Raw genomic sequence first — 56096 nt, 5'->3', positions numbered from 1 at the left:
CCGGCCCAGGACGGCCATCACGTACCCGCCGACGGTGTCATAGGAGCCGTCCTCCGGGACCTTCAGGGACGGGATCTGGGCGCCGACCTCGTCCGGGCGCATCAGGGCCGGGAAGTACCACTTCCCGGAGGCGGTCTGCAGCACGCCCGGTGTCACCCGGTCGTGCTCGTCGGAGACCTCCCCCACGATCTCCTCCACCAGGTCCTCGAGGGTGACCATCCCGGCCGTTCCGCCGTACTCGTCCACCACCATCGCCACCTGCAGGCTGGCCGAGCGCAGCTCGCCGAGCAACTGGTCCAGGTGGACGGTCTCCGGGACGCGGCCGACGTCGGTCATGATCGTGGCCGCGACGAGCTCGGGACGCTTGGCGCGCGGGACGGCCACGGCCTTCTTCACGTGCAGCACCCCGCGGACGTCGTCCGGGGAGTCGCCGATGACCGGGAACCGGGAGTACCCCGTGCGCCGGGCGATGTCGATGACCGCGTCCAGCGGCTCGTCCGCCTCGATGGACTCCATGCGGATGCGCGGGGTCATGACGTCCGCCGCGGTGCGGTCCGAGAAGCGCAGCGTGCGGTCCACGAAACTGGCCGTCTTCTCGTCCAGCGTGCCCATCTCCGCCGAGCGGCGCACCAGCGAGGAGAGCTCATCGGGGGTGCGGGCCCCGGAGATCTCCTCCTTGGCCTCCATCCCGAACAGGTGCAGCACGCGGTTCGAGAAGCCGTTGAGCACGAAGATCACCGGCCGGAACACGGCGGTGAAGACCAGCTGGGGACGGGCCAGCGCGCGGCCGACCTGCATCGAGCGGGCGATGGACAGGTTCTTCGGGATCAGCTCACCGACGAGCATCGACAGCAGCGTGGCCACCACCATGGCCACCACGAGGGACACCGTGGAGGCGGTGGCCTCCGGCACGCCCCAGGCGGTCATCGGCCCGGCCAGCAGTGCCCCGAGGGAGGGCTCCATGAGGTAGCCGGTGAGCAGGGTGGTCAGCGTGATGCCGAGCTGGCAGGCCGAGAGCTGCGTCGAGAGCGACTTGAGGCACTTCAGCAGGGGCTCGGCACCCCGGTCGCCGTCGTCCACCAGTCGCTGCACGGTGGGCACGTCCAGGGCGATCATCGAGAACTCGACGGCCACGAAGAACCCGGTGCCCAGGATGAGCAGCAGGCCCAGGGCCAGCAGGAGCCATTCCATGGTCAGCGCTCACCCCCGTCACGGGGAGCGCCGGAACGGACCCCGCGGGGCCGGCCGTCAGTCAGGGGTGAGCACGTACTAGAGGGCTCCGTTCCGGCCACGGCGGCGGATGCGCGGTGGCGGGAGGAGGCACCGGATCGGTGTCTGTCCATGATGAGAACCAGTATATGGGGTGCACGAAACCTCGCCTGTCGGGCACGCCCTCACCAGGACTGGGCGACGGGCCGCCCCTCCTCATAACCGGCGGCCGACTGCACGCCCACCACGGCGCGCTCCCGGAACTGCTCCAGGTTTGCGGCGCCGGCGTAGGTCATGGACGAGCGCACGCCGGCGGTGATCATGTCCAGCAGGTCCTCCACGGAGGGCCGCTCGGGGTCCAGGTACATCCTCGAGGTGGAGATCCCCTCCTCGAACATGGACTTGCGGGCGCGGGCGTAGGCGTCCTCGGCCCGCGTCCGGTTCTGGACGGCCCGTGCCGAGGCCATGCCGAAGCTCTCCTTGTAGCGCCGCCCGTCGGCATCGGTCACCAGGTCCCCCGGTGACTCGACGGTGCCGGCGAACCAGGACCCGATCATCACCTGGGAGGCACCCGCCGCGAGCGCCAGGGCGACGTCCCGCGGATACCGCACGCCGCCGTCGGCCCACACCCGCCTGCCCAGGTCACGGGCGGCGGCCGCGCACTCCAGCACCGCGGAGAACTGCGGGCGGCCCACCGCGGTCATCATGCGCGTGGTGCACATCGCGCCGGGGCCCACGCCGACCTTGACGATGTCCGCGCCGGCCGCGACCAGCTCGCGCACGCCGGCCGCGGACACCACGTTCCCGGCCACCACCGGCACCGTCAGGCCCAGCCCGCGCACCGCGGCCAGGGCGTCGAGCATCTTGCGCTGGTGGCCGTGGGCGGTGTCCACCACCAGGACGTCCACGCCGGCCTCCACCAGGGCGGCGGCCCGGCCCGCCACGTCCCCGTTGATCCCGACGGCGGCACCCAGTCGCAGCCGTCCGTCGCCGTCGAGCGCGGGGGCGAACATGCCCGAGCGCAGCGCTCCGGCGGGCGTCAGGATGCCCACCAGCCGGTCCCCGTCCAGCACCGGTGCATAGGGCGTGGCGCTGGCGTCCATGGCGGTGAAGGCCCTCTCGAGGGCCTGTTCGGGCACCCGCCCGCCGACCGGCGCCGGGAAGTCACCGGCCTGGAGGGCCATCGACGGCTGACGCAGGACGGAGTCGACCGAGGAGAAGCGGTCCACCCCCTCGCAGTCCTCGTGGCGCACGATCCCGGCGAAGGCGCCGTCCTCGTCCACGACGCACACGGCCGGGTGGTTCCGCTTGCCCAGCAGGTGCAGCACGTCCAGGACGGTGTCCGTGGGGTGGACCTCCAGCGGGGTCTCGAAGACGGGGTGGCGGTCCTTGACCCAGCCGGCCACCCGCCGGATCACGGTGATCGGCACGTCCTGGGGCAGGATGCCGAGGCCACCGCGGCGCGCCATCGTCTCCACCATGCGCCGCCCCGTCACCGCGGTCATGTTGGCGGCCACCAGCGGGATGGTGGCACCCGTGCCGTCGTCGGCCGCGATGTCGACGTCCATCCGGCTCGTCACCTCGGACTTCGAGGGGACCAAGAAGACGTCGGAGTAGGTGAGGTCGGTGGTGGGGGCCGTGATGAACTCCATGGCCCCATCGTCCCATCCGTTCGCGCCACGGCGGCAATTCCCCGCGGGGGCGTTGGTGCCTGACCTCGAAATATCACTATGCTGGTACGAGCGTGCCCACGGGCCGGACTGCACGGTCCGGTGCCCGCCGGACCGGAGCGGGGCGCGCGGGCGAAATCCCCGCCGGTGAATCACATCATGACTACGGAAGAGGCGTATCCACCGTGCCAGAACTCACGTCCGACCGGCTTTCCGCGGAATTCCCCGGAAACGAATGGCTCGTCGCGGAGATCTACGACAAGTACAAGGCGGACAAGTCCTCCGTGGACGCGAAGTGGGTGGAGATCTTCGAGCGTCTCGAGGCGGACGGACCGGCCGGTGGCGCGTCCCCGGCCGGCGCCGGGACGTCCAATGACCGGGCCCGCCCTTCCGGCACCTCGACCGCGACCCAGGTGAAGGACCTCCCCCGGGACCCCGGCAAGCAGTCCGGTGCCAGCGCGGCCACCGCCTCGGGCGCGAAGCCCGCCCCGAAGGCCGCTCCCGGGCCGGCCGCCAAGCCTGCCGCGCAGACGGCGGCGTCCCCGTCGTCCTCCCAGTCGCCCTCGGTCAAGAAGTCCAGCGCACCGGCCGGCACCCCCGTGCCCTCGGAACCGGAGAAGTCCAAGAAGAAGGACGCCTCCGAACCGCTCGAGGACAAGGTCACCCCGCTGCGCGGCATGTCCCGGGCCGTGGCGAAGAACATGGACGCCTCGCTGTCCATGCCCACCGCCACCACCGTGCGTGATGTCCCGGCCAAGCTGCTGATCGACAACCGGATCATCATCAACAACCACCTGAAGCGCACCCGCGGTGGCAAGGTGTCCTTCACCCACCTGATCGGCTATGCCCTGGTGCGCGCCCTGGCCCAGTACCCGGCCATGAACGTGCTCTACCGCGAGGTCGACGGCAAGCCCTCCCTCGTCGAACCGGCGCACGTGAACTTCGGACTGGCCGTCGACCTGCCCCAGAAGGACGGTTCGCGCACGCTGGTCGTGCCGAACATCAAGGGCGCCGAGTCCCTGAACTTCATCGAGTTCTGGCGGGCCTACGAGGACCTCGTCAAGCGTGCCCGCGACAACAAGCTGGGCCTCGAGGACTACGCGAACACGACCGTCTCGCTGACCAACCCCGGTGGCATCGGCACGGTGCACTCCGTCCCGCGGCTGTCCGAGGGCCAGGCCGCGATCATCGGCGTGTGCCTTGAACTACCCGGCCGAGTTCCAGGGCGCCTCGGAGAAGACCCTGAACCGGCTGGCGGTCTCCAAGACCATCACGCTGACCTCGACCTACGACCACCGTGTCATCCAGGGCGCTGCCTCGGGCGAGTTCCTCAAGCTCATCCACGGGCTGCTGCTGGGCGAGCAGGACTTCTACGACGAGATCTTCGAGTCCCTGCGCATCCCCTACGAGCCGGCCCGCTGGCGGCCCGACGTCCAGGTCAACCCCGAGGACCAGATCAACAAGGTGGCCCGGATCCAGCAGCTGATCCACGCCTACCGCGTGCGCGGCCACCTGATGGCGGACGTGGACCCGCTCGAGTACACGATGCGCAAGCACCCGGACCTGGACATCCTGCACCACGGGCTGACCCTGTGGGACCTGGACCGCGAGTGGCCGACGGGTGGTTTCGGCGGCAAGCCGATGCTGCCGCTGCGCGACATCCTGGGCGTGCTGCGTGACGCCTACTGCCGCAACACCGGCGTGGAGTACATGCACATCCAGGACCCGGCCGAGCGCCAGTGGTTCCAGGACGAGCTGGAGCACCCCTACTCCAAGCCGACCCGGGAGGAGCAGTTGCGCATCCTCGGCCGGCTCAATGCCGCCGAGGCGTTCGAGACGTTCCTGCAGACCAAGTTCGTGGGCCAGAAGAGGTTCTCCCTCGAGGGCGGCGAGTCCCTGATCCCGCTGCTCGACGGCGTCATCTCCGGTGCCGCGGACGAGGGCCTGGACGGGGTGGGCATCGGCATGGCCCACCGTGGCCGGCTCAACGTGCTCACCAACATCGCCGGGAAGACCTACGCACAGGTCTTCCGCGAGTTCGAGGGCACCGCGATCCCGGGGTCCGTCGAGGGCTCCGGTGACGTCAAGTACCACCTGGGCACCGAGGGCACGTTCGTCTCGGACCGCGGCAACCGCACGAAGGTCTACCTGGCCGCCAACCCGTCCCACCTCGAGGCCGTCAACCCGGTCCTGGAGGGACTGGTCCGCGCGAAGCAGGACCGGCTGGACCACGGTGGGGAGTCCGTGAACTCTTACTCGGTGCTGCCGATCCTGGTCCACGGCGACGCGGCCTTCGCCGGCCAGGGCGTGGTGGTCGAGACCCTGAACCTGTCCCAGCTGCGCGGGTACCGCACGGGCGGCACGATCCACGTGATCGTCAACAACCAGGTCGGCTTCACGACCCCGCCGTCCTCGGCCCGGTCCTCCGTCTACGCCACGGACGTGGCCAAGACCATCCAGGCGCCGATCTTCCACGTCAATGGCGACGACCCGGAGTCCGTGGTCCGCGTGGCCCAGATGGCCTTCCAGTACCGGCAGCGGTTCAACAAGGACGTCGTCATCGACCTGATCTGCTACCGGCGCCGCGGCCACAACGAGGGCGACGATCCCTCGATGACCCAACCGCGGATGTACAACCTCATCGAGCAGAAGCGCTCCGTCCGCAAGCTGTACGTGGAGAACCTCGTCGGCCGTGGTGACATCACCCAGGACGAGGCGGACTCGGCGCTGCGCGACTACCAGCAGCGCCTCGAGCGGGTGTTCTCGGAGACCCACGAGGCCCAGACCTCCCCCATCCCGGTGGTCGGCGCGGGCCTGGAGAGGGCCTCGGACGAGGTCGACCGCGCCCCGCAGGCCCCGGACGGCACCCGGATCCCGGAGGAGGTCCTGCAGCGGATCGGCGAGGCGCACCTCGAGATCCCGGAGGGCTTCACGGTCCACCCGAAGCTGAAGGCACTGCTCGAGCGGCGCGCCAAGATGGCCGTCAACGGCGAGATCGACTGGGGCTTCGCGGAACTGGCCGCGTTCGGCTCCCTCCTCATGGAGGGGGTACCGGTGCGCGTGGCCGGCCAGGACTCCCGCCGCGGCACGTTCGTCCAGCGCCACGCCGTGTTCCACGACCGGGCCAATGACGACGAGTGGACGCCGCTGAAGAACCTCTCGAGCGACCAGGCGAAGTTCTGGATCTACGACTCGCTGCTCAGCGAGTACGCGGCCATGGGCTTCGAGTACGGGTACTCCGTGGAACGCTCGGACGCCCTGGTGCTCTGGGAGGCCCAGTTCGGCGACTTCGTCAACGGCGCCCAGACCATGATCGATGAGTTCCTCTCCTCCTCTGAGCAGAAGTGGGGCCAGAACTCCTCGCTCGTGCTGCTGCTGCCCCACGGGTACGAGGGCCAGGGACCGGACCACTCCTCGGCCCGCATCGAGCGGTTCCTGCAGATGTGCGCGCAGGACAACATGCGGGTGGCCAACCCCTCCAACGGCGCCAACCACTTCCACCTGCTGCGCGAGCAGGCGTACGCCCGCCCGCGGCGCCCGCTGATCGTCTTCACGCCCAAGCAACTGCTGCGCCTGAAGGCGGCGGCGTCCTCGGTGGAAGACTTCACCCGGGGCCGCTTCCAGGCCGTGATCCCGGACCGGGAGGTGGATTCCTCCGTGGAGAAGGTGCTGCTGGTCTCCGGCCGGTTGTACTACGACCTGCTGGCGCGCCGGACCAAGGACCAGGACACCAAGACGGCGATCGTCCGCGTGGAGCAGCTCTACCCGCTGCCGGAGGACGAGATCGCGGCCGAACTGGCCAAGTACCCGGATGCCCAGGTCTGCTGGGTCCAGGACGAGCCGGCCAACCAGGGCCCGTGGCCGTTCATGGCCCTGAACCTGCTGCCGCAGCTGGACCGCGAGGTCACGCTGGTGTCGCGTCCGGCCTCGGCCTCCACCGCGGCCGGCTCCAAGGCCCGTCACGACCAGGAGGCGTCGGTCCTGCTGGACCAGGCCTTCTCCCGCTGATCACCGCGGGGCGCCGCAACAGGCGGTTGCCCCGGGGGTTCCCGACCGGGATCCGGCCCGGCCATCCTCGTGGTGGCCGGGCCGGATCCCGGTCGGGCCCTTGCTACAGTGGCGACCATCGCAATCGAAAGGTAGACCGTGGAGATTCGTCGGATCCGCATCGCGTCCGTCGGCAATGAATTGCTGGCCGGCGTGGGCGACCCCCGTGCCCTGGGCTGGCTGGGCCGCGTCCTGGCCAAGACCTCGGCACCGGGTGTCCAGCTGGAGAGCTACGTGCTCGCCTGCCCGGGAGAGGGCACCGAGGCACTGTCCCAGCGCTGGCAGGCGGAGACCGCACGGCGGTACGGACAGGACACCGAGAACCGGCTGGTCATCGGCCTGTCGGACCTCGACCTGGACCTGGAGTCCTCCACGGCCCGGGCCCGGTTGAACCTCGCCAACGTCCTGGACCGTGCCGCCCAGCTCGACATCGCCACCCTCGTGGTCGGCCCCGTGCCGTCCCTCGACGGGGAACGCAACGCACGGCTCTCCGAGCTGAACGCGGCGTACATGGACGTGGCCGACCGCCGGCACCACTACTACGTGGACACCTTCACCCCGCTGGTCAACCACGAGCAGTGGCGCAACGACCTCGCGGCCGGCCAGGGGCTGCCCGGCCAGGCCGGATACGGGCTCATCGCCTGGCTGGTGCTCCACCGCGGGTGGTACCAGTGGCTCAACGTGCCGGAGCCCACCGCCTGACCCCGGTGCCGGCGTCGCGACCGACGGGGCCCCGCGGGGGTGCACCGCTTTGTCCGGCACCGGCGGGGTATGCGAAACTGGATGGTGCTGTCACGCACCGGGACAGCACAGGAACGCGCCCGTGAGGCGCGGGTCCGTTCCCATCACCGGAAGGAAACGCGATGAGCAAGCGTGGACGCAAGCGGCGCGATCGCCGCAAGGGCGGCGCCAACCACGGCAAGCGGCCCAACACCTGAGGCCCGGCCGGAGGCAATGCCCCGGAATGCACCAGACCCCGCCGGTCAGGACGGTCGAACCGTCCCGGCCGGCGGGGTCTGTTGCGTCGGGGGCCGGTCCTGCCGGCGGGCCGTCCGCACCGGACGGCCCGGGTTCAGTGGCCTGCCTCCACTCGGATCTGGCTGATCCGCGCCATGATGTTCACCTTCAGGGCGTCCGGCGCCTTCTCGGTGCAGCTGCGGCGGACCACGGAGCGGATGATGCACTCCAGGTCATACTCGTGGGCACACTCCGTGCACTCCTCCAGGTGGCTGCGCACCTCCTCGAGGTCCTCGTGCGTCAGCGCACCGTCGAGGTACTCGTAGAGCCGCTGGATCCGGGCATCCTCACAGTCGCCGATCTTCTCGCAGTCCGCGCTCATCTGCCCGCCTCCTGTTCTTCGGTCCCGCCGGTGGCGCCGGCGTCGGATTCCGCGTTCTTGCTGGTCGTGGTCTTCGTGCCGCCCTTCTTCGGGGCGGCCTTCGGGGTCTTCGGGGTCTTCGGCTCGACCTTGATGCCGCGCTCCCGGGCGTAGTCCGTCAGCAGTCCGCGCAGCAGCTTGCGCCCGCGGTGCAGCCGGCTCATCACCGTTCCGATGGGGATGTCGAGGATCTCCGCGATCTCCTTGTAGGCGAATCCCTCGACGTCCGCGAAGTACACCGCGAGCCTGAACTCCTCCGGGATGGCCTGCAGGGCGTCCTTGACGTCGGAGTCCGGCAGGTGGTCCAGGGCCTCCGTCTCGGCAGAGCGCAGCCCGGTGGAGGTGTGCTGGGCGGCCTTGGCCATCTGCCAGTCCTCGACCGTGTCCGTGGCCGCCTGCTGCGGCTGCCGCTGACGCTTGCGGTACAGGTTGATGTACGTGTTCGTCAGGATCCGGTAGAGCCAGGCCTTGAGGTTGGTCCCCGGGCGGTACTGGTGGAAGGACGAGTAGGCCTTCGTGTAGGCCTCCTGGACCAGGTCCTCCGCGTCCTGCGGGTTGCGCGTCATGCGCATGGCCGCCGAGTACAGCTGGTCCACGTACTCCAGGGCGTCGCGCTCGAAGCGCTGACGGCGGGCGGCGTCGGACTCCGCGGTGACGTCCACCTCGGGGTCATCGTGCTCGGAGGGAGCCTGGGCGGTCTTGTGCGTTTCCATCGTCGCCCAGTCTACGTCCGCGGCAGGTCCTGCCAGGGTCGCTGCACCAGGGGCCATGGAACCGTCCCTTCGCTCGTCTCGCTCGTCATCGTGCGGCGCCGGCCGGGCCGGCGCCACCGTCCTCGTGGTGATACCGGGTACAGCAACCCCCCGGGCACGGATATTCCACGGCCGGTATCTTGGGTGGGTGACCACAACAGCCTCGGCCTCTCCCCTCACCGACCCCTGGCCCGCCCCCGAGCCCACCGGCCCGGTCCGCGGCACGGTGCGTGTCCCGGGATCGAAGTCGTTGACCAACCGCTACCTCGTCCTCGCGGCGCTGGCCCAGGGGCCCAGCGTGCTGCGGGGCGTCCTGGACAGCCGGGACTCGCGCCTGATGATCCAGGCCCTGACGGCACTGGGCGCCGTGGTGGAGCACACCGGCCCCGGTACCGTGCGCGTCACCCCCTTCCCGACGGCGGCGCGAGCCCCGGTGCGCCCGCCCCCGGTGACGGGATCCCGGCCGGGCGCACGGTGGACTGCGGCCTGGCCGGAACCGTGATGCGCTTCGTGCCCCCGATCGCCGCCCTGGTGTCCGGGCCCACCCGCTTCACCGGCGACGAGGCCGCCCTGGCCCGCCCGATGCGTCCGGTCCTGGCGGCGCTGGCCGCGCTCGGGATCACCCTGGACGGCCCCGGCACGGAGCGCGGGACCCTGCCGTTCACCGTGCACGGCACCGGCGGCGTCGAGGGCGGCCGGATCGAGGTCGACGCCTCGGGGTCAAGCCAGTTCGTCTCCGCCCTGCTGCTGGCCGCCCCCGGTTCCGCCAGGGACTGCACCTGGTGCACACCGGGGACGCGGTGCCGAGCCCGGAGCACGTGGCCATGACCGTGAGCGTGCTGCGCCGTTGCGGGGTGGAGGTGGACGACTCCGTCCCGGGCCAGTGGCGGGTCTCCCCCGGTCCGGTGCGCGCGCTGGACCTGGCGGTGGAACCGGACCTGTCCAACGCGGGGCCCTTCCTGGCCGCCGCCGTGGTGACGGGCGGCCAGGTCCGCGTGCCGGACTGGCCCGCCGGAACCACGCAGATCGGCGACCGCTGGCGGACCATCCTGCCCGCGTTCGGCGCCACCGTGGACTTCGCCCCGGACCCGGACGGGCACACCGGCACCCTGACGGTGACCGGTGCCCTGACGGAGACCGGCCACCCGCGGATCACCGCCCCCGGGGACCTTCCGGACACCGGCGAGCTGGCGCCCACGGTCGCCGCCCTGTGCCTGCTGGCGGAGGGCCCGGGACGCCTGTCCCGGATCGGGCAGCTGCGCGGCCACGAGACCGACCGCCTGACGGCACTGGCCGCCGAGACACGGCGGGTGGGCGGCCAGGTCGAGGAGGGCCCCGACTACCTCGCCTTCCAGGGGACGGGCGGCTCCCCCGACGCCGACGGCACCGGGGCCACCGAACCGTCCTCCGCCCTGCACGGGGCGACCCTGGAGACCTACCACGACCACCGGATGGCCACCTTCGCCGCCGTCGTGGGACTGGCGGTGCCCGGCGTGCTGGTGCGGGACGTGGGCACCACCGCCAAGACCATGCCCGACTTCCCCGAGCTGTGGACCCGGCTGGTGACCGGGGACGGCGACCGCGCATGAGCCGGCCCGGGCGCGGTTTCGACCCGAAGCGCTGGGACGAGTCCGACGTGCGCTCGCGCCCCAGCAAGAGGGGTTCGCGCCCGCGCACCAAGGAACGGCCCGCCCACGAGGACGCCGTCACCGGCCGCGTGGTCACGGTGGACCGAGGCCGGTACACGGTGTACCTGCCCGGCCGGGAGGGATTCCACACCGTCACCGCCATGCGCGCCCGTGAGCTGCGCCGCAACCCGGTGGTCACCGGTGACCTCGTCGGGCTCGTCGGGGACCTCTCGGGCCTGGAGGGGAGCCTGGCCCGGATCGTGCGGATCGAGGAGCGCAGCACCGTGCTGCGGCGTTCCGCCGACGACTCCGACGCCTACGAGCGCGTGGTGGTGGCCAACGTCGACCTGCTGGTCATCATGGTGGCCGCGGCCAATCCCGAGCCCCGCACCGGGTTCATCGACCGTGCCCTGGTGGCCGCCTACGACGCGGGGATCGAGCCGCTGCTGTGCATCACCAAGACGGACCTGCGCGACCCCGCCGGGCTACTGGCCCACTACCGGCACCTCGACCTGGAGGTGCTCACCTCCGGTGCCGCGGGCAGCGGGACCGGTGACGGCGACGCCCGCCTGGACCCGGCCCTGCTGCGCGCCCTGCGGTCCCGGCTGGAAGGCCACATCTCCGTGCTGGTGGGCCCGTCCGGCGTCGGGAAGTCCACGTTGCTCAACGCCCTGACCGGCACCCGGCGGGCCACCGGCCACGTCAACGCGGTCACCGGTCGCGGACGGCACACCTCCTCCTCCGCCCTGGCGATCCCGTTGCCGGCCGAGGGTTCCGCCGATGACGCGCCGTCCATGGACCCCGGCGGGGAGCACGAGTCCTGGGTGGTGGACACCCCCGGGATCCGCTCGTTCGGCCTGGGACTGGTGGACCGTGATCGCGTGGTGGAGGCCTTCGAGGACCTGGCGCCCGCCCTCGCGGACTGCCCGCGGGGCTGCACGCACGCCGCCGGGGAGCCCGGGTGCGCGCTCGACGCGTGGGTGGCGGGCGGCAACGCCGGGACGTCCGGCGCAGAGCGGCTGGCCTCACTGCGCCGGTTGCTGGACGGGCGCTCCGACGATGAGTGGTGAGCGCCCGGCCGCCGACCGTGCCGATAGCGCTGAGCCCTGCGGCCTCGCGGTAGCGTGGCCTGCATGAGCGATGCGCCCAAGAACTACACGGACGACCTCCGGCTGGCCCACATCATGGCCGACTCGGTGGACTCCCAGACGATGTCCCGCTTCAGGGCGCAGGACCTGAGGATCGACACGAAGCCGGACCTCACCCCCGTCACGGACGCGGACCGCGCGGCCGAGGAGCTGATCCGCGGGAACCTCTCCCGGGCCCGCCCGCGGGACGCGGTCCTCGGGGAGGAGTTCGGCGAGACCGGCCACGGCCCGCGGCGCTGGGTGATCGACCCCATCGACGGGACCAAGAACTTCGTGCGCGGGGTGCCGGTGTGGGCGACGCTGATCGCGTTGATCGACGACGGCGAGCCCGTGGTGGGCGTGGTCTCGGCACCGGCCCTCAACCGGCGCTGGTGGGCCGCGAAGGGCACCGGCGCGTTCATGGGCAAGTCACTCGCCTCGGCCACGCGGATCCACGCCTCGAACGTGTGCCGGATCGAGGACGCCTCCCTGTCCTACTCCTCCCTCGAGGGCTGGCGCGAGCGCGGCAACATCCGGGACTTCCTGGAACTGACCTCCACCGTGTGGCGCACCCGCGCCTACGGTGACTTCTGGTCCTACATGATGGTCGCCGAGGGCGCCGTGGACATCGCCTGCGAGCCCGAGCTCGAGCTGTACGACATGGCCGCCCTGGTGCCCATCGTCACCGAGGCGGGGGGCCGCTTCACCTCGCTCGAGGGCGAGGACGGCCCGTTCGGGGGCAACGCACTGGCCACCAACGGCCTGCTGCACCCCGACGCCCTCGAGGCCCTCAACCCGGACCTGATCGGCCAGACGCAGGCCTGATGAGCGGCCGGGATCCCGGCGCGGGCCGGGACCAGGCCCCGCCGCGCGAGTCGCTCACCGCGGCGATGGTGCTGGCCGTGGCCGCGGGCGGGATGGTCGGGACGCTGGCGCGGTGGCTGCTGGTCGAGGTCATCCCCTCCCCCGCGGACTCCCCGTCCCCGGCTGGATCATGCTCTCGGGCGTCAACCTGCTCGGCGCCTTCCTGCTGGGGCTGCTCACCGCCCGGGCATCCAGGCGGCCGCTGCCGCGGTGGCTGCGGGCCGGGCTCGGGGTGGGGGTCCTGGGCTCGTTCACCTCACTCTCGGCCGTGGTCCTGGCCGCCGCCCTCGTCACGGGCCTCGGCCCGTCTGCCGCACCGGCCGGACCGGAGGCCCCCGCCCTCGCGGCCCTCGGCGTCGTGGCGGCCCTCGCCGTCAGTGCCGCCCTCGGCACCGCCGCCGCCCTGGCGGGGCTGCGGGCCGGGACGACCGGGGGCACCCGGTGAGCGTGCTGCCGGACGCGGCCGGGGCCGACGTCGTGCTCTGGCTCCTGCTGGCCGGTGCGTGCGGCGCCGTGCTGCGCCTGGCCTGCGACCATTGGTTGCCCAGGGGCGGGATCCTGCTGGCGAACGTGGCGGGCTCGCTCGTGGCCGGCCTGGTGATCGGTCTCCAGCCGTCCACGGACGCGACGACCGCGTGGGTGACCGGGTTCTGCGGTGCGCTCACGACCTTCTCCACCGTGTCCACCGCCACCGCCGACGATGTCCTCCGCGGCCGATGGGGTACCGCCGCCCGGACGTGGGCCCTGCACCTGGGCCTCGGCGCCCTGGCCGTGGTGCTGGGGCTGCTGACCGGGGCTGCACTGCCCGCCGGGTGATCGACGCGGGCACGAGACTGCCCCGGGTGCTTAAACACAGCGGACCCGGAACACCGCCGTAGCGATGTCCCGGGTCCGTAACGGGGAGTGGAGATGGCGGGAATTGAACCCGCGTCCGATGCAGTGTTGTCAGGGCTTCTCCGGGCGCAGTTTGCGCTGGGTGTTACTCGGCCCTGGCTGTCCCGCAAACAGGCAGCCAACCCGGGCCCAGCCGGATTAATGTCTCCACCACGACCCCCGGCGAGGGTGGCGGACAGTGGCTATCTAATCGACGCCAGGATCCGGGGCGATAGCATCCCCGGGCTGACGGACTCGTTCACTGATCAGGCAGCGAGAGCGAAGTCAGTGCGCTTAGATTCGGCACTTGTTGGTTTGCAGAGGGCGTTTCCGAGATAACTCTGCATCCTCGGCCCGCTTCCCCTGTCGCGACGTGCATCGTCGAAACCGATCATCCCCATGTTCTGTTGTCAATCAACCGGTGCCCTGTGGGGTTCCACATGATCCCCCACCTGGTCCGGACTGCCCAGTATAACCCATGGGCGCCCGCGGGTATTCCCGACGGCGGCGGCTCAGGCCGCACGCCGGTTGCGGATCCGCATGGCGCGTTGGGCCTCGCGGTTGTCCTGCTTCTCCCGCAACGCCTGGCGCTTGTCGTAGTCCTTCTTGCCCTGGGCCACGCCGATCTCCACCTTGACGCGGCCGTTGCGGAAGTACAGCTGCAACGGCACGATGGTGTGCCCCGACTCCTGGATCTGGCGGGCGATCTTCGTCAGCTCCTGGCGGTGCAGCAGCAGCTTGCGCCGGCGACGGGCCGCGTGGTTGGTCCAGGACCCGTTGAGGTACTCCGGGATGTAGACCTGCTCGAGGTAGAGCTCGTCGCCGTAGAACACGGCGAACCCGTCCACCAGTGAGGCGTGGCCCTCCCGCAACGACTTCACCTCGGTGCCCATCAGCGAGATCCCGGCCTCGTAGGTGTCCAGGATGAGGTAATTGTGGCGTGCCTTGCGGTTGGTCGCGATGACCTGCCGGCCGTCAGGACCGGCCTTCTTCGACCCGTCAGCTGATTTCTTGGCCATGGCTTCTCCTTCCGGCCCAGGTGGTCACACGGACTTTCCAGTGTACTGCCGCAGTCAAGGGAGCGGGCGCGGACACCTACGGCTTCGTGGCCCTGGGCCAGATCATCGGCTGGTTCACCGGCTGGGACCTGCTGCTGGAGTACATCGCGATCGTCGCCGTGGTGGCGATCGGCATCTCCGGTTACGCCGAGGCGTTCCTGCAGGGGTTCGGGCTGGGGCTGCCGCCGTCGGCATCAAGATCCTGCTGATCCTGTTCATCATCGGCCTGGGCGTGTTCTACCTCGGCACCGCGAACTTCGATCCGTTCATGCCCTCTGGGTTCGGCCCCGTGCTGACGGGCGCGGCCACGGTCTTCTTCGCCGTCTTCGGCTATGACGCCATGATCACGGCCGCCGAGGAGGCGAAGGACGGCACCAAGCACATGCCCAGGGCCATCATCCTGTCGCTGATCATCATGATGGTGCTCTACGTGGCCGCCACGCTCGTGCTGACCGGGATGCAGGACTACCGGGACATCGACCCGGAGGCCGGTTTCGCCTCCGCCTCCTACTCGGTGGGCCTGCCCGTGGTGCCCGCCTTCGGCGTGCTGGCCTCGCTCTTCCTCATCCTGCAGCTGCACTGGGAGACCTGGGTGCGCTTCGGCGTCTGGCTCGTCATCGGCCTGGTCATCTACTTCGCCTACGGCCGCCGGAACTCCGTGCTCAACGCCGACAGCCCCCACTACCGTCACGACCTGGCCTCCCGGTCCTGACCGGCCCGTTCGGGCGGTCCGGGCCGAGCGGTCCGGGCCGAGCGGACCGGGCCGAGCGGGTCGACGGTCTGGCCGAGCGGGTCAGAGCAGGCCGAGCGGGTCGACGGCCTGGCCGTCGAGGATGGTCTCGAAGTGCAGGTGACAGCCCGTGGAGTTGCCGGTGGATCCGGTGTACCCGATGACCTGACCGCGCTGGACCCGTTGCCCGGACGAGACGGTCGACCGGGTCATGTGGTGGTACTTGGTGGCCAGCGCGCGGCCGTTGACCACGCCGTGGGAGATGACCACGCGATTGCCGGACGACCACACGGCCCGGTCGGCGTTCCAGACCTCCCCGGCGGCGGCGGCCTTGATCGGGACCCCACAGCCCCCGCCGAAGTCGATGCCGGTGTGCACGTAACCCCCGGCGCCGCCGTAGTCGAACGTGCCGGCCGGCGTCGAGCGCCAGCCGAACCCGGAGGTGAGATAGGTGCTGATCGGCATCTGCAGGCCCCAGCCGGAGGAACCGGCCTGCTGCTCCGCCTTCCGGGCGCGCCTCTCGGCGGCCGTGGCGGCCCGGTCCGCCCGGTCGGCCGCGTCCTGGGCCCGGCGCGCGGCGGCCCGGTCGGCCGCGGCGGCGGCCTGACGAGCCTTGCGGGCCGCCTCCTCGGCCGCCCGACGCTTGCGCTCGGCCTCCGCCACCGCCTCGCTGTGCTGGCGCTGCAGGTCGGACTGGCGACTGGACTGGGCGGTCAGCGCCCGCTGGCGCTGGGCGATCTGCTGGTTGACCTTGTCCTGGGCCGCCCGGTTGGCGTCGATCTGGGCCTGGATCCTCGGTCGCTGGGCCTTGAGCTCGTCAGTCAGCCTCGAGGTGTCCGCCACCATGCCGTCTAGGGCGCGCTTGGCGCGGGAGGCCTCGTCGCGGGCCTGCTTCTCGCGGTCCAGGGCCTTCTCGGCCTCGGCGCGCAGGTCACGGATCTCGGCCTCGACGGCGGCCAGCCGGACCTCCGCGTTCACGTCCGTGGCGCGGGTCTGGGAAACGGAGGAGATCCTGCTGTTCTGGATCCGCATGGCCTGGTCGGCCAGGCCCACGGCGTCCGGCAGGGAGGAGTCACTCAGGCCGAGCATGAACGCCAGGTCCGAGGAGACTCCGCCCTGCTTATAGGCCTGGTTGGCGATCTGGCCGATCTCCTGCCGAGCGGTGTCCAGCTCCCGCTCGCTCGCCCTGACCTCGGCGAGGAGCTCGGCCCGGCTGGTCTCGGCCCGGCGGACCCGCTCCTGCAGGGACTGGACCTCGGCGGTGGCCGCCGAGACGCGGCTCTCCGCCGCGGAGAGGGCCTCCTGGGCCCCGGGCAGCCGGTCCTGGAGCCGGTTGAGTTCGCGGATCTTGTCCGCGATCTCCGAGTCCAGGCCCTCGAGCGAGGCGTCCAGGTCGCCCTTCCGGCCCTGGAGCGACGACTGCTGCCCGCCGAGGTCGCCCAGTTCCTCGTTGATCCGGGACTTCTCGCGCTCGGCCTGGTCGATCTGCCGCTGCAGGTCGTCGATGCCGCCCTGGGCCAGGGCGGTGCCGCCCATGGACAGGGTCAGGACGGTGACGAGCCCTGCGCCCAGGATGGCGCGGGACAGCCGGCCTCGCTTCATGGTCTTCCTCCGGTGGTGCGGTCGTGATGCGGACACAAGGATGTCCGTGCAGGTCAGACGGGGGTCACACCCTAAGGTAGCGCCTCAGGGTGAGCAGGGATGACGCGGCGGCAAGGACCACCGCGACGGCGAGCAGGAGCGGCACCAGCATCAGGGCGTCCCCCCGGCGATGAATCCGGTGCCGGGATACTGCCGGGTCAGCCAGTCCCCGATGAAGAACTCGGCGATGGCCCACGAGGTCCCGCTGGCCAGCACGGCCCCGAGCAGGGCGGCGATCACGCCCTCGAGCAGGAAGGGGAGCTGGATCATGGTCTTGGAGGCGCCCACCAGGCGCATGATGCCCGTCTCGCGTCGCCGGGAGAAGGCCGAGAGGCGGATGGTCGTGGCGATGAGCAGCACGGCGCAGACGAGCATCACCCCGGCCACCGACACCGCGATCACCGAGGCCATGTTCATCAGGGAGAAGATCTGTTCCAGCAACTGCCGCTGGTCCGAGACCAGTTCGACGCCGGGCATCGAGGAGAACAGCTCGTTGACGACCTCGTACTGTTCGGGGTCCACGAGCGCCACCCGGAAGGACTCGGGCAGCTGCTCGGCCGTCACGGTCCCGGCCATCGCGGAGTTCTTGAACTGCTCCTGGAAGATCTGCAGGGCCTGGTCCTGGGACTCGTACTCGTAGCTCTTGACGTAAGGTGCGGCCGTGGGCGACTCCAGCAGGTCCCGGACCGCCTCGCGCTGGCCGTCGCTCACGGGACCGGTGGCGCAGGAAACCGTGGTCGAGGTCCCGGTGCACAGGAAGATGGCCACCTCCACCCGGTCATACCAGTAGCCCTTCATCTGGTTGATCTGCAGCTGCAGCAGGCCTGCGGCCCCCACGAAGGTCAGGGAGATGAAGGTCACCAGGACCACCGAGACCACCATGGACAGGTTGCGGCGGATGCCGGAGAGGGTCTCCCCGAGGATGAACGCGAACCTCATCGGCGGCCCTCCTCCGCCCCGGTCCGTGCCGTGCCGGACCGCACCGGCCCGGGAGGTCCTGCGTCTATCCCTACGTCCGTGCCCGTGTCCGTGTCTGCGTTCACGTCAGGGCCTGGGCCCGGGTCCGTGTCCGTGCTCGACTGGACGGTCTCCCCCGCAGACGCCTCCCAGTCGTCCGCCGCCCGCACCGGCCTGGTGCGGTACCGGCCGGCCTGTTCGTCCCGGACGATCCGCCCCTCGCGCAGTTCCACCACGCGCCGGCGCATCTGGTTGACAATGTCGTGGTCGTGGGTGGCCATCACCACGGTGGTGCCGTTCTCGTTGATCTGGTCCAGCACGGCCATGATCCCCAGGGAGGTCTCCGGGTCCAGGTTGCCGGTGGGCTCGTCCGCCAGCAGGATGTCCGGTCGGTTGACGATGGCGCGGGCGATGGCCACCCGCTGCTGTTCCCCGCCGGAGAGCTCGTGCGGCAGACGCCGCTCCTTGCCGTCCAGGCCCACGGTGCTCAGGACCTCGGGAACGGTCTGGCGGATCTGCCCGCGCCCCTTGCCGAGCACCTGCATGGCGAAGGCGACGTTGGCGAAGACGGTCTTGTTGGGCAGCAGGCGGAAGTCCTGGAAGACCACGCCGATGCTGCGGCGCAGGCGGGGCACCCGCCAGCCCGGCAGCCTGGCCACGTTGCGGCCTGCCACGTAGACCGCTCCGGCGCTGGCCCGCTCCTCCCGGAGCATCAGGCGGATGAACGTCGACTTCCCGGAGCCGGAGGCACCCACGAGGAACACGAACTGACCGCGCTCGAACTCCACCGTCACGTCCTGCAGCGCCGGACGGGAACGGCGGTCATAGACCTTGGTGACCTGCTCGAACCGGATCATCTTCCACACTCGCCCACGGGAACGACGCCGTGCGGCACCCGGGGCTGGGTCGGGAGAAGGCTCGGTGCCGGCCCCGTCCACGATAGTCACGGGAAGGTAACACTCGTGGGATCTCGCGCCCGGAATCAGGCGTGTCACCCGGGCCACCGTCGGCGACCGTCAGCATCGCCGCCGGTCAGCCGGGCGGCGACGTCAGGAGGGGGCGCCGAGCCTCGCGGTGACGACCTCCGCCACAGCCTCGGCACCCGCGGGGGACATCACGATCGAGTAATGGTTGGTCGCAGGCACCTCCGTGACCGTCAGGTGTCGTGCCAGGGCTGGGACCCGATCCCGCCAGGACGCGATGTAGTCCTCGCTGAACAGTCCGGGTTCCTCGTTGAACAGTCCCCTGCGGCTCCAGAGCAGGTGTGTCGGCACGGCGAGCTCGTCGATCGCCTGCAGGAGGGAACCGCCCCCCTGCAGCTCGGTGGTGTCCTGGGCCATGGCCTCGTAACGGGTGGCCGGGCGCAGCGCGGCCCCGTCCGGTTCGAGGTCATAGGTGATGTAGTCCTCCATCAGTGCCGCCGTGCTGCTGCCCGGGGTCCAGGCGTCGAGGAACGCCGGGTGCTGCAGCCAGAACCGGCGGTAGTCCTCCACCGAGCCGAAGCGCATCGCGAGCCGTTCGGCCACCGGGCCCAGAACGGCCTGGACCACCTGCTGGGGGTCGAGGCCGGCGGGGACCTTCAGGGGGATGCCACCGTCCACCAGGACCACGGAGCGCACCCGGTGCGGGTGCCGGTGCGCGAGCACCAGGGTGACGAAGGCACCCATGGAGTGTCCGACGACGACGACCGGGCCGCTGGCCGTCTCGCCCAGGACGGCGGCCAGGTCGTCGGCGTGGACCGGCATCCCGTACGGCCCCGGCAGGGCACTGGACCGGCCCCGGCCGCGCAGGTCGGGGGCGATGACCCGGACCCCGGGCAGCGCCTGGGCGAGCAGACCGAAACTTCGATGGGAGGCCGAGACGCCGTGGACGGCCAGGATCGTCGGGGCCGCCGGGTCGTACGGACCCCACAGGCCCACCGTCATCCGCCCACCGGTCACGGCGACGGTGGTCTGTCGATAGTCCGGACCGAGGTCCGTGTGGCGGTGGTTCCGCTCCACCGGAGAGGACGCGTCAGCGGCCAGTGGTGTCTCGGACATGGTCCGTTCCTTCCCGGTCCATCGTCCCGGGCGCCAGCGCCCGCTCGATGAACTCCATCATGGTGTCGAAGACGTGGTCGGGGACGTCCCCCGTGCCCTCACGCGTGGCGCCGTCCTGGTCCTGTGGCCAGAGCACCCAGCGCATGCCGATGATCTCGCCGATGCCCATCAGGGCCCAGGCGACCACCTCCGGGTCCATGCGGTGCACCTCACCGGACCGCTGGCCCTGCTCGATGCCCTGGGCGTAGCCGTCCACGATGCGGGAGTAGTGCAGCCGCAGCGCGTCCGGTGAGGCGAACTCGGCCTGCCGGATGATCCGGTACAGGGCCGGGTGTTCGGCGGTGAAGCGGAAGAACGCCCGGAAGCCCGCGCGTTCGGAGGCGATGCGTCCGGCGTCGGCCTCCGCCAGGGCGGCATCGGTCATGGCACGCCGCACCCGCCGGTTGAGGTCCATCACGACCTCGTTGAAGATCTCCTGCTTGCCCTCGAAGTAGAGGTAGAAGGTCCCCAGGCCGCAGCCCGCCTCCTCGGTGATCTTCACGATCGAGGCCGCCGGATATCCCAGCTCCGCGAAGACCTTCTCGGCTGCGTCCAGCAGTCTCCTGCGGGTACGCAGCCCCCGTGCGGTGAGCACGGTGCCCTTGGTGGTGGTGGGCACCTCCTCGCCGCCGGGCGTGTCCTTGTCCGGATGCAGCGGTTCAATGGCCATGGTGAGTCCTTTCCCGGGCCGGGGGCCGCAGTCGGCCCCGGGCGATCTTCTCCAGGCCCGTCCGGGGCAGGTCCGGGACGAAGGTGTAGTGGGTGGGCTGCTTGTACCCGGCCAGCAGCCGTGCGCAGTGCTCGCGTAGTTCAGTCTCGTCCACGGGCACTCCGGAGCGGCGGACCACGAAGGCGTGCCCGGTCTCCCCCCAGCGCTCGTGCGGAGTTCCGACGACGGCGGCGGCGGCCACCGCCGGATGGGCGGTGAGGACCTGTTCCACCTCGGCGGGGACCACGTTCTCCCCGCCGGAGACGAAGATGTCCTTGAGACGGTCCACGATGCGGAAGTACCCCTCGGCGTCTCGCTCCACCAGGTCCCCGGTGTGCAGCCAACCGCCGGTCAGGGCCCGGGCGGTGGCCTCCGGATCACGGAAGTAGCCGGCGAAGACGCTCGGGCCGCCCACCAGCAGTTCCCCGGTGGCGGGGCCCTCGAGCAGCCGGCCGGTGACCGGGTCCGCGACGGCGACCTCGACGTGGGGGTAGGGCCGTCCCATCCAGCCCACCTTCTCGCGCGCGTCCTCGGCCGGCAGGGAGAGCACGTTGGGACCCGCCTCGGTCAGCCCGTAGCCCTGGACCAGCGGCACGTCGCGCGCGTGCCAGGCCCGCATCAGGGCCGGTGGCATGGACGCCCCGCCGACCACGGCCAGCCGGAGGCTGGACAGGTCCGTGGTGGCGAACCGCGGGTGCTCGGCGAGCATGAGGTACTGCGCGGGGACCGCCATCAGCGTGGTGATGGAGCGGCCCTCGATCAGGGAGAGGACCCGTCCGGCGTCGAAGGTCCGTTCCATGACCACCGTGGCACCGGACCACCAGGCCAGCAGGGGCTGGATGTTCCAGCCCCCGGTGTGGAACTGGGGCAGGACGGCCAGCACCACGTCGGAGGAGGTGATCTCGAGGGTGCGGGACAGCGCCAGGTTGTTCCAGAAGCAGTTGGCGTGGGTCAGCACCACCGCCTTCGAGGCTCCCTCGGTCCCGGACGTGAAGGGCATCAGCACCGGGTCGTCGTCCTGCACGGGGCTACCGGGCGCCCGTTCCTCCGCCCGGTAGCCCCGGTCCGTCCCGCGCCGGTGCGGGGCCGGAACCTCCTCCTCGATACCGGACCGCCCCGGGCGCACTCGGGACGGGGGCATCGGCAGCAGGGCGCAGGCCTCGGCGGCCAGCGAACCGAATTCCTCCCCCACCACGAGCAGGGCGGGATCCGCGGTCTCCAGCTGGACGGCCACCTCGGCGGGCCGCAGGCGCCAGGACAGCGGGGTGAGGACCAGGCCGGACTTCGCGCAGGCGAAGAACAGCACCACGTGGTCCGAGCTGTTGCCGGAGAGGGTGGCGACGCGCTCCCCCGGCCGGTAGCCGGCGGCGACGAGTCCTCCCGCCAGTCGGGTCGCGCGGTCCTCGAGCTCCCGGTAGGTCAGGGCCACCCCGGCGTCGAGGATGGCGATGCGGCCGGGAGTGGCGACGGCGCGGTCGGTCGTCCACCGGCCCAGGGTGTGCAGCGCGGCGTTCATTCGGCCTGCTCCAGGACCGTGACGGGGTCCTTGCCCGGCCGGCCCGATCCGGAGCGGGCCGAGAGCCGCCGGACGAACCCGGCCAGGCCACCCGGCATGAACAGCACCACCAGGACGAACAGCGTGCCCAGCAGGAACAGCGGCTCGGACAGCGGCACCCTCAGCAGGGCCGGCATCGACTGGATGGCCTCGGACTGGGCGAGCACCGTGAGCCGCTGGTCGAGCAGCGTGTAGAGCACCCCGCCCACCACGGCGCCCCACCGGGACCCGACGCCGCCGAGGACCACCATGACGAGCAGCGTGATGGTGAAGTCCGCCGAGACGGTCCTCGGGACGGCACCGGACTGCAGCAACAGGTGCACCATGCCGACGCAGCCGGCCAGGGTGCCGCCCACCACGAAGATCAGCAGCTTGGCCAGGTAGGGCTTCAGTCCCAGCACCCGGACGCGGTTCTCGTTCTCGCGCACGGCCTCGGCGAGGTGGCCGGCCCGCGAGTTCTGGATCCAGCTGACGATGGCGAAGACGATGATCAGCACGGCCAGGGAGAGCCAGTACAGGTTCCGCGTGTTGGACACCCCGACCAGGAAGGCGGGGACCTGTTCCGTGTTCAGGCTCAGCCCCTCCTCGCCCCCGGTGGCGCCGTCCGGGTTGCGCCGCACCAGCACCGAGCCGGCCTGGGCGAATGCCAGGGTGACCATGGCGAACGGGATGCCGCTGACCCGCAGGGCCACCGCACCGGTGACGTTGGCCAGGATGACCACCACGAGCAGCGTCAGGAGCATCGCCGGGATCAGTCCCATGCCGGTGCGTTCGAGCAGGATGCCCAGGACGTAGGCCCCGGCGCCGACGTACAGGGCGTGCCCGAAGGACAGCAGCCCGGCCACGCCGATCAGCAGGTGGTACGTCAGGGCCGCCGCGCCCATCAGCAGGCACAGCGCCATCAGCTGCAGGGCACCCGGCTGGTAGGTGGCGGTGGGGAGGATGCCGGGGAGCTGGACGTTCAGCAGCGGCAACAGGGCCAGGGCCACGACCCCGGCGACCGCGGCGACGCCGCCGATGAGCCGACGGCGGGTCGGGGACCGGCCGGGGCCGGAGGGGCCCGGTGTCGGGGGCGGGGTGAGGGAGGCCTTGAGCCGGTCCGTGGCGGAGGACCCCTCCCGGCCCCCGCGGCCGCCGTGCTGGTCCTCGAGTTCTTCCGTGGAGGCGCTCATGCGGTGGCCACCTTTCGTCCCATGAGTCCGGAGGGCCTGGTCAGCAGTACGACGGCCAGCAGGATGACGACCACGAAGTCGCCGATGCTCCAGAAGTAGTTGGCGAACTGTTGCAGCACCCCGACGAGCACGGAGGCGACCGCCGCACCGGCCAGGGAGCCGAGGCCACCGATGACGGTGACGATGAAGGCGAAGATCAGCAGCGATCCGCCCAGCAGGGGTGAGACGTAGCCGAAGTAGTGGCTGGCCAGGACGCCACCGATCCCGGCCGCGGCGCCACCGATGGTGAAGACCAGGGTGAACGCCCGTCGGACGTCGATGCCCAAGGCCGTGACCATGGAGCGATTCTCCACGCCGGCACGGATGATCATGCCGTAACGGGTCCTCTTCAGGAACAGCACCATGCCGGCCAGCACCAGTCCGGCGATGAGGATGGTGATGAACAGGTGGTTGGGGACCTGGGCCCCCAGGATGTTGGTGGTCATGCCCATCCAGGTGGGGCCCTGGATGAAGACGGGATCGGTGCCCCAGATGCCCTCGAACAGCGCGATGGCCGCGAGGTTCAGTCCGACCGTGACCAGGACCTGTTCGATGTGCCGTTCGTACAGCGGGCGGATGAGGACGAACTCCGTCAGCGCGGCCAGCAGCGCGCCGACGAGGCAGCCGACGAGCAGGGACAGCGCGAAGCCGCCCCAGGAGTCTGCCCCCATGACCCGCGCGGTCTCCCAGCCGATGAGGGCGCCGAGGGTGAGGAACGCGCCGTGGGCGAAGTTCAGCACGCCCATCAGTCCGTAGATCAGGGACAGTCCGGAGGCCACCAGGAAGTAGACGGCGCCGAGGCCGATTCCGGTGACCAGCAAGAGGAGGATGGTGTCCATGGGTCAGGCTCCTTCGTGTGCTGGCCCCGTGCCCACGCCGAGGTGGCGGGTGACGAGGATGTCGTCGTCGAGGAACGACGTGGCGGACTCCGTGGTGTGGACCACGCGGCCGTCCGAGAGCACGATGGCCCCGCCGGCGAGCTGGCGGACGACCGCCAGGTTCTGCTCGACGAGCAGGATCGGCACGGTCTTGGCGGCCTCCTCGAGCGCGTCGGCGACCTCGCCGACGATCTTGGGGGCCAGGCCCTTGGTGGGCTCGTCCACGAGCAGCACGCGGTTCTCGTTCATCAGCGCCCGGGCAAGGGAGACCATCTGCTGCTGCCCCCCGGACAGGGAACCGGCGGCCTGCTGCGCTCTCTTGACCAGGTCCGGGAACAGGGCCTCCACGAGCTCCCGCCGGGGGTGGTCGTCGCGTTCCGACAGTCTCAGGTTCTCGGCCACGCTCAGCCCGGCGAAGACCTCACGGTCCTCCGGGACGTAGCCGACGCCGCGCTGGACGATCCGGTGGGTGGGCAGGGCCTGGATGGGCTGGCCCTCGAGGTCCACCGTTCCCGCGTCCCGCTGGATCAGGCCGAGGATGGCCTTGATGGACGAGGTCTTGCCGACGCCGTTGCGCCCGAGCAGGGCGGTGATGCCGGTCGCCGGCACGGAGAAGGTGACGTCCTCCACGACCTGCTGGCCGCCGATGGAGGCCTTCAGGTTCCTGACGGACAGGACGGGGGCGGGATCGGTGCCGCCCGCCGGCACGGGCACCGGGGTGCGCTGCGCTGTGGTGCCCATGGCTCAGGCCACCTGTCCCATCTCACCGAGGTAGGCCGCCTGGACCTCCGCGTTGGCCATGATCTGCTCCGGCTGGTCCACGGCCAGCAGCGAGCCCTGGTGCATCACCGCCACCCGGTCCACGAGGCCGAGCACGACCTCCATGTGGTGTTCGACCATCATCAGGGTGCGGCCGGACTCCCGGTGGATAGTGCGGATGATCTCCATGAGGCCCGGCACGTCCCCGGACCCGACGCCGGCCATGGGCTCGTCCAGCAGGATGAGCTCGGGATCGGTGGCGAGCAGCATGGCGATCTCCACCTTGCGCTTGTCCCCGTGGGAGAGCCCCCCGGCCGTGGCGTCCGTCCGGTGCTGCAGGCCGACCCGTTCCAGGCACTCGGTGGCCCGGGTGGTGGCCGCGTCCCCCCGGCGCGGGAAGTGCAGCAGGGACAGCGATCCGCCCTGCTGGGCCTGGGCGGCCAGGCGGACGTTCTCCAGCACGGACAGGCCCGGGAACAGCGAGGACGTCTGGAACGTGCGCCCCAGTCCGGCCTTCGCCCGCCGGTCGACCGGCAGGTGCGTGATGTCCCTGCCGTTCATGGTGATGCTTCCCTCGGTGGGTCGCATCAGCCCGGACACCAGGTTGAACAGGGTGGTCTTGCCGGCCCCGTTGGGGCCGATCACCCCGACCATCTCCCCGGGCGCGACCTCCAGGTCGATGTCCTGGAGGATGCGCGCTCCGCCGATGTGCAGGCCGATGCCCTGGAACCTCAGGGCAGGGGTCTGGGTGGTCATGATGGTCCTTTCGGGCAGGATCTGCGGGAGAGGGTCGGGGTGTTCAGGTCACTTCGCGGCGGTCGGCGGGGCGGCGTCGGCCGCCCCGACGGTCTCGACCAGCTCCGGAGTCCACTCCGAGCCCTTCTGGACGAGCTTGGCCTGGTACATGTCCTGGACCAGGGCGTGGTCGTCCGCCCGCACCGTGGTGGTGCCCTTCGGCCCCTCGAACTCCCAGCCCTCGAGCGAGGTCACCATCGACTCGACGTCGGTGCCGCCGCCCTCCTCGATGGCCTGGACGATCATCTGCCCGGCCACGAAGCCGTCCGGGGTGAACAGGTCCGGTTCGGCAACCTGCTCCTCGACGTGCTCCATCATGAAGTCCTCGACCTCGTTCTGGCCGGCGCCCGGGAAGTAGTGCGAGAGGAAGGAGATCTTCTCGCCGGCCGCCCCGTAGGCGCCGTAGGTCGCCTTGTTGGCCAGGCCGGTGACGATCGGGGCGGCCTCGAAGGCGCCCTGCTGCTCGAGGGCCTGCCACATGGAACCGGCGTTGGCGCCGGCCCAGGCCACGAACACCAGGTCCGGCTTGGCGTCCACGATCTGGCGGGCGAACGGGGTGAACTCGGTGACGTCCTCGGGAACCAGGATGTCCGAGACCTCGGCGCCCTCGGCGCCCAGGACGCCCTCGACCGCGGCGACGTTGCCCTGGCCGAAGGCGTTGTCCTGGCCGAAGACGAGGACCTTGGAGCCCTTCAGGTCGTCCACGAACTGACCGGCCGTGGCCACGTCCTGGATGGACTGGCGGCCGGAGCGGAAGGTGTAGTCGTTGATGCCGGTCACGGCGTCCGTGGCGGCCGGGCCGGAGATGTAGAGGATCTGGTTCTGCTCGGCCTGCTCGGCGAGCTTGAGGGCGATGCCCGAGACGGTGGTGCCGGCCAGGATCTTGTACTCCTTGCCGATCAGCTCCTTGGCGATGGAGACCCCCTTGTCCGGATCGCCGCCGTCGTCGTGGTAGGTCAGGTTGATCTCGGTCTCGCCGACCTTGCCGGTGCCGTCCGTGGCGTAGTCGATGCCGGCCTGCAGCCCGGCGTAGTACTCCTCGCCGTAGGCCGCCAGCGGGCCGGTCTTGGAGTAGACGATGCCGACGTCCACGCTCTCGGGTGCCCCGGCGGCGCCGTCCTCGGATCCGGCGCCGGTCTGGGCCGTCGGCGCGCAGGCGGTGAGGGTCAGTCCGGCGGCGAGGATGCCGGCGGCCATGATCTTGGTGGGGTTCTTCACGAGTGGGCCTTTCCATGAGGACCAGGGGGGCGGTGGTTCGATGGTCGGGAGGCTGCTCCCGCGCGGGGGGTGATCGCCCGGGCGTGACAGGGTCTCGGGGGCTCAACATGAAAGACGATTCAGGTTGTGCTCAGAGTATGTGTGACGGATCACACCGGCGTCAAGGACATGGGGAACCTTTCCTGAATCAAGTCTCAGGTCGTCTCACTGCACACCCGCCGCGACCCGACCGGGCTCCGGACCCCGGACACACGAACGCCCGGCTACCCCTCACGGGGTGGCCGGGCGTTCGGCACCGGTGCGCCGCCGTCGGGACCGGATCCGGACCCGACGGCGGCTCGGGGCTCAGTGCAGTTCGGCGCCGGTGGACTGCCGGACCTGGTCCTCGCTGACGCCGGGGGCGGTCTCCACGAGCACCAGGCGGGGGAACTCGCCGGTCTTGTCCACGTCGATCACCGCCAGGTCGGTGATGATGCGGTCGACCACGCCCTTGCCGGTGAGCGGCAGGTCGCACTCGGCGAGGATCTTCGGGGTGCCGTCCTTGGCCGTGTGGTCCATCAGCACGATGACCTTGCCGGCGCCGTGGACCAGGTCCATGGCCCCGCCCATGCCCTTGACCATCTTGCCCGGCACCATCCAGTTGGCCAGGTCGCCGTTCTGGGCGACCTGCATCCCGCCGAGGACGGCCACGTCGATCTTGCCGCCGCGGATCATCCCGAACGACGTGGCGGAGTCGAAGAACGAGGCCCCCGGGTTCACGGTGACGGTCTCCTTGCCGGCGTTGATCAGGTCCGGGTCCACCTGGTCCTCCGCGGGGTAGGGCCCCACGCCGAGGATCCCGTTCTCGGACTGGAGGACGACGGTGCGGCCGTCCGGGATGTGGTTGGGGATCAGGGTCGGCATGCCGATGCCCAGGTTCACGTAGGCCCCGTCGGGCAGTTCCTGGGCGGCCCGGGCGGCCATCTGGTCACGGGTCCAGCCCTGCAGCCGGGTCTGGGTGCTCTGTTCGGTGCTCATCAGGCGTCCTTGTCCGTCGTGGAGGCGGTCCGCACGGTCCGCTTCTCGATTCGCTTCTCGATGTCCTGGCCGACCTCCACGACCCGGTGCACGTACACCCCGGGCAGGTGGACCTGGTCGGGGTCGATCTCCCCGGGCTCGACCAGGCGTTCGACCTGGGCGATGCAGACCTTGCCGGACATCGCCGCCGGCGGGGCGAATTGCCGCGTGGCCTTGTTGAACACGAGGTTGCCGTGCCGGTCGCCGACGGCGGCGTGGACCAGCGCGTAGTCGGTGACGATCGACTCCTCCAGGGCGTACTGCTTCTCCCCCGTGCCGCCCAGGTCGAAGGTCCGGATGTCCTTGGGATCGGAGGACTTCGCCACGGTGCCGTCGGGGTTGTACTTCATCGGCAGGCCGCCCTCGGCGACCTGGGTGCCGACCCCGGAACGGGTGAAGAAGGCGGGGATCCCCGCTCCCCCGGCCCGCAGCTTCTCCGCCAGGGTCCCCTGCGGCACCAGCTCGACCTCCAGCTCGCCCTCCAGGTACTGGCGGGCGAACTCCTTGTTCTCCCCCACGTAGGAGGAGGTCATCTTGGAGATCCGGCCGGCGCCGAGCAGGATGCCCAGGCCCCAGCCGTCCACGCCGCAGTTGTTCGACACGATCGACAGGTCACCGGCACCCTGCTCCAGCAGGGCCTCGATCAGCTGGATCGGGTTGCCGGACAGGCCGAAGCCGCCCACGGCGAGCGAGGCGCCGTCCGGGATGTCGGCGACGGCCTCGGCTGCCGAGGCCACAGTCTTGTCCAGGGTCATGGTGCAGTTCTCCTTCTGAAGGGGGAGCTCCGTTGCTCCGGTGCCGGTGATTGCGGTTCTCAGCCGTCGGGTGGCGGAACCGTCAGTGGGCGGTCCAGCCGCCGTCCATGGTGTACGACCCGCCGGTGACCATGCCGGCGGCATCCGAGGCCAGCCAGGTCGCCAGGGACCCGACCTCCTCCGGCTGGGTGAGCCGCTTGATGGCCGAGTCGGTGAGCATGATCTTCTCGACCACCTCGTCCTCGCCGATGCCGTGGGTGCGGGCCTGGTCCGCGATCTGCTTCTCCACCAGGGCGGTGCGGACGTAGCCGGGGTTGATGCAGTTGGAGGTGACCCCGTGCGGGCCTCCCTCCAGGGCCGTGACCTTGGACAGGCCCTCGAGGCCGTGCTTGGCGGCCACGTAGGCGCTCTTGAACGGCGAGGCCCGCAGCCCGTGGGCGGAGGAGATGTTGATGATCCGGCCCCAGCCGCGCTCGTACATGCCGGGCAGGACCGCGCGGATCAGCAGGAACGGCGACTCGAGCATCAGCCGGTGCATGAACCGCCAGTTCTCCGGATCGAACTCGTGGATCGGGGACACCCGCTGGATGCCGGCGTTGTTGACGAGGATGTCCGTGTCCAGGTCCAGCCCGTCCAGGGCGGCGGTGTCGGACAGGTCCGAGACCCATGCCTCACCGCCCACCTCGGCGGCGAGGGCCTCGGCGGCCTCCGCGTTCATGTCGGCGACGGTCACGGTGGCGCCGGCCGCGGCGAAGGCGCGCACGCACGCCTCGCCGATGCCTGATGCCCCGCCGGTGACCACGGCACGCCGGCCGGCCAGCGCGCCGTCGGCGATCACGCTCCCTGCCCTGCTCGGTTCCGGTGCTGCGTTCTGTTCGGTCATGGTCGGGCTGCCTTCCTGCGGACGGTGTTCAGGGGTGTTCACGGGTGGTCGGACGGGATCAGCGGCTCAGCAGCAGGGCCTCGCCCTGGCCGCCGCCACCGCAGAGGGCGACGCCGGCCCGGCCGTTCCCGCGGCGGGAGAGTTCCAGTGCCGCGGTGAGCGCCAGCCGGGCACCGGAGGCGCCGATGGGGTGCCCGAGGGCGATGGCCCCGCCGTGGATGTTGGTCTTCTCCAGCGGGTAGCCGAGCTTGTCCAGCGAGTGCACGATGATCGAGCCGAAGGCCTCGTTGATCTCGAGGAAGTCGAGGTCCTCCGTTGTCCACCCGGCCTTGGCCAGCGCCGCGGAGACGGCGTTGGCGGGCTTGTCGTGCAGGGAGGAGTCCTCGGGCCCGGCCACCTGACCGGGGGCGCCGATCGTCGCCAGGATCTGCAGGCCCTTCTCCTCGGCGTAGGCGCGGGAGGTGACCACCACCGCGGCGGCGCCGTCGGAGATCGGCGAGGAGTTGCCGGCCGTGATGGTCCCGTCCTTGGCGAACGCCGGCTTCAGGGCGCCCAGGGACTCCACGGTGGTCTCCGCACGGACCCCCTCGTCCTGCGAGACGACGAGCGGATCACCCTTGCGCTGTGGGATCTCGATCGGGGCGATCTCCGCGTCGAAGACCCCTTCGGCCTGGGCGCGGGCGGCCCGCTGGTGCGAGGCCGCGGCGGCCTCGTCCTGCGGGACCCGGCCGATCGTCCGCTCGGCGTTGCCCGCCTCGGTGAGCTCGCCCATCGCCTCATGGCTCAGGGCGTCGGTGAGGCCGTCGTGCGCCACGGAGTCCTGGACCGTCGTCGGGCCGTACTTGTACCCCTTGCGGCCGCCCATCAGCAGGTGCGGTGCGTTGGTCATGGACTCCTGGCCACCGGCCACCACGACGTCCGCCTCACCCAGCCGGATGAGCCGGGAGGCGTCGATCACGGCCGTGAGCCCGGACAGGCAGACCTTGTTGATGGTGGTGGCGGGGACCTCCCAGCCGATCCCGGCAGCCAGCGAGGACTGCCGGGCCGGGTTCTGGCCCTGGCCGGCCTGGATCACCTGTCCCATGATGACGCTGTCCACGTCCGCCGCCGCGACCCCCGAACGCTCCAGGGCGTGACGGATGGCGTGGGCGCCGAGGTCCACGGCGGACAGCGAGGACTGCTGCGACAGCAGCCGGGTGAAGGGGGTGCGGGCCCCTCCGACGATCACGGCGTCCTGGGGTGAGGGGGTCGACGGGGTGGTGGTCATGGGATGCTCCTCTCCGGGCGGAGCCCGGCACTGGATGTGAATATGGTCTCAGGTAGTGACGCGCGTCACCAGCGGGCCGCGGGGTGGACCGGCTCAGAACGCGCCGGTGAAGGACACCACCGTGGTCAGCACCGCGACGGTGATGACCGGGATCACCAGGGTCACCATGCCGATGTCCTTGTACGACTGGCGATGGGACATGCCGCAGACGATGAGGAGGGTGACCACGGCACCGGAGTGCGGCAGGGTGTCCAGGCCACCGGCGGCCATGGCGGTCAGGCGGTGCATGGCCTCGAGGCTGACGCCCTGGTCCACGGCCATGGTCCGCAACTGCTCACCGAAGGCGTTCAGCGCGATCGTCATGCCGCCCGAGGACGACCCGGTGATGGCGGCGGTGATGGAGGTGGACACCACGGAGGTGACCAGGGCGTTGCCGCCCATGTTGAACACCGAGTCCCGCAGGACGGCGAAGGCGGCCACGGAGGCGACGACCGCGCCGTAACCCACCTCCGAGCCCGTGGAGAAGATCGGCAGCATGGCGCCCTTGGCGCCGTCGTAGAAGCCCTTCTTCAGGGCGGCGACGTGGCGGGCGTTGAGCGCGATGATCAGCAGCACCGCGGCGGTCAGGCCCACGGTCACGGCCCAGATCCCGGCGCGTGCCGAGAGGGTGACCCCGCCGAACTTCTCCTCATTGAGGTAGTCCCAGTTCAGGGCCGGGAAGATGAACAGGGTGCAGGCGAAGTTGACGGCGATCACCATCAGCAGCGGCAGGAACGGCACCACGGCGTTCGGCGGAGTGAGCACGGCAGCGGAGGTGGGGGCGGCATCCGGGTTGGACTCGGTGTCCACAGCGGAGTTCTTCCGATCCTCGTCCACGACCGCGGCCCCCGGGCCGACGCCCTTGCCGTGGGCGCCGGAGCCGCCGGCGGTGGCCGTGGCGGCGCCACCGTGCTCGCGGTCGATGGCGTCCAGGGTGTCCGCGAAGTGCTCGCCCTTGGCCATCAGGGTCCGGCGACGGTACTCCAGCCAGAGCAGGCCCAGGCCGCCGATCATCAGGGTGCCGATGAGGCCGATGCCGGGGGCGGCGAAGCCGTCGGTGCCGAAGAACTGGCCCGGGATGAGGTTCTGCACCTGCGGGGAACCGGGCAGGGCGGTCATGGTGAAGGTGAAGATGCCCAGGGCGATGGTGCCCGGGATCAACCGCTTGGGGATGTCCGCCATCCGGAAGAGCTCACGGGCCAGCGGGAACATCACGAAGGCGACCACGAACAGGCTGATGCCGCCGTAGGTCATCAGCGCCGAGGTGACCACGGTGGCCAGCAGCGCGCTGCGGGCGCCGATCACGCGCGTCACCGAGCGGGCGATGGACTCCGCGTACCCGGTGGCGGTCATCAGCAGACCGAAGATGGCCCCGAGCAGGAACACCGGGAAGTAGTTCATGACGAAGTTCGCCAGGGCCGGCATGAAGATCTCGGTGTAGGAGGCCAGGATGGGCGCCCCGGAGAAGACCAGGGCCACCACCGAGGCGATGGGTGCGGCGATGATGACCGGCATGCCCCGGTAGGCCAGCGTGATCAGCAGGGCCAGGGACAGGATGATGCCAAGAATCCCCAGGAGCATAGGAGAACCTCTCGAACGTGGGGTCACCGGCCCGGTGGGGCGGCGTCCCGCGACTGACGGAAACGGTGCGGTGTGACCTCGATCACGGATGTGATGAGGGCGACATCCACCAGCATGGTCTGCCCGCCATGACGCGCGCTACGTAGAGGACTTCAACAGTTGGCTCCGGCTTTCGTAGCCCGCTACAACCGCTCCTCGCCGGGCCGGGACCGTGTCCCCCGGTGGGCCGCGAGCGCCCAGGACGCCTCGATGAGCGTCTCCAGTTCGTGCACGTTCCCCCCGGTGAGCTCCTGGTACCGCTTGAGCCGGTAGCGCAGGGTGTTGACGTGCACCGGGATCGAGGCGGCGGCCAGCGGGATGCTCATCCCGTGGTCCAGGTAGGCGGCCAGCGACTCCAGGATGAGCTCGCCGAAGGATCCCTCCTGGAGCACGGGTTCCACGTGCCGGTCGTGGAGCAGCTCCGTGGCCTCCGGGCTAGTGAGGATGCCCATGCGCCAGGAGAGACGGTCCGCGTCCACGGCACCCTCCCAGCCCACCCGGCGAGCGGCCTCCAGGACCCGGGTGGCGCCGTCGAAGGACTCTCTCAGGTCCGCCAGGGGTACCGGCGGGCCCAGCGCGATGGTGACCCCGGCCGCGGCAGGCACCGGGCCGGCGTCGCCGGTGAGGATCCCGACGGCGCCCTCGCCGCGGGGAGCGGCCAGGGCGCGCGCCCCGGCCCGTTCGGCCCAGTCCTGCAACCGGGTGACGGGGTCCCCGGTGGTCCCGGGCGCGACCTCGGCTCGGACCGCCCGCACCGGTTCGTCCAGGGGGAGCTCGAAGGTGGCGGCTCCGCCGTGCAGCTGCGTCCGGTCCAGGACGCCCACCACGGCGTCCCGGATCCACTGCGTGCGGCGGGAGGAGTCCGCAACGGCCTGGGCGATGGAGCGGTCCCGGTAGACCACCACCGCCTGGGTGGTGAAGGCGTCCCCGAGCGACCACAGCAGGGTGCTGAAGGTCAGCGCCGCGTCCGCGGCGACGCCGTGACGCGGGGCGAGGTCCAGCAGGTGACGCAGGATCACGGACATGGACAGGCGGAACCCGGCGAGCACGCTGACGATGGACACCCCCTGGCCCATGCGCTCCTCCATGAGGGTGCGCGGTTCGTCGATCTGGTCGGGATCCGGGGCGCGACCGTCCAGGATGGTGCGGATGCTCAGGGCCCGGTTGCGCCGGGCCGAGGCGAGGAGGGACTCGGTGGGCACGTCCTCGTAGCCCGGGACCGAGTCCCGCAGGACCCGGACGGTCTCCTCGAGGATGGCGTCATCGCCGCCCAGGGATTCGACGAGCGCCCGCACGGCGGTCTGGTCCACGCCCGGATCAGCCTCGGCTCTGCGCCTCGGTCGATCCCTCGGCCAGTGCGGCGAGCCGGTCCACCGAGGCCATCAGGGACGAGCGGGTGGTGGCCAGCGCGCGCGGGAACCGGGTCTCGTCGCTCAGTTGCGTCCAGTCGTAGGTGTGGCGCACCAGGGTGGTGCCCTCGTCGGTGGGTTCGAGGTCCCAGCGCCAGCGGTGGCCCCGGGGCTGTTCGCCGGCCGGGGCGGGCAGCCAGGCGATGTGCCGGCCCTCCTCGAACTCCACGACGTGGTTCTCGCGGGACTGTCCGTTGGTCAGGTCCGTGACGAACACGTCCCCGACCGCGCGGACCCGCTGGTCGGGCCCGGAGTGGGCGAGGTTGTCATTGCCGTCCCACTCGGGCTGTCGGGCCGGGTCGGCGATCAGTTCGAAGAGGACATCGACCGGTGCGCGCACGGTGCGCTCGGCGGTGACGATGCGTTCGGAGACGGGGGGCAGTGAGGCGTCCATGGCCCCAGTCTGGCACCGATCCGCCGTGGCGCGGGTCCGCGTCCGGATGGTGTCACACGCGGGCGGCGCCGGCGCTCAGTCCTCCTCGTGGCGCGCGTTGGCGCGCCAGCGGATGCCGGCGTCGATGAACCCGTCGATGTGACCGTCGAAGACGGAGGCCGGGTTGCCCTCCTCGTGGTTGGTCCGCAGGTCCTTGACCATCTGGTACGGGTTGAGGACGTAGGAGCGCATCTGGTCGCCCCAGGAGGCCTTGACGTCCCCGGCCATCTCCTTCTTCTTCGCGTCCTCCTCGGCCTTGCGCACCAGCAGCAGGCGGGACTGCATCACGCGCAGGGCGGCGGCGCGGTTCTGGATCTGGGACTTCTCGTTCTGCATGGACACCACGATCCCGGTGGGCAGGTGCGTCATGCGCACGGCGGAGTCCGTGGTGTTCACGGACTGGCCACCGGGTCCCGAGGAGCGGTAGACGTCGATCTTCAGTTCGGACTCGGGGATCTCGATCGAGTCGTCGGACTCGATGAGCGGGATGACCTCGACGGCGGCGAAGGAGGTCTGACGGCGGCCCTGGTTGTCAAAGGGGCTGATGCGCACGAGCCTGTGGGTGCCGGCCTCGACGGACAGGGTGCCGAAGGCATAGGGGGCGTTGACCTCGAAGGTGGCGGACTTCAACCCGGCCTCCTCCGCGTACGAGGTGTCCATGACCTTGGTGGACCAACCGCGCTGCTCGGCCCAGCGCAGGTACATGCGCATCAGGATCTCGGCGAAGTCGGCGGCGTCCACGCCGCCGGCACCGGCGCGGATGGTGACCACCGCGTCGCGCTCGTCGTATTCCCCGGAGAGCAGGGTGACGATCTCCAGGTCGTCCATGGCCTTGCGGATGGACTCCAGCTCGCGGGCGGTGTCCGCCCGGGCGGCGTCGTCGTCCTCCTCGGCGGCGAGCTCGACCATGATCTCCATGTCCTCGATCCGCGAGGCGAGGCGTTTGATGCGCTCGAGCTCGGACTGGCGGTGCGAGAGCTTGGAGGTGACCTTCTGCGCGGCCTCGGGATCATCCCAGAGGTCCGGGGCGGACGCCTGCTTCTCCAGTTCGGCGATGTCCGCCTCGATCTGGGCGACGTCCGACACCTGCTCGATTTGCGACAGGGTGGAGCGCAGCTCCTTGATTTCAGCGGTGTAGTCAGTCTCAGCCATGGTGTGGTCCAGCCTACCGCGATGTGGGGCGGGCTCAGGGATACCGCATCCGCCTGCCCACGTGATCGAGTACCGAGGACTCGGCGGAGGTCAGGATTCCCATCTCCTCCCCGCCATCACAGGTCACCAGGGACAGGGTCAGGGACCCGTTGCCGACGGCGACCACCCGCCACCCGCCGCCGGAGTCCTCCCAGCGCAGGAGCCTGGCCAGATCCAGCGTGGGGTCGTCCTCGGTGTCCATGGCCGCACTCTAACGGGCGTGGCGGGACGGCGTGGTCCCGCGGGGCGACCGAGAGACCGGCCGACAGGTCACGATTGGGTAGCATCCCCCTCGCTGACATGGAGAGACAACAGAATGGAAGCCGTGAAGCTCCTCTCGGCACTCGCCGCCCTGACCCTGGTCCTGACGCCCACCGGTTCTGCAGTCGCCGCGCCGCCGTCGAGCACGGAGGCCCCGCTCATCGCCGAGTCGGTGACCTCCGAACCGGTGCCGATTGCGGTCGACGGCGTCGACGTGGACGGGCTGGAGAAGCTGCCCGAGGCGCCCGCGGCACCCGAGACCCGGTCGGGCCGGATGAACGCGTGTGCCGTCCGTGATTTCCGGGACATCCCCCCGAGTCACTCGTACTACCGGTACGTGAACTGGATGGCCTGCCAGGAGCTGACCGCCGGCTACGCCAATGGGACCTTCGGGTTGAGCAGGCAGCTGTCCCGCGGGGAGACGGCGATGTTCCTCTACCGACTCTCCGGCGAGCGCCACGACCCCGGCACCACGGTCGACTTCCTCGATGTTCCCGTCGGGGGCGCATACTTCACGGCGGTGTCCTGGATGAAGGAGAAGGGGTACAGCGCTGGGCACGCGGACGGCACCTTCAATCGGAACAGGGACATCTCCCGCGGCGAGCTGGCGTCCTTCCTCTACCGGATGTCCGGCAAGACCTACCGCACGACGGCGTACTCACCGTATTCGGACATGTCACCGCACTCCGGGTTCTTCACGGCGGCGGCCTGGTTGCAGTCCACCGGGATGATCTCCGGCTACACGGACCGATCCTTCCGTCCGACCCGCCCGGTGACCCGGGGTGAGGCCGCCAAGTTCCTCTACTCCTTCGACCTGGTCAGGGAGGGCACCCTGCCGACGTCCGCCGCCGACCGGTGGACGACGGTGCTCACACCCCTGCACGCCACCGCCAACCCGCGCACCCGCCCGGTGCGGAACCTGGCGCCCCAGAGCGGGATCGTGCGGCTGGGCGAGAAGGGCTCGATGACCCGGGTCCGGGCCGGGAGCGCCATCGGCTGGGTCAACTCGGACTTCCTCGCCCGGGGCAAGCCCGGGACCACCCAGGTCCCGTACCCGGAGCCCACCACGTACAACCACCGCGCCGCGAACAACATGGCGCTCTGGTGCTGGGACATCCCGATGGCCAAGACCGTGGACGGCTCCAACGCCTGGGCGCAGTTCGAGGTCAGCGGGTACCCGCAGTGGCCGTCCACCTACGACGTGGCGGAGCTGATCGGTCTCGGTCACGACCTGGACCCCGACTCCGTTCCCGCCCGGGCGGTCCAGCTGCACGAGTGCGCGCACATCCTGCAGTACCGCGCCTATCGCTATGACAATGCCGCCCTGAACTCCCGGATGGGCCAGATCTACCCGAACGGCCGGGAGAGCGGCGTGGAGCACATGGCCGATTGCATGGCCGATGCCATGGGAGCCCGGCGCGCGTTCACGTCCGGCGGGACCACCTGGACCGTGGGCTACGGGGGCACGTGCACCTCGGCCCAGATGACCTCGGCCCGGAAGCTCATCGCCGGCGTGCGGCCGTGATCCAACGCTGAGCCCCTGCCGTCGCGGCCTCAACGGGTCAGTGAGGTGCGGGAGGAACTCGTGGCGGCCACGCTGACACCGCTGGGAACGACCCAGTTCACGACCGGTGGGTGCGCGGTGGCGGTGAGCACGACCTCCACCGTGCGGCCGCCGTCGGTGACGGACACGCTCCGGACGGTCAGGCCGTCGAACCGCCCGTGGGCCCCCGCGGCGGACAGGTACTGGGTGACCGCGGCGCTCGCCTGCTCGCGGGTGAGCACCGGTGCGTTGTCCTGGTCCGCGTCGATCCGGTAGCTGTCGGCGGCCGCCATCGTGGCACCGTCGGCCGCGGAGAGCAGCCGGCGGGCCTCGATGTTCACGGCCGTGACCGCCAGGATCACCGTGGCCAGGAGCAGGCAGACCGCGGTCAACCCCACGACGAGTACGGTGGTCTGTCCGTCCTCTGCCGCCACGCCAGAACTGCGTTGGTCCCGGCCCGCGCGGGGCCTCCTGTCGATTACGCCCATCCGTCTCATCCGAACCTCGGAACCGGTTGCTGGGAGCTGCTGGTGACGGTGGCGACGGCCGTGTCCCATCTCAGGCCCTGGGGCAGCAGCGGAACCGGGACCCGGACGGCGACCTCCACGGCCACCGAGGACCCCGGTTCCAGGCATGGGGTCGAGGTGCACGAGATGCTGGACCGGTGCGTGGCCGGGGTCAGACCGTAGTCCGCGAGGGTCAGGGCGACGACGCGGTCGGCGCGCTGGGCGGCCTCCGCCTCGTCGGGGGCCGCCACCATGGCCTTGGCCGCCTGGTCCGCGGCGGCCACCGAGGCATAGGCCGCCGACTGGATCTGGCTGGTCAGCATCAGGAAGTAGACGACCGGGATCAGCAACAGTGCGGCCAGCAGGACGAACTCCACGGTGGCCGAGCCGTGCTCCCCTGACGGATCGACCCGGTCGACCGTCAGCGGGCGCTCAGTAACGGAAGGCATGACCGTCCGCCTCCAGACGGACCGGGCCGGTGAGGAACCCCACCATCGGCATCTGCGTGCGGACGGTGACCCGCACCATGGTGCTGCCCGCTCCGTCGACCAGCCCGGCGGAGACCTCCGCCTCGGCCCCGCCCGGGATCGAACCGGTGAGCAACTCCCGGGTCCGCGCGGCGCCGTCGGTGGGTGTCCGATCCCCCAGTGCGCCATAGCGCGCACCGGCACTGGCGGCGTCGATGAGCGTGTTGCGCACGTGGATGATCAGTCCGAACTGCAGGATGGCGGCGAAGAGGACGGCCAGCAGGGCCATCACCATCACGGACTCGGCGACCGCCGAGCCGCGCTCTGACTCGCCCACCGTCAGTTGGTGGAGACCTGGCTGATGGCCTGGTTGAAGAGGTCGGTCAGCGCCGGTCCCGCGATGGCCAGCAGCCCCGCGACGAGCAGCGCCGACATCAGGGTGATCATCACCCACCCGGGTACGTCACCCCGTTCGTCGGTGCGGGCCCCGGCGATGAAGGCCCTCAGTGCCGCGAGCGCGCGGTGCGTGAGGCCGGTGGTGTCCTGGTGGTGCTGCATGGTGTCCCCCTTCATGGGTTCGGTGGTGGGGTGGTGCTCGAGGTCGGTCGGATGGGCGTTCTCAGAAGCCGAGGTTCATGATCGAGATCCCCGGGAAGATCGCGAAGACCACGGTCAGCGGCAGGATGCCGAAGACGAGCGGCGTCATCATGCCGATCTCCTTGCGCCCGGCCGATTCCAGTAGTTCGCGCTTGGAGAGTTCCCGGACGTCCTTGGCCTGGGCCCGGAGGACGTCCGCCAGCGGCGTGCCCCGTTCCAGCGCCACGAGGATCCCCTCGATGAAGCGATCCACGGGTGCCAGCTGGACGCGGCGGGCACACGCCTTCAGCGCGGTGTGGATGGAGGCCCCCGCGCGCATGTCGGCCAGGACCGTGCCGAATTCCTCGGCCAGTGCTCCGCGTGCCGAGGTGGCCACCCGCTCCAGGGCGCCGGGGGCGCTGTCGCCCGCGCTGACGGACATGGCGAAGAGCTCGGCGATGGACGGGAACTCACTGAGGATGCGGGCGCGACGACGCCTGAGCTGGCTGGTCAGCAGGTTGTCGCGCAGGAAGAACCCGACCACGGCCAGGGCCCCCACGATCACGACACCCACGACGGGATGGAGACCGCCATGGACGGCCAGTGCCACGCAGGTGGCCATCCCGACTGCCGCTCCCGCGGCCGCGGTGATGAGCTGCTGGGCCCGATAGTCCTGGACCGAGAGCTCGGAGCCGGAGGCCTCGATCTTGCGCTCCAGTGCCTGCTGGCCCAGGTTGAACCTCCCCAGCTGGCGGACACCCTCGGCCAGCACGGGGTGCAGGATCCGTCCCAATGCTCCCCACGGAGACACCTTCTGGTGTTCGCGCAAGAGGGACGAGGCGGGTGCCTGGTTGCGCAGTTGTGGCGACACCCGACGGACCAGGGAGGGTTGCCACCCCCAGGGCACGGCCACCACCACGAGGGCCAGGCCGGCGCCCAGGATCAGTCCGAGGATCCCTGCCGTCATCAGCGTGGACATCTAGAGCACCCTCTTCTCGTCCGGCAGGGCGCCGATCCGCAGCATCAGCTGATAGCACACCACCGAGACCACGAGACCACCGGCCAGGACCAGGGCCCCGCTCAGTGACTGGTAGGCACGGACGGCCTCCGGTTGGGTGCCCAGCAGCAACAGGACCACCCAGGGCGCCGCGACGGCCAGTCGGGCGGCGTTGACGGTCCAGGACTGGCGGGACTCCAACTCGCTGCGGGTCCGGGCATCCTCGCGCAGGAACTCCGCGAGGGTGGACAGCAGGTTGCCGATGTCAGCGCCACCGACGTCGCGGGTCAGTCGCAGTGCGGCGACGAGCCGGTCGGCCACCGGGTCGGCCATCCTGAACTTGAGGTTGTCCAGCGCGTCGGTGAACCTCTGGCCGGAGCGGTAGTCCCGGGAGAACTCCCGGAAGGCCGGCTGCAGTTCCTCCGGTCCCTTCTCCCCCAGCTGGATGAGGGCCTCGGGCAGTGTCAGACCGGCCCGGATCGCCGAGCGGAGGTGGTCCACGGCGTCCGGCCAGACGTCCCGCAACAGGGTCTGTCGCTTGCGGGCCTGCCAGCGCAGGGCAACCCATGGCACCAGGGCGCCGAAGAGGGCAAAGCACAGGGCGATGCTCACCGTCCTGGTGACGAGGAAGACCATCAGCAGGGAGACGAGCGCGCTGCCGACCGTGGCCGCCACGACGCCGGCCGGGCCCACCTGCTCCACGCCGGCCCGGGCGAGCAACTGACGCAGCCTGCTGTCGTGGGGCGCGGAGACCTCTCGCCGGGCCTCCCTCGGCCAGAGGGACCACCACACCAGGAAGAGGCCAGCTCCCAATGTCAGGCCCAGCATCAGTGCCATCAGCCGACCCCGACCACGGTGCGAGCGTCGTATCCGTGGGCCTCGAGCTTGCCGTTCTCCAGCATGGCCGAGGGATTGAGCACGAGCTGGCCGTCGACCCGGTGGAAGACCGTGGAGGACTCGATGATGCCCTCCTCCACCCGCGAACCGACGGCGAGGATCTCCTCCACGTACCGCCGCCCGTGCCGGTCCCGGGCACAGTGCACCACGAGGTCGAAGCAGGAGGCCACCGTGGGAACCACGAAGTTCCGCGAGATGTTCTCTCCGGCCATCAGGGGTAGCGTGCAGATCTTGGTCAGGGCATCAGAGGCACTGTTCGCGTGGATCGTGCACATCCCCGGAAGTCCACTGTTCAGGGCCACGAGCATGTCCAGGCTCTCCGCCTCGCGTACCTCACCGACGATCAACCGGTCCGGGCGCATGCGCAGGGCCTCCTTGACCAGGCGGCGCAACGGGATCTCCCCGTTGCCCTCGAGGTTCGGCTGGCGGCACTGCATCTGCACCACGTCGCGCAGGGGCAGCTTGAGCTCGAAGATCTCCTCCACGGTGACGACTCGTTCACGGCTGCCGATGGAGGCGGACAGGCAGTTCAGCAGGGTGGTCTTGCCGGCCTGGGTCGCGCCGGAGACGAGGATGTTGAGTCCGGCATCGACGCTGGCGTCCAGATAGCGAGCTGCCTCGGCGCTCAGGGACCCGGAGCGCACCAGGTCCTCGAGGTGGTGTGCGCGGACCACGAACTTGCGGATGTTGACCGACCAGTGCCGTCGGGTGATGTCCGGGATGACCACGTGCAGGCGTGACCCGTCCGGCAGTGCAGCGTCCACGAACGGTGATGACAGGTCCAGGCGACGGCCGGAGGACTTCAGCATCCGTTCCACGAGGTCACGGACGTTCTCCTCGGTCAGGATGATGCTCGTCAGCTCGGAGACCCCGCCACGGGCGCAGAACACCTCGTTGGGAGCATTGATCCAGATCTCCTCGACGGAGTCGTCGTCCAGCAGCGGTTGCAGGGGGCCGTACCCGGCCACGGCATCGAAGACCGTCCGGGCCGCCTCGTCCCGGTCTGCCAGCAGCGGCAGGGAACCGATGAGCGAGCGCGCGTCGTAGTCGGCCGTGGCGTCCAGCACCAGGCGGCGTACCTCGTCCGGTTCGTTCAGTGGATCCATGCCGCGTCGGCGGATCAGTTCGCGGACCTCATCGGTCAGTATTCGGACGGCGTCCATGGTTCCCCCTCCATGCATGCCCTGCTCGGGCCTCATCCCTCCCACCGAGAGTACCGACCCCGTCGGGGAACGCGCATGTCACCTTTACATTGACTGTGGAGAACCCGACCGGCGGCACGGCCGGTCCGCGTCCACCGGGCGTGTCGTCCACAACCTGACGGCGAGCGCGTGCGCCGTGTCCTTCCCGGGGATGAGAGTGGGCCCGGGACAGTGGCATCGCCTGTGACAGGACTGGTGCCCACTACGGCGATCGGGACCGGAGGAGGTGGCATCCATGCGAGTGCGCATCCTGGGCCTGGCGGACGGCGTGCCGTGCTGGTGGTCGGCACGGAACATGGAGGGGGCCGATGGCCCGAGATGGGACGCACTGCTACGGCATCGACTGCCCGGGTACCGCTTCTCGGTGTGCGGCAGACCGCTGGAAGAGGCGGGAACCGACGTCCTGGGTCCGGGCCCCACCCTGTGCGTGGTCGCCCGCCCGTCAGCACGTCCGGCCACCGGGCGCGAGAGTGGCCCGGAGGTCGTCCTGGTGGTCGAGGACGGGCCCGACACCGGGCTGCTGGCTCCCCTGCCCCGGTCCGGGGTGTCGGTGGGCCGCAACCACTCAGACCTGAGGGTCGCCGATCCCTTCCTGTCCGCACCCCACTTCCGGGCCGTCGTCGAACCGGATGGCGTCCGGATCGTCCACCTCGCCGGATCCCGCGCCAACCCGGCCACCGACGACAACGGCCCACCCCGGACGGGTTCCTCCCCGTGGAGGGAGGGCAGTTCGGGGTTCCGCCTCGTTCGGGGACGGCCCGAACCGTTGCCCGCCAGGGCACCGTTACCGTCCCTCACCCTTGCTCCCGGCCAGGAACCGACGCGCCCGAACGTCGTCATGCAGGCCGTCATGGCCCTGGGGCCGTTGGTCATCGGTCTCGTGCTGGCCGTGGTGACCGGTCACTGGTACTTCCTGTTGTTCAGTCTCATCTCGGTGGGGGTTGCCGGCGTGATGTGGGCCCAGCACCGTTCGGCCCGGTCCGCACACGGCCGCCGGATCACCGCGGAGGCCGCTCGCCTCGGGGAACGGCTGGAGACGTTGGCTCCCGCCCCCGGCGCGATGGCCCTTGCGGCCCGGTCGGCCGCCACGGATCGTTTCGGCACCCTCGAACCGGCCGCTGCGCCGCCACTCATCCGCTGGGGTACCGGCACCGCCACGCTGCCCCTGGCGACGGACCGGGAGGGTGCCGACTGGTCGGCGTGGTCACGGGCCACCGTGCCGGTCATCACCGAACTGCATCCCGGGGGGACCACCCGGGTCATCGGCCAGCGTTCGACGGTGGAGGCGATCTCCCACTGGCTGGTGGTCCAGCTGTGCCGGGACGCGGTTGCCACCTCCCGCGGCGTCCTCGTCCGGAGATCGGCAGGCGACGCCTGGTTCGGGGGCGGCATCACGGCGGTCGAGGGCACGGCCGTCCTGCACGCCGGAGCTGGGGATGGAGCCTTACCGGTGGGCTGGCACCGCGTCGTGCTCGGTGGAGCGGAGGATGGTGGGGACGACCGGACCGGGGGTGATCGGATACTTCCCGATCAGGCCCGTGCCACCGTCGGCGGCCTGGACTACGAGGACCTCCGGTGGCACGGCATGTCCGCCTCGACCGCGGGCTGGCTCGTGGACGAGCTCGGTGGCTCCCCGGGCCCCCGCGTGCCCCCGTCACCGCCCCGCATGGAACTCCCGCTGCCGGATCGCCCCCACACGTCGGTGTCGTCCCTGCGGTCACCGCTCACCGGTGGCACCGATCCGGTCCGCCTCGACCTGGTCCGCGAGGGTCCGCACGCCATGATCGCGGGGACCACGGGATCGGGCAAATCCGAGCTGCTGCTCACCGTCCTCACCGGGCTGGCCGCGGCGTACCCCCCGGGTGAGGTGTCTTTCGTGCTGATGGACTTCAAGGGCGGATCATCGTTCGCACCGCTGTCCGGACTCCCGCACACGATGTCCGTCGAGACCAACCTGGTCGAGGCAGAGTCCCTGCGGACCTTCGACGCCCTCACGGCCGAATTGCGTCACCGGGAAGAGCTCTTCCTGGCGGCCGGGAGCGTCGACTTCGCCGCGTACCGCCGTTCACACCCGAGAGAGGTGCTGCCCCGGTTGGTCGTGGCCATCGACGAGCTTCGTGTCCTCGTCGAGGACCATCCCCAGTCGGCAGCGGTCCTGGCGCGACTGGCGGCCACCGGCCGCTCCCTCGGTTTCCACCTCGTGCTCGCCACCCAGCGGGCCCAGGGCGCGGTGGGCCCCGACGTGCGCTCCAACCTGGGCACGATCGTCTGCTTGAGGACGGCCACCGAACAGGAATCCTGGGATCTGCTCGGATCCCCCCAGGCGCATTCCATCGACGCCGACTCCCCCGGGCAGGCCTTCATCCGGCACGGCGGTGCACCTCCCAGGGCCTTCCAGACCGGCCGGTTCACCGCACCGCCAGGTCCACCGGACCTGGTCCCCTGGGAGGGCGGCGACGGTACCCCAGGAGGTGACCCGGACGGGGGCAGGCCAGCCGACTGGCCCGGCATCGTCGACCGGATCCGCTGCGGTGTCGAGCGAGGGAGACTCGCCATACCCGAACCGGTCGTCATGCCGGCCTTGCCCGATCGCTGGTGCCCGACGACCGCCGAGCGCCTCGCACACCCCGGCGCCGTCGTCGTGGGACTGGCCGATGTCCCGGGTGCACGACGACAGGGGCCCGTGGCCTGGAGGCCGGGCGGGGACGGCCCGGTGGCCTGGATCGGGACGGACACCGGCGGGATCCGGGAGGCGGCACGATCCACCCTCCATCAGCTGGCCGACCTTCCGGCGACACCCTCCGGGCCGGCCACGCCTCCACGCACCCTGGTCCTGGACGGCGATGGCGGCACCCTCCCCGAGGGGGGCCCGTTCAGGACCGGACCCGGTGAGCACGACTCCCCCGGCCAGTGGACGATCCTCTCCCCTGCGCTGGCCACTGCCGAGCGGCTCGGTGCGTTGCTGGCAGAAGTCCGGGAGGACCTGGGTGCGCGACGGCCGGTGCGCCTGGTCGTCACCGCCTGGGGCCGGTGGGCAGGACTGCGCGTCGGGACGGGATACGAGACCACGGAGGAACACCTGTCGCTGCTCCTGCGCGATCACTCGCCGTCGCTGCTCGCCGTGGCCCTTTTCGGTGGCCGCGAGCTGGCCGGCGGGCGCGTGCTCGGACAGGTGCCGACCCGCTTCTACCTCCCCGCCGGCTCCACCCCGGAGCAGCGGATGGTCTGGCCTACTCTCCACCGGGTCCGAGAGGTCCCGGGACGCGCTGTCATGGTCACGTCCGAGCACCCCGCGCCCGGCGTCGCAGTCCAGCTCGCACTGGACGTCACCGGGCCGGGGTCAGCACCACCGGCACCGACGAGAACCCGCCGTTCGGCGTGATGGACCGCTCGGGCCGGAGGACGGGGTCGAGGGTGATGTCCGCGAAGGCCGCCACGATCTCCTCCACCGCCACGCACAGTTCGAGGGTGGCCAGGGGCCGGCCGGGACACACGTGCGGACCCGTGCCGTACACCAGGTTGTTCCCGGCGTTGCCGTCCGGGTCGAAGCGGTCGGGGTCGCCGAAGACCTCCTCGTCACGGTTCGCCGACGTCCAGTTCAGGACCACCCGTTGGCCCGCGGGCACCTGGATCCCGCCCCGGGAGACCGGGCAGGTGGTCACGCGCCGGTTGGCGACGAACGGGTCGTCGATCCTCAGGATCTCGTCCACGATCGCGGTGAGCTCGCCCCGGGTGACGCCCGACCGGACCCGGTCCTGGAGCGCCCGGTGGGTGGCCAGGTAGTGCAGGACCACACCGAGGCTCAGGGCGATGGAACCCAGGTCCCCGCCGGTCCAGTTCCGCAGGACGGAGACCAGCTCCTCGTCCCGGAGCGGCCGGCCCAGTGCCCGGTCACTCATCAGCTCCGCCGTGACGTCCTGGCGCATGCCGTCCGCGTCACCGCCGCTGCCGCGCCGCGGGGCCAGCACGGACCGGATGATCTCGTCATACCGCCGGGCTACGTCCGCGGTGGCGTCCAACCGCCCGGACCGGGTGGCCGCCTGGTTGTCCGCCACCCACTCCACCAGGGTCGGTTCCAAGCCCGCCGGCCACCCGAGCCATCGCATCATCGCCCGCACGGCAAACCGGGAGCCGAACTCGCCGACCGCGTCACACCCCACGGCCCCCGCGCCCGCCCCCGCCACCTCAGCGCACACCTGCCGGGCGGCCTCGCGCACCCCGGGCTCCAGGGCAGCCATGCGCTCGGCGGTGAAGTACGGCCCGATCAGCCGGCGGAACGCGGCGTGTTCCTTCCCGTCCAGGCCATTGGGCAGTTGCAGGAACCGGGAGACGGCCGAGGAGAACACCTCGGGGTCCCGGGCGGCCGCGACCACGTCGGCATGACGCAGCAGCACCATCGCCCCGGACGAGGACAGCGCGATCCGCGCATCGGGCCGGATGGCATCCGAGACAGCGCGCGGGTCGTGGCTCGGGACGGGGAAATCCGGCAGGTCGACGGCAGGGGCCGCCGTGTGGGCAAGCCCATCGGCGGCGTGGTCCTCAGCGCTCACGGTGCCGACCGTACCACCGGGGACCGCGAGTCGGGACGGCCCCTGGACGCCCGGCCCGTCCAGCCCTCGCCGTCCGCGAGGCGTTCGGTGGCCTGCCGCCGAGCCGGCCCGCCGAAGCCCTCAGGCCCGGGCCCTGCGGCGCCGTCGCAGCATCGTCCGTGCCAGGACCGCCAGTCCCACCATGAGCAGCGCCACGGCCGCGGCGAACACGTAGCCCGCCTCGGCCGAGATGCCGTCGATGAACGCCCCGGCCGTGGGGGCGCCCAGCGCGGCCCCGGCGGTCATGGCCGAACCGTAGTAGCCCATGGCCTCGCCGCGGCGGTCCTCGGAGACCACGTGCGCCATCAGGGCGGAGGCGGCCGCAAGCGTCGGAGCCGTGAACAGTCCCCCGATGAGGGAGATGACCGCCAGGGCCCAGACGCCGTCCACCAGGGCCATCGGCAAGGTCCCCAGGGCGAACAGGGTCAGGAGCGACAGCGGCGAGAGTCGACGGCCCAGTGCGCCGTAGAGGATGCCGCCCACCGCGGAGGCACCGCACCAGAACGCGATGACGACGCCGGCCTGGGCGGCCTGCCCGGAACGCTCCAGCTCGGCGACGATCGCCACCTCGGTGCCGGACATCAGCATGCCCGAGCCCATCGAGACCGCCAGGACCGCGAGCGCGGTGCCGCTGAGCCAGCCGAACGAGGCCTTCAGGCGGGCGAACGGGCGGGGGCGGACGCCGGTGTCCGCCCCCGCGGCGGGCCGGTGGTCCTCCGCCCGGATGACGGGGATGGCGCCCGTGGACACCTCGGTGGCGGTCAGGTCCAGGTGGGCCGGGGCACCGTGGACGGCGCCGTCCACCGCCCGGCGCAGGTCCTCCTCGGCCGTGTACTCCCCGCTGCTGCCGGGGCGGGCGAGCTGCGAGGAGCGAGTGGGCGGGTTGAACCACATCAGGTAGAGCCCGGCGAGCGTCGCGGACCACCCGACGATGGCCAGCCCCCAGGCGCTGGACCAGGCCGTGGCGACGACGGCACCGACGGCGGGGCCGATCATGAAGATCGTCTCGGTGATGATCGAGTCCAGGGCGAAGGCGGTCTCGCGCCGCGCGCCGTGCGTCAGCACGCCGATGGACTGGCGCACCAGGGAGAACACGGGCACGGCGAACAGGCCGCCGAGGAAGGCCCCCACGAGCAGCCAGGCGAAGGGCAGGAAGGGCACCGCGGTCCAGATGACCCCCAGGGAGACCACGGACGGCACCAGGGCCCGGCGCAGGCCGAGCCGGTCCACCAGCCGGCCGCGCCACGGGGAGCCCACGGCCATGCCGAGGGTCATGGCCGCCACGGCGAGCCCGGCCGCCCCGTACCCCTCCCCCAGGGTCACGGCCACGTGCAGGGTGAGGATGATGCCCAGGGCGGCGTTGGGGAACCGGGCGACGAACCCGACGCCGAGGACGCGGCGGATGCGCTGGTCCCGCAGCAGGTGTCCGTAGGCGGCGAAGTTCACCTCAGCATGCTATCCGGGTGGGGTGGCGAACGCGCAGGTCAGTCGAAGCACCCGGCGGTCCGTCCCGGACGGGCCGGTGGCCCCGGACCGCCCCGGCCGGTCGTGCACCCGGAGCGCACCCGGTCCGTTGCGGGGCCCGGCCGCCGTCGGGAATAGTCCTGCCCGGGGGACGGTTGTACAGGTGATTCAAATTTGCACTATTCTGGCGACAGGCCACCAGAGCACCGGCACACCACTCGAGGAGCAACCATGCAGTTCGGCGTCTTCACCATCGGTGACATCACCACCGACCCGACCAACGGCACCACGCCCACCGAACACCAGCGCATCAAGGACACCGTCAGGATCGCCCAGCACGCCGAGCAGGCCGGATTCGAGGTCTTCGCCACGGGCCAGCACCACAACCCGCCCTTCGTGGCCCCCGGCAACCCGCCGACCCTGCTGGCGTTCCTGGCCGCCCAGACCCAGAAGCTGATCCTGTCCACGGCGACCACCCTGATCACCACGATGGACCCGGTGCGCCTGGCCGAGGACTACTCCTACCTCCAGCACCTGGCCGAGGGCCGCGTGGACCTGACCATGGGCCGCGGCAACACCGGACCGGTCTACCCCTGGTTCGGCAAGGACATCCGCCAGGGCATCCCGCTGGCCGTGGAGAACTACCACCTGCTGCACCGGCTGTGGCACGAGGAGAACGTGGACTGGCAGGGCCGCTTCCGCACCCCACTGCAGGACTTCACCCTGACCCCCGGCCCCTCGACGGCGTCGCGCCCTTCGTCTGGCACGGTTCCATCCGCTCGGCCGAGATCGCCGAACAGGCCGCCTACTACGGTGACGGCTTCTTCCACAACAACATCTTCTGGAACAAGGAGCACGTGATCCAGATGGTGCAGCTCTACCGCCAGCGCTACGAGTACTACGGCCACGGCAAGGCACACAGGCCTACGTGGCCCTGGGCGGCCAGGCGTTCATGCGCAAGAACTCCCAGGACGCCGTCAACGAGTTCCGCCCCTACTTCGACAACGCCCCGGTCTACGGCCACGGTCCGTCCCTGGAGCAGTTCACCCGGATGACCCCGCTGACCGTGGGCTCCCCACAGCAGGTCATCGAGCGCACCCTGTCCTTCCGGGACTGGGTGGGCGACTACCAGCGCCAGATGTTCCTCATCGACCACGCCGGACTGCCCACGGACGTGGTGCTGGAGCAGATCGACCTGTTCGGCGAGGAGGTCCTGCCCGTGCTGCGCAAGGAGTTCGCCGCCCTGAAGCCCGCCGACGTCCCGGAGGCCCCCACCCACGAGTTCCTGGTGGCCCGCCACGAGCGCGGCGAGGACCCGGTGCCCGGCGGCGCGGAGGGCTCGCAGGCCTGGAAGGACGCCCAGGAGCGCGCCGAGAAGACCCAGGCTTCCGAGAAGGCCGGGGCCTGAGCCGTGGAGGAGCTACCGGACCTCGGCGGCCCGGGGGCGTTCGGCGCCCCCGAGTACACCGATCCGTTCACCCCGCAGGCCCGGCACCTGGTGGTGGTCTCCGGCGGGCTAGGCGACCCGTCGTCGTCCCGCCAGCTGGCCGACCGGCTGGCCGCCGCCGCCTCGGACCGCCTCTCCGCCGAGGGGATCGTCCCCGAGGTGCACGTGGTGGAGCTGCGCCTGCTGGCCACGGACATCGCCGAGGCGATGGTCAACCCGTCCCGGTCCGAGGCGCTGCAGGCGGCCCTTGACGAGGTGTCCCAGGCCGACGGCATCATCGCCGTCTCCCCCACCTTCAAGGCCAGTTACTCGGGGCTGTTCAAGTCCTTCTGGGACCTCGTGGAGGACGACGCCGTCCGGGACGTCCCGGTGCTGCTCGGCGCGTCCGGCGGTACGCCGCGGCATTCGCTGATGATCGACACGGCGATGCGCCCGCTGTTCAGCTACCTGCGCACCAAGGTGCTCTCCTCGGGGATCTTCGCCGCCTCGGACGACTGGGGCGAGGTCGAGGGCGGCCAGGCCTCCACCCGCACCACGCCGTTGCAGACCCGCATCGCCGCGGCCGGGGCGGACCTGGCCTCGGTGCTCGGCCGGCTCCCCGCCCGCCCGCGCCGGGCCTCCGGTGCGCCCGCACCCCTGGAGGTGATCCCCTTTGACCAGCTCCTCCGCGGAGAGTGACACCGGCTCCTGGTCCCGCAGCGCGGTCCCGGGACGGCGGCCGGCGGACACCCCCCGTCAGGCCTGGCGCGCCTACTTCGAGGCGACCGCCCTGCTGCAGGACCGGCTCGAGCGGAGCCTGAAGGCGGGTGTGGACCTGCACCTGGCCGACTACAACCTGTTGCTGCTGCTCACCGAGGCCCCGGGCGGGCACCTGCGCATGGGCGAGCTGGCCAGCCTGATGGTGTTCTCGCCCTCGCGGGTGACCTATCAGGTCAAGACCCTGGAGAAGCGCGGGCTCGTGGAGCGCCGCGCCTGCGTGGAGGACGGCCGTGGCTCGGAGGCCGTGATCACCGACGCCGGCCGGAGCCTGTTCCGCAAGGCAGCGACCCTGCACGCGCGCCAGGTGAAGGACCTGTTCATGGACCGGCTCGACGAGCAGGAGACCGAGACCCTGCTGCGGGTCTTCTCCCGGCTGGGCTGCGCCCTGGAGGACGGCGAACGGGCACCGGAGGATCCCGGGACTACCGGCTGACCGTGATCTCCACGGAGTCGGCCCGTTCGGCCAGGGCCGGCACCTCACCGAGGACCTGCTGCAGGGTGGCGGCCATCAGCCGCAGCGCGGCCTCGTCGCCGGAGGCCGCCAGCGCGGGGTCCGGGTAGGCCACCAGTCGCAGTTCCGGCCCGGAGCCCCCGCCGGGCAGCACGGCACCGGAGGCGGTCCGGGAGGCCACGCCGGCCCCGGGCGTCAGCGCGATCCTCGCCAGTCCGGGTACGAGGTCCACCACGGACGCCAGTTCCTCGGCCAGTTCGGTGTCCTGGTAGGACGGGATCCAGGCCTGCTGCCGGGCCAGTGCCCAGACGGCCGGGCGGCGCACCACGAACGTGCGCTCGGCTGCCGGGTCCACGACCACCAGTTCGGCACCCTCGTCCACGGCGGACAGGCAGGCCCGCGGCATCCAGGTCGCCACCGGCCGCGCGTCGGGGTGCCAGGCGGTCAGCGCCGGGACATTGGTGAACACCGGCAGGGCGGCCCGGCCGTCGGGAGCCCTGAGCGTCACCAGCGCGACGTCCGCCTCCTTGTCTCCGTGCGGCCCGTCCCCGCCGTGGTCGTCGTGCTCGGCCACGGTCGGCAGCACGGCGGCGAAGACCCGCATGCGGGACAGGGCGTCCACGACCTCGGCCTCACCGGCCTCCCCGGCCGCCAATCGGTCCAGGACCGGGCCCCAGGCCGGGTCCGCGGTGCCGTCGTCGGTGTCGAAGGCATGCAACGGGTTGGCCGAGCCGTCGATACCGGCCCCGCCCAGGTCCCGGCCCTCCCAGGCCACGCCCGCGGAGTCCGCCGGGCGGCCGGACTCGTCCCGGTGCTGGCGCTCCAGGTTGCGCCGGATGGCCGCCTCGATGTGCCCGGGCAGGTGGCGCTCCCCGTCCTGACCGGTCACTGGATGGGGGCCTGCTTCACGGCGTCCTCCACGCTCACGCCGCGGGACACGAGCAGGGCCTGCTCGAGGGTGAACCGGCCTGCGTACAGGGCCTTGCCCATGATGGCGCCCTCCACGCCCCGGCCGACCATGGCGTACAGCGCGGCGACGTCCTCCAGCGAGGAGATGCCGCCGGAGGCCACCACGGGCTTGTGGGTCTTGGTGCACACCTCGGCCAGCAGCTCGGTGTTCGGGCCCTTCAGCGTGCCGTCCTTGGTGACGTCCGTGACCACGTAGCGGGCGCAGCCGGCCTGCTCGAGGCGGTCGAGCACCTCCCAGAGGTCACCGCCGTCCTTCGTCCAGCCGCGGGCGGCCAGGGTGGTGCCACGCACGTCCAGCCCGACGGCGACCTGGTCGCCGAAGCGCTCGATGACCCGCGCGGTCCACTCCGGGTCCTCCAGGGCCGCGGTGCCGAGGTTCACGCGCGTGGCACCCATCGCCAGGGCGTTCTCCAGCGAGGCGTCGTCCCGGATGCCGCCCGAGAGCTCGACCTTCACGCCGAGCTCGTCCACCACGCGAGACATCACGTCCCGGTTGTCCCCGCGGCCGAAGGCGGCATCCAGGTCCACCAGGTGGATCCACTCGGCGCCGGCCTTCTGCCAGGCCAGGGCGGCCTCGAGCGGGTCGCCGTAGGAGGTGGCGGAGCCGGCCTCGCCCTGGACGAGGCGCACGGCCTGGCCGTCCTGGACGTCGACGGCGGGCAGCAGTTCCAGCGCCGGTGCGCTCTGCGGGGTCTGGCTCATGAGGGGGTTCCTCTCGGTTCGATCGGACGAGTGTGGTCTAGGACGAGGCGGTGACGAAGCCGGCGACGATCGCCAGCACGGCGCACACGAGGAAGCCGACCTGCAGCCACACGGGCGCCTTCTGCTGGCGCAGCGACCAGGCGCCGCCGATCAGCAGCCCGCCCAGGGCGATGAGCAGCGTGGACCAGAAGGGCATCAGAGGGTTCCGAGCCAGTTGGCCAACAGCTGCATCCCGGCGTCACCGGACTTCTCGGGGTGGAACTGGGTGGCGGCGAGCGGGCCGTTCTCCACGGCGGCGATGAAGTCCCCACCGTGGTTCGCCCAGGTCACCCTGGGCGGGGCGATCTTCTCGTGGGCCTGGTCGAACTCCCACTTCAGGACGCCGTAGGAGTGCACGAAGTAGAAGCGCTCGTCCTCGATCCCCCGGAACAGTGCGGAGCCCTCTGCCGGGCGCACCGTGTTCCAGCCCATGTGGGGGACGATCGGCGCCGGCAGGGCCTCGACCACGCCGGGCCACTCCCCCATCCCCTCGGTGCGCACGCCGTGCTCCACGCCGGCGTCGAAGAGGATCTGGTGACCCACGCAGATGCCGAGCACGGGCCGGCCACCGGCCACGCGCCGGCCGATCCACCGGGTCGCGCCGAGGTCCTTGAGGGCGGTCATGACGGACTGGAAGGCGCCCACCCCGGGGACCACGAGCCCGTCGGCGTTCATCACGTCATCCGCATCCGCGGTCAGTCGTGCATCCGCCCCGGCACGCTGGAGGGCGCGCACGGCGGAATGGGTGTTGCCGGACCCGTAGTCCAGGACGGCGACGGTGGGACGGGCGGCGCCGGTGACACCGGCCATCAGAGCGCACCCTTGGTGGAGGGCACCCCGGTGACCCGGGGGTCGTCCTCGACCGCGGCCCGCAGGGCGCGGGCGAAGGCCTTGAACTGGGCCTCGACGATGTGGTGCGGGTCCCGGCCGCGAACCAGGTCCATGTGCAGGCAGATCGAGGCGTGGTAGGTGATCGACTCGAACACGTGCCGGGTCATGGACCCGGTGAAGTGTCCGCCGATCAGGTGGTACTGCTGGCCCTCGGGCTCGCCCTCGTGCACCAGGTACGGGCGGCCGGAGACGTCGACGACGGCGCGCGCCAGGGCCTCGTCCAGCGGCACCGAGGCCTCGCCGAAGCGGCGGATGCCCCTCTTGTCCCCCAGCGCCGTCCTGAGCACCTCGCCGAGGGTGATGGCCACGTCCTCGACGGTGTGGTGGACGTCGATGTGGGTGTCCCCGGTCGCGCGGACCGTCAGGTCGATCTGCGAGTGCTTGGACAGCGCCGTGAGCATGTGGTCGTAGAACGGCACGGAGGTGGAGATCTCGGAGGTGCCGGTTCCATCCAGGTCCATCTCGACGTAGACGTCGGACTCGCTGGTGGTGCGCTGCATCCGCGCCTTCCGGCCGGAGATCAGCTCTGCGCCCATGCTCTGTCAGCTCCTTGCTGTTGGGGGGATCCGGTGGTCCAGTCTACCGGGCCGGTCACTGGCCGGACGTCGTGGCGGGTGCCTCGGCCAGGACCTCCCGCAGGGCGGTGAGGAACGCCGTGGTCTCCGCCTCGGTCCCGGCGGTGACGCGCAGGTGGTGCGGGATCCCGACGTCGCGCACCAGGACCCCGCGCTCGAGCAGGCCCTGCCACACCGCGTGGGAGTCGGCCAGTCCACCGAAGAACACGAAGTTGGAGTCCGAGACGGCCGGTGCCAGACCGAGATCGCGCAGCCCGTCCACGATCCGGTCGCGCTGGGCCTTGATGTCCTCGACGTTCTCGAGCAGGACGTCGTAGTGCTGCAGGGCGGCATTGGCCGTGGCCTGGGAGACCGCGGAGAGGTGGTACGGCAGGCGCACCAGGCGCAGGGCGTCGGTGACCTCCGGGGCGGCGGCGAGGTAGCCCAGGCGGGCACCGGCCAGCGCGAAGGCCTTTGACATGGTCCGGGAGACCACCAGGCGCGGACGGCCCGGCAACAGGGTGAGCGCGGAACGCGTGCCGGCGAGCGCGAACTCGGCATAGGCCTCGTCCACGACCACCATTCCCCCGTAGGCCTCGGCGGCGTCATAGACGGCCTGCACGACGTCCAGCCCCAGTGCGGTGCCGGTCGGGTTGTTCGGGGAGCACAACAGGACCACGTCCGGCCGGTGCTCGGTGACCTGGGCCGCCGCGGAGGCGGCCGTCAGGGAGAAGTCCTCCCCCCGGACACCGGCCACGTACCGGGTGTCCGTGCCGGCGGCCAGCAGCGGGTACATCGAGTAGGTGGGCGGGAAGCTCATCACGGTGCGCCCGGGCCCACCGAAGGCCTGCAGCAGTTGCTGCAGGATCTCGTTGGAGCCGTTCGCGGCCCACAGGTTCGCCGCGGACAGTCCGTGCCCCAGGTACTCGGCCAGGCGCTTGCGCAGCTCGGTGAACTCACGGTCCGGGTAGCGGTTGAGCGTCACGGCGGCAGCGGCCACGGACTCCGCGATGGCGGCGACCACCTCGTCCGGGACCGGATGGGTGTTCTCATTCGTGTTCAGCGCCACCGCCACGTCCAGCTGGGGCGCGCCGTAGGGGCTCAGGCCCCGCAGGTTCTCACGCAACGGCAGGGCGGCCAGGGCCTCCGGACTCGAGATCGCATCCTCATCACTCACCCGAGACAGCCTAGGCGCTCAAACTGCTCGCCGAGCCCTGGTGACGTCCGTGCATGGCACGCCACGGTCCCCTCTGACGCGTCTCGAACCGGGCGTCGGGCCGGCCGAGGCCGTGGCGGTTCCGGTGGTGCCCGCGTCAACCCCGGGGGACGAAGAGGACCTGCCCCGGCTGCAGCTCGGAACCGGTCAGGTCATTGAGCTCGCCGATCCGCAGGATGGTCTGATTGCGCGGGGCGTCCGGGGCCACCTGGCCGGCCACGGACCACAGGGTGTCACCGTAGTCCACGGTGACGGACTCGATCGGGGCGACCACGGGGCGCTCCGGCGATGCTGCGGCCGGGGCCACGGCATGGGCGCCCAGGAACACGGCGACCGCGGCAGCCAGCGCGGCCAGGACGAGGACCGGGAGTCCGACGAAGAGGAAACGGCCGCGACGGTTCAGGTGGAATCCGGCCGAGCCGGCGGTGCGGGTCATGACCGATGCTGCAGTGCTCATGCTCTTCAACCTCTCCGCCCGGCGTGACCGGGCTGTTCGAACGTGTGTTCTATCCGTTCGTCCTCTTGTCTAGCACGCCTGTTCGAAACACGCCAAACATTATTCGAACATATCTTTGAATCCGCACGGCCCCTCCGGTAGCCTCGGAGGCACGTGACGGCCCGTCAACTCCCCGCGGGACAACCACGAGACATCACAACCGGCACCACGGACACGCTAAGAACGGATCTTCGAATGGCCTCCCGGACTCCCCGACCAGAACCGGACTCCCAGCCCGCCCCTGCCCCCCGGACGCTGACCGCGCGCCAGCGGATCATCC

52 protein-coding genes, 1 other RNA gene and 4 pseudogenes (1 of these 57 running past the window's edge) are annotated in these 56096 nt (G+C 71.0%); 15 read left to right on the top strand and 42 right to left on the bottom strand.

All coding sequences use genetic code 11. From position 1 onward, the window contains the following. A protein-coding gene (locus CITRI_RS0108495; protein ID WP_010144306.1) for a hemolysin family protein crosses the window boundary here: on the bottom strand, nucleotides 1–1191 show its 5' portion. It extends 189 nt beyond the left edge of the window; the window shows 1191 of its 1380 coding nt (coding positions 1–1191); the start codon lies at nucleotides 1189–1191; its stop codon lies beyond the left edge, outside the window. 203 nt (nucleotides 1192–1394) lie between these two features. Continuing rightward, entirely contained in the window at nucleotides 1395–2861 is a 1467-nt protein-coding gene (locus CITRI_RS0108490; RefSeq protein WP_010144305.1) for a GuaB1 family IMP dehydrogenase-related protein, read from the bottom strand. 203 nt (nucleotides 2862–3064) lie between these two features. On the opposite strand from CITRI_RS0108490, the pseudogene CITRI_RS17010 reads away from it, so the two are divergent. The 3 genes and pseudogenes from CITRI_RS17010 (at nucleotide 3065) to CITRI_RS20605 (ending at nucleotide 7864) form a co-directional block, all read left to right on the top strand. Next, a pseudogene (locus CITRI_RS17010) lies at nucleotides 3065–6887 on the top strand (multifunctional oxoglutarate decarboxylase/oxoglutarate dehydrogenase thiamine pyrophosphate-binding subunit/dihydrolipoyllysine-residue succinyltransferase subunit). A gap of 138 nt (nucleotides 6888–7025) precedes the next feature. After that, nucleotides 7026–7628: a GDSL-type esterase/lipase family protein gene (locus tag CITRI_RS0108465; RefSeq protein WP_010144301.1), complete on the top strand. Its 603-nt coding sequence runs from the start codon at nucleotides 7026–7028 to the stop codon at nucleotides 7626–7628. Between the two features lie 161 nt (nucleotides 7629–7789). After that, entirely contained in the window at nucleotides 7790–7864 is a 75-nt protein-coding gene (locus CITRI_RS20605; protein WP_369732111.1) for a 50S ribosomal protein bL37, read from the top strand. A gap of 134 nt (nucleotides 7865–7998) precedes the next feature. Here the strand turns inward: CITRI_RS20605 and rsrA are convergent, their stop codons facing one another. Both rsrA and CITRI_RS17005 read right to left on the bottom strand, forming a co-directional pair. Further along, nucleotides 7999–8265 carry a mycothiol system anti-sigma-R factor gene (gene rsrA, locus CITRI_RS0108460; RefSeq protein ID WP_010144300.1) on the bottom strand — a complete coding sequence of 89 codons (267 nt, stop codon included), beginning with the start codon at nucleotides 8263–8265 and terminating at the stop codon, nucleotides 7999–8001. Continuing rightward, nucleotides 8262–9017 (bottom strand): sigma-70 family RNA polymerase sigma factor, encoded by a 756-nt coding sequence (locus tag CITRI_RS17005; protein WP_010144299.1) that lies wholly within the window; start codon nucleotides 9015–9017, stop codon nucleotides 8262–8264. Before CITRI_RS17005 ends, rsrA begins: the two co-directional genes overlap by 4 nt. Before the next feature lie 187 nt (nucleotides 9018–9204). Between CITRI_RS17005 and aroA the strand changes: the two are divergent. The 5 genes and pseudogenes from aroA to CITRI_RS0108430 all read left to right on the top strand — a co-directional run bounded on the left by aroA (nucleotide 9205) and on the right by CITRI_RS0108430 (nucleotide 13491). Then, nucleotides 9205–10645 (top strand): annotated as a pseudogene (gene aroA, locus CITRI_RS17000) (3-phosphoshikimate 1-carboxyvinyltransferase). Then, entirely contained in the window at nucleotides 10642–11754 is a 1113-nt protein-coding gene (locus tag CITRI_RS0108445) for a ribosome small subunit-dependent GTPase A (protein ID WP_010144295.1), read from the top strand. The pseudogene aroA and the gene CITRI_RS0108445 overlap by 4 nt, the downstream one beginning before the upstream one ends. 63 nt (nucleotides 11755–11817) lie before the next feature. Continuing rightward, nucleotides 11818–12636: a histidinol-phosphatase gene (gene hisN, locus CITRI_RS0108440; protein WP_010144293.1), complete on the top strand. Its 819-nt coding sequence runs from the start codon at nucleotides 11818–11820 to the stop codon at nucleotides 12634–12636. A 169-nt stretch (nucleotides 12637–12805) separates the two neighbouring features. Next, nucleotides 12806–13120, top strand: coding sequence for a hypothetical protein (locus CITRI_RS16995; RefSeq protein WP_010144292.1), 315 nt, complete (start codon nucleotides 12806–12808; stop codon nucleotides 13118–13120). Further along, nucleotides 13117–13491: a CrcB family protein gene (locus tag CITRI_RS0108430; protein ID WP_010144291.1), complete on the top strand. Its 375-nt coding sequence runs from the start codon at nucleotides 13117–13119 to the stop codon at nucleotides 13489–13491. The genes CITRI_RS16995 and CITRI_RS0108430 overlap by 4 nt, the downstream gene beginning before the upstream one ends. Before the next feature lie 85 nt (nucleotides 13492–13576). Here the strand turns inward: CITRI_RS0108430 and ssrA are convergent. Together ssrA and smpB are read right to left on the bottom strand one after the other, a co-directional pair. After that, nucleotides 13577–13947: a transfer-messenger RNA gene (ssrA, locus tag CITRI_RS18935) on the bottom strand. A 113-nt stretch (nucleotides 13948–14060) separates the two neighbouring features. Continuing rightward, the gene (smpB, locus tag CITRI_RS0108425) at nucleotides 14061–14567 is read right to left on the bottom strand and encodes an SsrA-binding protein SmpB (RefSeq protein WP_010144290.1); all 507 of its coding nucleotides are present in this window, start codon (nucleotides 14565–14567) and stop codon (nucleotides 14061–14063) included. A 56-nt stretch (nucleotides 14568–14623) separates the two neighbouring features. Between smpB and CITRI_RS18930 the strand changes: the two are divergent. Next, nucleotides 14624–15318 (top strand): annotated as a pseudogene (locus tag CITRI_RS18930) (amino acid permease); the annotation flags it as partial. A gap of 81 nt (nucleotides 15319–15399) precedes the next feature. On the opposite strand, the gene CITRI_RS16985 reads toward CITRI_RS18930, so the two are convergent. The 20 genes and pseudogenes from CITRI_RS16985 to CITRI_RS0108315 form a co-directional block, all read right to left on the bottom strand. Next, nucleotides 15400–16938: a M23 family metallopeptidase gene (locus CITRI_RS16985; RefSeq protein ID WP_010144287.1), complete on the bottom strand. Its 1539-nt coding sequence runs from the start codon at nucleotides 16936–16938 to the stop codon at nucleotides 15400–15402. Between the two features lie 64 nt (nucleotides 16939–17002). Next, nucleotides 17003–17916 (bottom strand): annotated as a pseudogene (gene ftsX, locus CITRI_RS16980) (permease-like cell division protein FtsX). After that, nucleotides 17913–18791, bottom strand: a complete 879-nt coding sequence (gene ftsE, locus CITRI_RS16975) for a cell division ATP-binding protein FtsE (RefSeq protein ID WP_010144285.1) — start codon at nucleotides 18789–18791, stop codon at nucleotides 17913–17915. The pseudogene ftsX and the gene ftsE overlap by 4 nt, the downstream one beginning before the upstream one ends. Before the next feature lie 192 nt (nucleotides 18792–18983). Next, on the bottom strand, nucleotides 18984–19973 hold the full coding sequence (locus tag CITRI_RS0108395) for an alpha/beta hydrolase (protein WP_010144284.1): 990 nt from the start codon (nucleotides 19971–19973) through the stop codon (nucleotides 18984–18986). After that, nucleotides 19948–20682 (bottom strand): TetR/AcrR family transcriptional regulator, encoded by a 735-nt coding sequence (locus CITRI_RS0108390; RefSeq protein ID WP_010144283.1) that lies wholly within the window; start codon nucleotides 20680–20682, stop codon nucleotides 19948–19950. The genes CITRI_RS0108395 and CITRI_RS0108390 overlap by 26 nt, the downstream gene beginning before the upstream one ends. Then, nucleotides 20672–22237, bottom strand: a complete 1566-nt coding sequence (locus CITRI_RS0108385) for a class I adenylate-forming enzyme family protein (protein WP_010144282.1) — start codon at nucleotides 22235–22237, stop codon at nucleotides 20672–20674. The genes CITRI_RS0108390 and CITRI_RS0108385 overlap by 11 nt, the downstream gene beginning before the upstream one ends. Then, nucleotides 22234–23448 (bottom strand): branched-chain amino acid ABC transporter permease, encoded by a 1215-nt coding sequence (locus CITRI_RS16970; protein WP_010144281.1) that lies wholly within the window; start codon nucleotides 23446–23448, stop codon nucleotides 22234–22236. Before CITRI_RS16970 ends, CITRI_RS0108385 begins: the two co-directional genes overlap by 4 nt. Next, complete coding sequence (locus tag CITRI_RS0108375) at nucleotides 23445–24326, bottom strand: branched-chain amino acid ABC transporter permease (protein ID WP_010144280.1); 882 nt, start codon at nucleotides 24324–24326, stop codon at nucleotides 23445–23447. Before CITRI_RS0108375 ends, CITRI_RS16970 begins: the two co-directional genes overlap by 4 nt. Nucleotides 24327–24329: 3 nt before the next feature. Beyond that, nucleotides 24330–25106, bottom strand: a complete 777-nt coding sequence (locus tag CITRI_RS0108370; RefSeq protein WP_010144279.1) for an ABC transporter ATP-binding protein — start codon at nucleotides 25104–25106, stop codon at nucleotides 24330–24332. A 3-nt stretch (nucleotides 25107–25109) separates the two neighbouring features. Beyond that, nucleotides 25110–25880 (bottom strand): ABC transporter ATP-binding protein, encoded by a 771-nt coding sequence (locus CITRI_RS0108365; RefSeq protein ID WP_010144278.1) that lies wholly within the window; start codon nucleotides 25878–25880, stop codon nucleotides 25110–25112. A gap of 48 nt (nucleotides 25881–25928) precedes the next feature. Further along, on the bottom strand, nucleotides 25929–27116 hold the full coding sequence (locus CITRI_RS0108360; protein ID WP_192807896.1) for a substrate-binding domain-containing protein: 1188 nt from the start codon (nucleotides 27114–27116) through the stop codon (nucleotides 25929–25931). A 366-nt stretch (nucleotides 27117–27482) separates the two neighbouring features. Beyond that, nucleotides 27483–28154, bottom strand: coding sequence for a CoA transferase subunit B (locus tag CITRI_RS0108355; RefSeq protein ID WP_010144276.1), 672 nt, complete (start codon nucleotides 28152–28154; stop codon nucleotides 27483–27485). Next, on the bottom strand, nucleotides 28154–28948 hold the full coding sequence (locus CITRI_RS0108350) for a CoA transferase subunit A (protein WP_010144275.1): 795 nt from the start codon (nucleotides 28946–28948) through the stop codon (nucleotides 28154–28156). Before CITRI_RS0108350 ends, CITRI_RS0108355 begins: the two co-directional genes overlap by 1 nt. Before the next feature lie 82 nt (nucleotides 28949–29030). Further along, the gene (locus CITRI_RS0108345) at nucleotides 29031–29831 is read right to left on the bottom strand and encodes a 3-hydroxybutyrate dehydrogenase (protein ID WP_010144273.1); all 801 of its coding nucleotides are present in this window, start codon (nucleotides 29829–29831) and stop codon (nucleotides 29031–29033) included. Between the two features lie 58 nt (nucleotides 29832–29889). After that, nucleotides 29890–31098, bottom strand: a complete 1209-nt coding sequence (locus CITRI_RS0108340; RefSeq protein WP_010144272.1) for an acetyl-CoA C-acetyltransferase — start codon at nucleotides 31096–31098, stop codon at nucleotides 29890–29892. Nucleotides 31099–31191: 93 nt separating this feature from the next. Continuing rightward, the gene (locus CITRI_RS0108335) at nucleotides 31192–32718 is read right to left on the bottom strand and encodes a GntP family permease (protein ID WP_010144271.1); all 1527 of its coding nucleotides are present in this window, start codon (nucleotides 32716–32718) and stop codon (nucleotides 31192–31194) included. A 182-nt stretch (nucleotides 32719–32900) separates the two neighbouring features. After that, nucleotides 32901–34067 (bottom strand): CdaR family transcriptional regulator, encoded by a 1167-nt coding sequence (locus CITRI_RS16965; RefSeq protein ID WP_010144270.1) that lies wholly within the window; start codon nucleotides 34065–34067, stop codon nucleotides 32901–32903. A gap of 7 nt (nucleotides 34068–34074) precedes the next feature. Further along, a complete protein-coding gene (locus tag CITRI_RS0108325; RefSeq protein WP_010144269.1) occupies nucleotides 34075–34560 on the bottom strand; it encodes an SRPBCC family protein in 486 nt (161 codons plus the stop codon). 75 nt (nucleotides 34561–34635) lie between these two features. Continuing rightward, complete coding sequence (gene prfB, locus CITRI_RS0108320; RefSeq protein WP_010144268.1) at nucleotides 34636–35751, bottom strand: peptide chain release factor 2; 1116 nt, start codon at nucleotides 35749–35751, stop codon at nucleotides 34636–34638. A gap of 34 nt (nucleotides 35752–35785) precedes the next feature. Continuing rightward, entirely contained in the window at nucleotides 35786–35992 is a 207-nt protein-coding gene (locus CITRI_RS0108315; protein ID WP_010144267.1) for a hypothetical protein, read from the bottom strand. A gap of 123 nt (nucleotides 35993–36115) precedes the next feature. On the opposite strand from CITRI_RS0108315, the gene CITRI_RS0108310 reads away from it, so the two are divergent. Beyond that, the gene (locus tag CITRI_RS0108310) at nucleotides 36116–37576 is read left to right on the top strand and encodes an S-layer homology domain-containing protein (RefSeq protein ID WP_157998918.1); all 1461 of its coding nucleotides are present in this window, start codon (nucleotides 36116–36118) and stop codon (nucleotides 37574–37576) included. Nucleotides 37577–37605: 29 nt separating this feature from the next. Here CITRI_RS0108310 and CITRI_RS0108305 read toward each other — a convergent pair whose 3' ends face one another. From CITRI_RS0108305 to CITRI_RS0108275, 7 genes are all read right to left on the bottom strand, one after another. Then, nucleotides 37606–38028 (bottom strand): hypothetical protein, encoded by a 423-nt coding sequence (locus CITRI_RS0108305; protein ID WP_010144263.1) that lies wholly within the window; start codon nucleotides 38026–38028, stop codon nucleotides 37606–37608. Between the two features lie 59 nt (nucleotides 38029–38087). Continuing rightward, nucleotides 38088–38549 carry a hypothetical protein gene (locus CITRI_RS0108300; RefSeq protein WP_010144262.1) on the bottom strand — a complete coding sequence of 154 codons (462 nt, stop codon included), beginning with the start codon at nucleotides 38547–38549 and terminating at the stop codon, nucleotides 38088–38090. Further along, nucleotides 38533–38904 (bottom strand): TadE family protein, encoded by a 372-nt coding sequence (locus CITRI_RS0108295; RefSeq protein WP_010144261.1) that lies wholly within the window; start codon nucleotides 38902–38904, stop codon nucleotides 38533–38535. The genes CITRI_RS0108300 and CITRI_RS0108295 overlap by 17 nt, the downstream gene beginning before the upstream one ends. Nucleotides 38905–38906: 2 nt before the next feature. Then, nucleotides 38907–39125, bottom strand: a complete 219-nt coding sequence (locus CITRI_RS0108290) for a hypothetical protein (RefSeq protein WP_029139151.1) — start codon at nucleotides 39123–39125, stop codon at nucleotides 38907–38909. 61 nt (nucleotides 39126–39186) lie between these two features. Further along, nucleotides 39187–40122 (bottom strand): type II secretion system F family protein, encoded by a 936-nt coding sequence (locus CITRI_RS0108285; RefSeq protein WP_010144259.1) that lies wholly within the window; start codon nucleotides 40120–40122, stop codon nucleotides 39187–39189. Further along, nucleotides 40123–40977 carry a type II secretion system F family protein gene (locus CITRI_RS0108280; protein ID WP_010144258.1) on the bottom strand — a complete coding sequence of 285 codons (855 nt, stop codon included), beginning with the start codon at nucleotides 40975–40977 and terminating at the stop codon, nucleotides 40123–40125. It lies immediately after the preceding gene. Further along, on the bottom strand, nucleotides 40977–42200 hold the full coding sequence (locus CITRI_RS0108275; RefSeq protein ID WP_010144257.1) for a CpaF family protein: 1224 nt from the start codon (nucleotides 42198–42200) through the stop codon (nucleotides 40977–40979). Before CITRI_RS0108275 ends, CITRI_RS0108280 begins: the two co-directional genes overlap by 1 nt. Before the next feature lie 274 nt (nucleotides 42201–42474). Between CITRI_RS0108275 and CITRI_RS0108270 the strand changes: the two genes are divergently transcribed. Beyond that, nucleotides 42475–45621 (top strand): FtsK/SpoIIIE domain-containing protein, encoded by a 3147-nt coding sequence (locus tag CITRI_RS0108270; RefSeq protein ID WP_141566029.1) that lies wholly within the window; start codon nucleotides 42475–42477, stop codon nucleotides 45619–45621. On the opposite strand, the gene CITRI_RS0108265 is transcribed toward CITRI_RS0108270, so the two are convergent. Then, nucleotides 45566–46789 (bottom strand): cytochrome P450, encoded by a 1224-nt coding sequence (locus CITRI_RS0108265; protein WP_010144255.1) that lies wholly within the window; start codon nucleotides 46787–46789, stop codon nucleotides 45566–45568. The genes CITRI_RS0108270 and CITRI_RS0108265 overlap by 56 nt on opposite strands. Nucleotides 46790–46909: 120 nt before the next feature. After that, on the bottom strand, nucleotides 46910–48274 hold the full coding sequence (locus CITRI_RS0108260) for an MFS transporter (protein ID WP_010144254.1): 1365 nt from the start codon (nucleotides 48272–48274) through the stop codon (nucleotides 46910–46912). 249 nt (nucleotides 48275–48523) lie between these two features. Here CITRI_RS0108260 and CITRI_RS18925 point away from each other — a divergent pair, with 249 nt between their 5' ends. The 4 genes from CITRI_RS18925 (at nucleotide 48524) to CITRI_RS0108245 (ending at nucleotide 50931) form a co-directional block, all read left to right on the top strand. Beyond that, complete coding sequence (locus CITRI_RS18925) at nucleotides 48524–49153, top strand: LLM class flavin-dependent oxidoreductase (protein ID WP_010144253.1); 630 nt, start codon at nucleotides 48524–48526, stop codon at nucleotides 49151–49153. A gap of 67 nt (nucleotides 49154–49220) precedes the next feature. After that, a complete protein-coding gene (locus CITRI_RS18920; RefSeq protein WP_010144251.1) occupies nucleotides 49221–49700 on the top strand; it encodes a hypothetical protein in 480 nt (159 codons plus the stop codon). A 3-nt stretch (nucleotides 49701–49703) separates the two neighbouring features. After that, nucleotides 49704–50417, top strand: coding sequence for an FMN reductase (locus CITRI_RS0108250; RefSeq protein ID WP_010144250.1), 714 nt, complete (start codon nucleotides 49704–49706; stop codon nucleotides 50415–50417). Next, nucleotides 50392–50931 (top strand): MarR family winged helix-turn-helix transcriptional regulator, encoded by a 540-nt coding sequence (locus tag CITRI_RS0108245; protein WP_010144249.1) that lies wholly within the window; start codon nucleotides 50392–50394, stop codon nucleotides 50929–50931. The genes CITRI_RS0108250 and CITRI_RS0108245 overlap by 26 nt, the downstream gene beginning before the upstream one ends. Here CITRI_RS0108245 and CITRI_RS0108240 read toward each other — a convergent pair. The 7 genes from CITRI_RS0108240 to CITRI_RS0108210 form a co-directional block, all read right to left on the bottom strand. Further along, entirely contained in the window at nucleotides 50921–51838 is a 918-nt protein-coding gene (locus CITRI_RS0108240; RefSeq protein ID WP_010144248.1) for an SseB family protein, read from the bottom strand. The genes CITRI_RS0108245 and CITRI_RS0108240 overlap by 11 nt on opposite strands. Further along, nucleotides 51835–52620: a bifunctional 1-(5-phosphoribosyl)-5-((5-phosphoribosylamino)methylideneamino)imidazole-4-carboxamide isomerase/phosphoribosylanthranilate isomerase PriA gene (priA, locus tag CITRI_RS0108235; protein WP_010144247.1), complete on the bottom strand. Its 786-nt coding sequence runs from the start codon at nucleotides 52618–52620 to the stop codon at nucleotides 51835–51837. Before priA ends, CITRI_RS0108240 begins: the two co-directional genes overlap by 4 nt. 37 nt (nucleotides 52621–52657) lie before the next feature. Next, the gene (locus tag CITRI_RS19790) at nucleotides 52658–52816 is read right to left on the bottom strand and encodes a hypothetical protein (RefSeq protein WP_192807895.1); all 159 of its coding nucleotides are present in this window, start codon (nucleotides 52814–52816) and stop codon (nucleotides 52658–52660) included. Further along, nucleotides 52816–53469 (bottom strand): imidazole glycerol phosphate synthase subunit HisH, encoded by a 654-nt coding sequence (gene hisH / locus CITRI_RS0108225; protein ID WP_010144246.1) that lies wholly within the window; start codon nucleotides 53467–53469, stop codon nucleotides 52816–52818. Before hisH ends, CITRI_RS19790 begins: the two co-directional genes overlap by 1 nt. After that, nucleotides 53469–54086 carry an imidazoleglycerol-phosphate dehydratase HisB gene (gene hisB, locus CITRI_RS0108220; RefSeq protein ID WP_010144245.1) on the bottom strand — a complete coding sequence of 206 codons (618 nt, stop codon included), beginning with the start codon at nucleotides 54084–54086 and terminating at the stop codon, nucleotides 53469–53471. The genes hisH and hisB overlap by 1 nt, the downstream gene beginning before the upstream one ends. A 55-nt stretch (nucleotides 54087–54141) precedes the next feature. Then, nucleotides 54142–55281, bottom strand: coding sequence for a histidinol-phosphate transaminase (locus tag CITRI_RS0108215; RefSeq protein WP_010144244.1), 1140 nt, complete (start codon nucleotides 55279–55281; stop codon nucleotides 54142–54144). Nucleotides 55282–55417: 136 nt separating this feature from the next. Next, nucleotides 55418–55777, bottom strand: a complete 360-nt coding sequence (locus CITRI_RS0108210) for a LysM peptidoglycan-binding domain-containing protein (protein WP_141566028.1) — start codon at nucleotides 55775–55777, stop codon at nucleotides 55418–55420. Nucleotides 55778–56096 lie beyond the last annotated feature (319 nt).

Origin of the sequence: Citricoccus sp. CH26A (genome assembly GCF_000224415.1) — a bacterium.
Classification (GTDB): domain Bacteria; phylum Actinomycetota; class Actinomycetes; order Actinomycetales; family Micrococcaceae; genus Citricoccus.
The sequence above is the reverse complement of the archived record's forward strand: the minus strand, read 5'-3'. Positions and strand labels throughout refer to the sequence as shown.

What these genes read in the sequence shown, in the direction of transcription:
- CITRI_RS0108365 (WP_010144278.1), bottom strand. Translation starts at nt 25,880, where the DNA reads ATGACCACCCAGACCCCTGCCCTGAGGTTCCAGGGCATCGGCCTGCAC.
- smpB (WP_010144290.1), bottom strand. Translation starts at nt 14,567, where the DNA reads ATGGCCAAGAAATCAGCTGACGGGTCGAAGAAGGCCGGTCCTGACGGC.
- CITRI_RS0108375 (WP_010144280.1), bottom strand. Translation starts at nt 24,326, where the DNA reads ATGGACACCATCCTCCTCTTGCTGGTCACCGGAATCGGCCTCGGCGCC.
- priA (WP_010144247.1), bottom strand. Translation starts at nt 52,620, where the DNA reads ATGAGCCAGACCCCGCAGAGCGCACCGGCGCTGGAACTGCTGCCCGCC.
- CITRI_RS16970 (WP_010144281.1), bottom strand. Translation starts at nt 23,448, where the DNA reads ATGAGCGCCTCCACGGAAGAACTCGAGGACCAGCACGGCGGCCGCGGG.
- hisB (WP_010144245.1), bottom strand. Translation starts at nt 54,086, where the DNA reads ATGGGCGCAGAGCTGATCTCCGGCCGGAAGGCGCGGATGCAGCGCACC.
- ftsE (WP_010144285.1), bottom strand. Translation starts at nt 18,791, where the DNA reads ATGATCCGGTTCGAGCAGGTCACCAAGGTCTATGACCGCCGTTCCCGT.
- CITRI_RS0108390 (WP_010144283.1), bottom strand. Translation starts at nt 20,682, where the DNA reads ATGGCCATTGAACCGCTGCATCCGGACAAGGACACGCCCGGCGGCGAG.
- CITRI_RS18925 (WP_010144253.1), top strand. Translation starts at nt 48,524, where the DNA reads ATGCAGTTCGGCGTCTTCACCATCGGTGACATCACCACCGACCCGACC.
- CITRI_RS0108275 (WP_010144257.1), bottom strand. Translation starts at nt 42,200, where the DNA reads ATGGACGCCGTCCGAATACTGACCGATGAGGTCCGCGAACTGATCCGC.
- CITRI_RS0108355 (WP_010144276.1), bottom strand. Translation starts at nt 28,154, where the DNA reads ATGAGCACCGAACAGAGCACCCAGACCCGGCTGCAGGGCTGGACCCGT.
- CITRI_RS0108395 (WP_010144284.1), bottom strand. Translation starts at nt 19,973, where the DNA reads ATGTCCGAGACACCACTGGCCGCTGACGCGTCCTCTCCGGTGGAGCGG.
- CITRI_RS16985 (WP_010144287.1), bottom strand. Translation starts at nt 16,938, where the DNA reads ATGAAGCGAGGCCGGCTGTCCCGCGCCATCCTGGGCGCAGGGCTCGTC.
- CITRI_RS0108350 (WP_010144275.1), bottom strand. Translation starts at nt 28,948, where the DNA reads ATGACCCTGGACAAGACTGTGGCCTCGGCAGCCGAGGCCGTCGCCGAC.
- CITRI_RS0108340 (WP_010144272.1), bottom strand. Translation starts at nt 31,098, where the DNA reads ATGACCACCACCCCGTCGACCCCCTCACCCCAGGACGCCGTGATCGTC.
- CITRI_RS0108325 (WP_010144269.1), bottom strand. Translation starts at nt 34,560, where the DNA reads ATGGACGCCTCACTGCCCCCCGTCTCCGAACGCATCGTCACCGCCGAG.
- CITRI_RS0108370 (WP_010144279.1), bottom strand. Translation starts at nt 25,106, where the DNA reads ATGGGCACCACAGCGCAGCGCACCCCGGTGCCCGTGCCGGCGGGCGGC.
- CITRI_RS0108335 (WP_010144271.1), bottom strand. Translation starts at nt 32,718, where the DNA reads ATGCTCCTGGGGATTCTTGGCATCATCCTGTCCCTGGCCCTGCTGATC.
- CITRI_RS0108210 (WP_141566028.1), bottom strand. Translation starts at nt 55,777, where the DNA reads ATGAGCACTGCAGCATCGGTCATGACCCGCACCGCCGGCTCGGCCGGA.
- CITRI_RS0108490 (WP_010144305.1), bottom strand. Translation starts at nt 2,861, where the DNA reads ATGGAGTTCATCACGGCCCCCACCACCGACCTCACCTACTCCGACGTC.
- CITRI_RS16995 (WP_010144292.1), top strand. Translation starts at nt 12,806, where the DNA reads ATGCTCTCGGGCGTCAACCTGCTCGGCGCCTTCCTGCTGGGGCTGCTC.
- rsrA (WP_010144300.1), bottom strand. Translation starts at nt 8,265, where the DNA reads ATGAGCGCGGACTGCGAGAAGATCGGCGACTGTGAGGATGCCCGGATC.
- CITRI_RS19790 (WP_192807895.1), bottom strand. Translation starts at nt 52,816, where the DNA reads ATGCCCTTCTGGTCCACGCTGCTCATCGCCCTGGGCGGGCTGCTGATC.
- CITRI_RS0108385 (WP_010144282.1), bottom strand. Translation starts at nt 22,237, where the DNA reads ATGAACGCCGCGCTGCACACCCTGGGCCGGTGGACGACCGACCGCGCC.
- CITRI_RS0108285 (WP_010144259.1), bottom strand. Translation starts at nt 40,122, where the DNA reads ATGTCCACGCTGATGACGGCAGGGATCCTCGGACTGATCCTGGGCGCC.
- CITRI_RS0108270 (WP_141566029.1), top strand. Translation starts at nt 42,475, where the DNA reads ATGCGAGTGCGCATCCTGGGCCTGGCGGACGGCGTGCCGTGCTGGTGG.
- prfB (WP_010144268.1), bottom strand. Translation starts at nt 35,751, where the DNA reads ATGGCTGAGACTGACTACACCGCTGAAATCAAGGAGCTGCGCTCCACC.
- CITRI_RS0108290 (WP_029139151.1), bottom strand. Translation starts at nt 39,125, where the DNA reads ATGCAGCACCACCAGGACACCACCGGCCTCACGCACCGCGCGCTCGCG.
- hisN (WP_010144293.1), top strand. Translation starts at nt 11,818, where the DNA reads ATGAGCGATGCGCCCAAGAACTACACGGACGACCTCCGGCTGGCCCAC.
- hisH (WP_010144246.1), bottom strand. Translation starts at nt 53,469, where the DNA reads ATGGCCGGTGTCACCGGCGCCGCCCGTCCCACCGTCGCCGTCCTGGAC.
- CITRI_RS0108445 (WP_010144295.1), top strand. Translation starts at nt 10,642, where the DNA reads ATGAGCCGGCCCGGGCGCGGTTTCGACCCGAAGCGCTGGGACGAGTCC.
- CITRI_RS0108345 (WP_010144273.1), bottom strand. Translation starts at nt 29,831, where the DNA reads ATGACCGAACAGAACGCAGCACCGGAACCGAGCAGGGCAGGGAGCGTG.
- CITRI_RS17005 (WP_010144299.1), bottom strand. Translation starts at nt 9,017, where the DNA reads ATGGAAACGCACAAGACCGCCCAGGCTCCCTCCGAGCACGATGACCCC.
- CITRI_RS0108300 (WP_010144262.1), bottom strand. Translation starts at nt 38,549, where the DNA reads ATGCCTTCCGTTACTGAGCGCCCGCTGACGGTCGACCGGGTCGATCCG.
- CITRI_RS0108315 (WP_010144267.1), bottom strand. Translation starts at nt 35,992, where the DNA reads ATGGACACCGAGGACGACCCCACGCTGGATCTGGCCAGGCTCCTGCGC.
- CITRI_RS0108280 (WP_010144258.1), bottom strand. Translation starts at nt 40,977, where the DNA reads ATGGCACTGATGCTGGGCCTGACATTGGGAGCTGGCCTCTTCCTGGTG.
- CITRI_RS0108360 (WP_192807896.1), bottom strand. Translation starts at nt 27,116, where the DNA reads ATGGCCGCCGGCATCCTCGCCGCCGGACTGACCCTCACCGCCTGCGCG.